The 56,202-nt window shown below is 50.9% G+C and carries 56 protein-coding genes and 3 pseudogenes (1 of these 59 cut by a window edge); 33 read left to right on the top strand and 26 right to left on the bottom strand.

Features of this window, described 5'->3' with window-relative positions; translation table 11 throughout:
- Window positions 1-161: 161 nt before the first annotated feature.
- From AC6I8B_RS21735 to AC6I8B_RS21705, 7 genes are all read left to right on the top strand, one after another.
- Window positions 162-776, top strand: coding sequence for a TetR/AcrR family transcriptional regulator (locus AC6I8B_RS21735; protein ID WP_033779988.1), 615 nt, complete (start codon window positions 162-164; stop codon window positions 774-776).
- Window positions 777-826: 50 nt separating this feature from the next.
- Complete coding sequence (locus AC6I8B_RS21730) at window positions 827-1,726, top strand: alpha/beta fold hydrolase (RefSeq protein WP_033779990.1); 900 nt, start codon at window positions 827-829, stop codon at window positions 1,724-1,726.
- A 241-nt stretch (window positions 1,727-1,967) separates the two neighbouring features.
- Entirely contained in the window at window positions 1,968-3,155 is a 1,188-nt protein-coding gene (locus AC6I8B_RS21725) for a M20 metallopeptidase family protein (protein WP_010246783.1), read from the top strand.
- A 21-nt stretch (window positions 3,156-3,176) separates the two neighbouring features.
- Entirely contained in the window at window positions 3,177-4,025 is an 849-nt protein-coding gene (locus tag AC6I8B_RS21720; protein ID WP_022624593.1) for an ABC transporter substrate-binding protein, read from the top strand.
- Between the two features lie 6 nt (window positions 4,026-4,031).
- Window positions 4,032-4,757, top strand: coding sequence for an ABC transporter permease (locus AC6I8B_RS21715; protein ID WP_010246779.1), 726 nt, complete (start codon window positions 4,032-4,034; stop codon window positions 4,755-4,757).
- A 9-nt stretch (window positions 4,758-4,766) separates the two neighbouring features.
- The gene (locus AC6I8B_RS21710) at window positions 4,767-5,453 is read left to right on the top strand and encodes an ABC transporter permease (protein ID WP_497817766.1); all 687 of its coding nucleotides are present in this window, start codon (window positions 4,767-4,769) and stop codon (window positions 5,451-5,453) included.
- The gene (locus tag AC6I8B_RS21705) at window positions 5,450-6,229 is read left to right on the top strand and encodes an ABC transporter ATP-binding protein (RefSeq protein ID WP_187484569.1); all 780 of its coding nucleotides are present in this window, start codon (window positions 5,450-5,452) and stop codon (window positions 6,227-6,229) included. The genes AC6I8B_RS21710 and AC6I8B_RS21705 overlap by 4 nt, the downstream gene beginning before the upstream one ends.
- A 124-nt stretch (window positions 6,230-6,353) precedes the next feature.
- Here AC6I8B_RS21705 and AC6I8B_RS21700 read toward each other — a convergent pair whose 3' ends face one another.
- On the bottom strand, window positions 6,354-7,034 hold the full coding sequence (locus AC6I8B_RS21700; protein ID WP_172608656.1) for a glutathione S-transferase: 681 nt from the start codon (window positions 7,032-7,034) through the stop codon (window positions 6,354-6,356).
- A 181-nt stretch (window positions 7,035-7,215) separates the two neighbouring features.
- On the opposite strand from AC6I8B_RS21700, the gene AC6I8B_RS21695 reads away from it, so the two are divergent.
- On the top strand, window positions 7,216-7,785 hold the full coding sequence (locus tag AC6I8B_RS21695; protein WP_497817765.1) for a TetR/AcrR family transcriptional regulator: 570 nt from the start codon (window positions 7,216-7,218) through the stop codon (window positions 7,783-7,785).
- 89 nt (window positions 7,786-7,874) lie between these two features.
- On the opposite strand, the gene AC6I8B_RS21690 is transcribed toward AC6I8B_RS21695, so the two are convergent.
- Complete coding sequence (locus AC6I8B_RS21690; protein ID WP_033760897.1) at window positions 7,875-8,471, bottom strand: TetR/AcrR family transcriptional regulator; 597 nt, start codon at window positions 8,469-8,471, stop codon at window positions 7,875-7,877.
- A gap of 141 nt (window positions 8,472-8,612) precedes the next feature.
- Here AC6I8B_RS21690 and AC6I8B_RS21685 point away from each other — a divergent pair, with 141 nt between their 5' ends.
- Together AC6I8B_RS21685 and AC6I8B_RS21680 are read left to right on the top strand one after the other, a co-directional pair.
- Window positions 8,613-9,038, top strand: coding sequence for a RidA family protein (locus AC6I8B_RS21685; RefSeq protein WP_250328072.1), 426 nt, complete (start codon window positions 8,613-8,615; stop codon window positions 9,036-9,038).
- Window positions 9,039-9,116: 78 nt separating this feature from the next.
- A pseudogene (locus AC6I8B_RS21680) lies at window positions 9,117-9,374 on the top strand (helix-turn-helix domain-containing protein); the annotation flags it as partial.
- Here the strand turns inward: AC6I8B_RS21680 and AC6I8B_RS21675 are convergent.
- Window positions 9,371-9,880, bottom strand: a complete 510-nt coding sequence (locus tag AC6I8B_RS21675) for an anti-virulence regulator CigR family protein (RefSeq protein WP_250328070.1) — start codon at window positions 9,878-9,880, stop codon at window positions 9,371-9,373. The pseudogene AC6I8B_RS21680 and the gene AC6I8B_RS21675 sit on opposite strands and share 4 nt — an antisense overlap.
- A gap of 463 nt (window positions 9,881-10,343) precedes the next feature.
- On the opposite strand from AC6I8B_RS21675, the gene AC6I8B_RS21670 reads away from it, so the two are divergent.
- Window positions 10,344-10,913 carry a DUF4142 domain-containing protein gene (locus tag AC6I8B_RS21670; protein ID WP_062759041.1) on the top strand — a complete coding sequence of 190 codons (570 nt, stop codon included), beginning with the start codon at window positions 10,344-10,346 and terminating at the stop codon, window positions 10,911-10,913.
- Between the two features lie 174 nt (window positions 10,914-11,087).
- Here AC6I8B_RS21670 and AC6I8B_RS21665 read toward each other — a convergent pair whose 3' ends face one another.
- A complete protein-coding gene (locus AC6I8B_RS21665; RefSeq protein WP_050679222.1) occupies window positions 11,088-11,456 on the bottom strand; it encodes a winged helix-turn-helix transcriptional regulator in 369 nt (122 codons plus the stop codon).
- A gap of 100 nt (window positions 11,457-11,556) precedes the next feature.
- Here AC6I8B_RS21665 and AC6I8B_RS21660 point away from each other — a divergent pair, with 100 nt between their 5' ends.
- On the top strand, window positions 11,557-12,303 hold the full coding sequence (locus AC6I8B_RS21660) for an NADPH-dependent F420 reductase (RefSeq protein ID WP_497817764.1): 747 nt from the start codon (window positions 11,557-11,559) through the stop codon (window positions 12,301-12,303).
- A 142-nt stretch (window positions 12,304-12,445) separates the two neighbouring features.
- Here the strand turns inward: AC6I8B_RS21660 and AC6I8B_RS21655 are convergent.
- The 3 genes and pseudogenes from AC6I8B_RS21655 to AC6I8B_RS21645 form a co-directional block, all read right to left on the bottom strand.
- Window positions 12,446-12,821, bottom strand: a pseudogene (locus AC6I8B_RS21655) (NmrA/HSCARG family protein); the annotation flags it as partial.
- A 15-nt stretch (window positions 12,822-12,836) separates the two neighbouring features.
- Entirely contained in the window at window positions 12,837-14,150 is a 1,314-nt protein-coding gene (locus tag AC6I8B_RS21650) for an NAD(P)/FAD-dependent oxidoreductase (protein WP_497817763.1), read from the bottom strand.
- Window positions 14,151-14,474: 324 nt separating this feature from the next.
- Entirely contained in the window at window positions 14,475-15,083 is a 609-nt protein-coding gene (locus AC6I8B_RS21645) for a dTMP kinase (RefSeq protein WP_497817762.1), read from the bottom strand.
- 437 nt (window positions 15,084-15,520) lie between these two features.
- Here AC6I8B_RS21645 and AC6I8B_RS21640 point away from each other — a divergent pair, with 437 nt between their 5' ends.
- From AC6I8B_RS21640 to AC6I8B_RS21615, 6 genes are all read left to right on the top strand, one after another.
- Entirely contained in the window at window positions 15,521-16,309 is a 789-nt protein-coding gene (locus tag AC6I8B_RS21640; RefSeq protein ID WP_122459918.1) for an enhanced serine sensitivity protein SseB C-terminal domain-containing protein, read from the top strand.
- 561 nt (window positions 16,310-16,870) lie between these two features.
- On the top strand, window positions 16,871-18,088 hold the full coding sequence (locus AC6I8B_RS21635) for a cupin domain-containing protein (protein WP_497817761.1): 1,218 nt from the start codon (window positions 16,871-16,873) through the stop codon (window positions 18,086-18,088).
- A 606-nt stretch (window positions 18,089-18,694) separates the two neighbouring features.
- A complete protein-coding gene (locus AC6I8B_RS21630; protein WP_157353313.1) occupies window positions 18,695-22,819 on the top strand; it encodes a BapA prefix-like domain-containing protein in 4,125 nt (1,374 codons plus the stop codon).
- A 352-nt stretch (window positions 22,820-23,171) separates the two neighbouring features.
- Window positions 23,172-23,519 carry a cupin domain-containing protein gene (locus tag AC6I8B_RS21625; protein ID WP_033761129.1) on the top strand — a complete coding sequence of 116 codons (348 nt, stop codon included), beginning with the start codon at window positions 23,172-23,174 and terminating at the stop codon, window positions 23,517-23,519.
- Window positions 23,520-23,719: 200 nt separating this feature from the next.
- Window positions 23,720-24,325, top strand: coding sequence for a hypothetical protein (locus AC6I8B_RS21620; RefSeq protein ID WP_124890465.1), 606 nt, complete (start codon window positions 23,720-23,722; stop codon window positions 24,323-24,325).
- Between the two features lie 371 nt (window positions 24,326-24,696).
- A complete protein-coding gene (locus AC6I8B_RS21615; protein WP_497817760.1) occupies window positions 24,697-25,701 on the top strand; it encodes a hypothetical protein in 1,005 nt (334 codons plus the stop codon).
- A gap of 221 nt (window positions 25,702-25,922) precedes the next feature.
- Here the strand turns inward: AC6I8B_RS21615 and AC6I8B_RS21610 are convergent, their stop codons facing one another.
- The 3 genes from AC6I8B_RS21610 to AC6I8B_RS21600 form a co-directional block, all read right to left on the bottom strand.
- Complete coding sequence (locus AC6I8B_RS21610; RefSeq protein WP_033773682.1) at window positions 25,923-26,336, bottom strand: hypothetical protein; 414 nt, start codon at window positions 26,334-26,336, stop codon at window positions 25,923-25,925.
- Window positions 26,337-26,526: 190 nt separating this feature from the next.
- Window positions 26,527-27,057: a GDYXXLXY domain-containing protein gene (locus tag AC6I8B_RS21605; RefSeq protein WP_061703341.1), complete on the bottom strand. Its 531-nt coding sequence runs from the start codon at window positions 27,055-27,057 to the stop codon at window positions 26,527-26,529.
- Window positions 27,050-29,257, bottom strand: coding sequence for a DUF4401 domain-containing protein (locus tag AC6I8B_RS21600; protein WP_497817759.1), 2,208 nt, complete (start codon window positions 29,255-29,257; stop codon window positions 27,050-27,052). The genes AC6I8B_RS21605 and AC6I8B_RS21600 overlap by 8 nt, the downstream gene beginning before the upstream one ends.
- A gap of 320 nt (window positions 29,258-29,577) precedes the next feature.
- Here AC6I8B_RS21600 and AC6I8B_RS21595 point away from each other — a divergent pair, with 320 nt between their 5' ends.
- Complete coding sequence (locus AC6I8B_RS21595; RefSeq protein ID WP_191920357.1) at window positions 29,578-29,733, top strand: hypothetical protein; 156 nt, start codon at window positions 29,578-29,580, stop codon at window positions 29,731-29,733.
- 206 nt (window positions 29,734-29,939) lie between these two features.
- On the opposite strand, the gene AC6I8B_RS21590 is transcribed toward AC6I8B_RS21595, so the two are convergent.
- From AC6I8B_RS21590 to AC6I8B_RS21575, 4 genes are all read right to left on the bottom strand, one after another.
- On the bottom strand, window positions 29,940-30,503 hold the full coding sequence (locus tag AC6I8B_RS21590) for a TetR/AcrR family transcriptional regulator (RefSeq protein ID WP_033768693.1): 564 nt from the start codon (window positions 30,501-30,503) through the stop codon (window positions 29,940-29,942).
- 250 nt (window positions 30,504-30,753) lie between these two features.
- Window positions 30,754-31,455 (bottom strand): glutathione S-transferase family protein, encoded by a 702-nt coding sequence (locus AC6I8B_RS21585; RefSeq protein WP_157353317.1) that lies wholly within the window; start codon window positions 31,453-31,455, stop codon window positions 30,754-30,756.
- A gap of 523 nt (window positions 31,456-31,978) precedes the next feature.
- The gene (locus tag AC6I8B_RS21580) at window positions 31,979-33,025 is read right to left on the bottom strand and encodes a bifunctional transcriptional activator/DNA repair enzyme AdaA (protein ID WP_497817758.1); all 1,047 of its coding nucleotides are present in this window, start codon (window positions 33,023-33,025) and stop codon (window positions 31,979-31,981) included.
- Window positions 33,009-33,785 (bottom strand): isocitrate lyase/PEP mutase family protein, encoded by a 777-nt coding sequence (locus tag AC6I8B_RS21575; RefSeq protein ID WP_124890737.1) that lies wholly within the window; start codon window positions 33,783-33,785, stop codon window positions 33,009-33,011. The genes AC6I8B_RS21580 and AC6I8B_RS21575 overlap by 17 nt, the downstream gene beginning before the upstream one ends.
- A gap of 582 nt (window positions 33,786-34,367) precedes the next feature.
- On the opposite strand from AC6I8B_RS21575, the gene AC6I8B_RS21570 reads away from it, so the two are divergent.
- The 6 genes from AC6I8B_RS21570 (at window position 34,368) to AC6I8B_RS21545 (ending at window position 40,831) form a co-directional block, all read left to right on the top strand.
- Complete coding sequence (locus AC6I8B_RS21570; protein ID WP_371315799.1) at window positions 34,368-35,993, top strand: ABC transporter substrate-binding protein; 1,626 nt, start codon at window positions 34,368-34,370, stop codon at window positions 35,991-35,993.
- A 44-nt stretch (window positions 35,994-36,037) separates the two neighbouring features.
- Window positions 36,038-36,997 (top strand): ABC transporter permease, encoded by a 960-nt coding sequence (locus AC6I8B_RS21565; protein ID WP_157353319.1) that lies wholly within the window; start codon window positions 36,038-36,040, stop codon window positions 36,995-36,997.
- Window positions 36,997-37,944, top strand: coding sequence for an oligopeptide ABC transporter permease (gene opp4C / locus AC6I8B_RS21560; protein WP_033760940.1), 948 nt, complete (start codon window positions 36,997-36,999; stop codon window positions 37,942-37,944). Before AC6I8B_RS21565 ends, opp4C begins: the two co-directional genes overlap by 1 nt.
- On the top strand, window positions 37,941-38,921 hold the full coding sequence (locus AC6I8B_RS21555; RefSeq protein WP_157353320.1) for an ABC transporter ATP-binding protein: 981 nt from the start codon (window positions 37,941-37,943) through the stop codon (window positions 38,919-38,921). The genes opp4C and AC6I8B_RS21555 overlap by 4 nt, the downstream gene beginning before the upstream one ends.
- Window positions 38,918-39,892 (top strand): ABC transporter ATP-binding protein, encoded by a 975-nt coding sequence (locus AC6I8B_RS21550; RefSeq protein ID WP_033773706.1) that lies wholly within the window; start codon window positions 38,918-38,920, stop codon window positions 39,890-39,892. The genes AC6I8B_RS21555 and AC6I8B_RS21550 overlap by 4 nt, the downstream gene beginning before the upstream one ends.
- A 336-nt stretch (window positions 39,893-40,228) precedes the next feature.
- A complete protein-coding gene (locus AC6I8B_RS21545; protein WP_157353322.1) occupies window positions 40,229-40,831 on the top strand; it encodes a LysE family translocator in 603 nt (200 codons plus the stop codon).
- A 41-nt stretch (window positions 40,832-40,872) separates the two neighbouring features.
- Here AC6I8B_RS21545 and AC6I8B_RS21540 read toward each other — a convergent pair.
- The 3 genes and pseudogenes from AC6I8B_RS21540 to AC6I8B_RS21530 form a co-directional block, all read right to left on the bottom strand.
- Window positions 40,873-42,031 (bottom strand): annotated as a pseudogene (locus tag AC6I8B_RS21540) (IS30 family transposase).
- A 142-nt stretch (window positions 42,032-42,173) separates the two neighbouring features.
- Window positions 42,174-42,677: a GrpB family protein gene (locus tag AC6I8B_RS21535; protein ID WP_157353323.1), complete on the bottom strand. Its 504-nt coding sequence runs from the start codon at window positions 42,675-42,677 to the stop codon at window positions 42,174-42,176.
- Window positions 42,678-42,708: 31 nt separating this feature from the next.
- Window positions 42,709-43,077 (bottom strand): nuclear transport factor 2 family protein, encoded by a 369-nt coding sequence (locus AC6I8B_RS21530; protein ID WP_157353324.1) that lies wholly within the window; start codon window positions 43,075-43,077, stop codon window positions 42,709-42,711.
- Window positions 43,078-43,330: 253 nt separating this feature from the next.
- Here AC6I8B_RS21530 and AC6I8B_RS21525 point away from each other — a divergent pair, with 253 nt between their 5' ends.
- Together AC6I8B_RS21525 and AC6I8B_RS21520 are read left to right on the top strand one after the other, a co-directional pair.
- Entirely contained in the window at window positions 43,331-44,257 is a 927-nt protein-coding gene (locus tag AC6I8B_RS21525; protein WP_154210233.1) for a hypothetical protein, read from the top strand.
- A 227-nt stretch (window positions 44,258-44,484) separates the two neighbouring features.
- Window positions 44,485-44,901 carry a GNAT family N-acetyltransferase gene (locus AC6I8B_RS21520; protein WP_060678931.1) on the top strand — a complete coding sequence of 139 codons (417 nt, stop codon included), beginning with the start codon at window positions 44,485-44,487 and terminating at the stop codon, window positions 44,899-44,901.
- Window positions 44,902-44,982: 81 nt separating this feature from the next.
- On the opposite strand, the gene AC6I8B_RS21515 is transcribed toward AC6I8B_RS21520, so the two are convergent.
- Window positions 44,983-45,441: a GNAT family N-acetyltransferase gene (locus tag AC6I8B_RS21515; RefSeq protein ID WP_157353325.1), complete on the bottom strand. Its 459-nt coding sequence runs from the start codon at window positions 45,439-45,441 to the stop codon at window positions 44,983-44,985.
- A 177-nt stretch (window positions 45,442-45,618) separates the two neighbouring features.
- Here AC6I8B_RS21515 and AC6I8B_RS21510 point away from each other — a divergent pair, with 177 nt between their 5' ends.
- Window positions 45,619-46,215, top strand: coding sequence for a glutathione S-transferase family protein (locus tag AC6I8B_RS21510; RefSeq protein WP_497817757.1), 597 nt, complete (start codon window positions 45,619-45,621; stop codon window positions 46,213-46,215).
- Between the two features lie 140 nt (window positions 46,216-46,355).
- Here the strand turns inward: AC6I8B_RS21510 and AC6I8B_RS21505 are convergent, their stop codons facing one another.
- Both AC6I8B_RS21505 and AC6I8B_RS21500 read right to left on the bottom strand, forming a co-directional pair.
- Complete coding sequence (locus AC6I8B_RS21505) at window positions 46,356-47,273, bottom strand: arginase family protein (RefSeq protein ID WP_154210234.1); 918 nt, start codon at window positions 47,271-47,273, stop codon at window positions 46,356-46,358.
- 144 nt (window positions 47,274-47,417) lie between these two features.
- Window positions 47,418-47,627 carry a DUF6434 domain-containing protein gene (locus tag AC6I8B_RS21500; protein ID WP_045139936.1) on the bottom strand — a complete coding sequence of 70 codons (210 nt, stop codon included), beginning with the start codon at window positions 47,625-47,627 and terminating at the stop codon, window positions 47,418-47,420.
- A 343-nt stretch (window positions 47,628-47,970) separates the two neighbouring features.
- Here AC6I8B_RS21500 and AC6I8B_RS21495 point away from each other — a divergent pair, with 343 nt between their 5' ends.
- Entirely contained in the window at window positions 47,971-48,621 is a 651-nt protein-coding gene (locus AC6I8B_RS21495) for an SDR family NAD(P)-dependent oxidoreductase (protein ID WP_062759071.1), read from the top strand.
- Between the two features lie 410 nt (window positions 48,622-49,031).
- On the opposite strand, the gene AC6I8B_RS21490 is transcribed toward AC6I8B_RS21495, so the two are convergent.
- On the bottom strand, window positions 49,032-49,379 hold the full coding sequence (locus AC6I8B_RS21490) for an ArsR/SmtB family transcription factor (RefSeq protein WP_033768664.1): 348 nt from the start codon (window positions 49,377-49,379) through the stop codon (window positions 49,032-49,034).
- Between the two features lie 51 nt (window positions 49,380-49,430).
- Here AC6I8B_RS21490 and AC6I8B_RS21485 point away from each other — a divergent pair, with 51 nt between their 5' ends.
- On the top strand, window positions 49,431-50,423 hold the full coding sequence (locus AC6I8B_RS21485) for a threonine ammonia-lyase (protein WP_198346858.1): 993 nt from the start codon (window positions 49,431-49,433) through the stop codon (window positions 50,421-50,423).
- 208 nt (window positions 50,424-50,631) lie between these two features.
- Window positions 50,632-51,072 (top strand): GNAT family N-acetyltransferase, encoded by a 441-nt coding sequence (locus AC6I8B_RS21480; RefSeq protein WP_029519728.1) that lies wholly within the window; start codon window positions 50,632-50,634, stop codon window positions 51,070-51,072.
- Window positions 51,073-51,175: 103 nt separating this feature from the next.
- Here AC6I8B_RS21480 and AC6I8B_RS21475 read toward each other — a convergent pair whose 3' ends face one another.
- The 3 genes from AC6I8B_RS21475 to AC6I8B_RS21465 form a co-directional block, all read right to left on the bottom strand.
- Window positions 51,176-51,481 (bottom strand): cupin domain-containing protein, encoded by a 306-nt coding sequence (locus AC6I8B_RS21475; RefSeq protein ID WP_157353326.1) that lies wholly within the window; start codon window positions 51,479-51,481, stop codon window positions 51,176-51,178.
- A gap of 321 nt (window positions 51,482-51,802) precedes the next feature.
- Window positions 51,803-52,423 (bottom strand): protein phosphatase CheZ, encoded by a 621-nt coding sequence (locus tag AC6I8B_RS21470; RefSeq protein WP_010259809.1) that lies wholly within the window; start codon window positions 52,421-52,423, stop codon window positions 51,803-51,805.
- Between the two features lie 328 nt (window positions 52,424-52,751).
- Window positions 52,752-53,435 (bottom strand): hypothetical protein, encoded by a 684-nt coding sequence (locus AC6I8B_RS21465; RefSeq protein ID WP_157353327.1) that lies wholly within the window; start codon window positions 53,433-53,435, stop codon window positions 52,752-52,754.
- Window positions 53,436-53,745: 310 nt separating this feature from the next.
- Here AC6I8B_RS21465 and AC6I8B_RS21460 point away from each other — a divergent pair, with 310 nt between their 5' ends.
- Window positions 53,746-54,057 (top strand): cupin domain-containing protein, encoded by a 312-nt coding sequence (locus tag AC6I8B_RS21460; RefSeq protein ID WP_010259799.1) that lies wholly within the window; start codon window positions 53,746-53,748, stop codon window positions 54,055-54,057.
- On the opposite strand, the gene AC6I8B_RS21455 is transcribed toward AC6I8B_RS21460, so the two are convergent.
- Both AC6I8B_RS21455 and gstA read right to left on the bottom strand, forming a co-directional pair.
- On the bottom strand, window positions 54,054-54,797 hold the full coding sequence (locus tag AC6I8B_RS21455; RefSeq protein WP_157353328.1) for an alpha/beta hydrolase: 744 nt from the start codon (window positions 54,795-54,797) through the stop codon (window positions 54,054-54,056). The genes AC6I8B_RS21460 and AC6I8B_RS21455 overlap by 4 nt on opposite strands.
- A gap of 168 nt (window positions 54,798-54,965) precedes the next feature.
- The gene (gene gstA, locus AC6I8B_RS21450) at window positions 54,966-55,571 is read right to left on the bottom strand and encodes a glutathione transferase GstA (RefSeq protein ID WP_157353329.1); all 606 of its coding nucleotides are present in this window, start codon (window positions 55,569-55,571) and stop codon (window positions 54,966-54,968) included.
- Between the two features lie 129 nt (window positions 55,572-55,700).
- On the opposite strand from gstA, the gene AC6I8B_RS21445 reads away from it, so the two are divergent.
- On the top strand, window positions 55,701-56,202 hold the 5' portion of the coding sequence (locus tag AC6I8B_RS21445) for a LysR family transcriptional regulator (RefSeq protein ID WP_198346859.1). 389 nt of this gene lie beyond the right edge of the window; the window shows 502 of its 891 coding nt (coding positions 1-502); its start codon is at window positions 55,701-55,703; the stop codon falls past the right edge of the window.

Genomic DNA, 56,202 nt, shown 5'->3' with positions numbered 1-56,202 from the left:
AACATGTCTGGGCCTATGCCTTTCACGCGCCGTCGATACGGAGTTTTATCTGAGAAGGTCATGGTGAGGGGCGGGTTCCATTTCCAGGCGAGCCCCAGGCATAAGAAAGCCTTTATCTGGCGGACAAATCAGTCTATCTTTAAGGAAATGATCATTCTCTAATGGTGTTAGCGATGAACGATAACCGTTATAAAGAGCGGGGACGACCGCGGGCGTTTGATACCGATTCGGCACTGGACAGCGCAATGCTGGTATTCCGGCAAAAGGGCTATCACGCCACCTCGATCGGCGATTTGGGCCAGGCTATGCAACTCACTACCGGCAGCATCTATAAAGCTTTTACCGACAAGCGCACGCTGTTTGCAAACGTCTTTGCTCGCTATCTCTCAATGCGTAACAGCAGTTTAGCCGCGCGGCTGGCGCAATGTGAAAATGGCCGTGAGCAACTGGCGGCGCTACTCAATTTTTATGTGGATTCAGTGCGCGATGTAGAAGGTGAGCGCGGCTGTCTGGTGGCTGTCAGCGCCGTGGAGCTGCAAACTCTGGATGAGGAACTTGCCGGAGCCGTCAGCGCGGCGCTGATACGCAACCAGCAGAATCTGCAGCAGATAATCAGCCTGGGTCAGCAGGATGGTTCGGTCAATCCTGCACTGGACAGAGACGCCACCGCTTCGCTAATGCTTTGCATTGTTCTGGGGATGCGGGTCGCCGGTAAAGTTGCTGCGACCCGGCCCGATGCCAGCATCATCCCCCTGGCGCTGAAGTTACTCGACTAAATTTTTTACTCATTAAGGAATCGATCGTTTCCTTATTATCCGGAGGTTTTATGCACGAATATCCACTCTACCAGCACCACTTTATTAACATTGACTCGCAGCGGCTGCACTACCTCAGCGCAGGCAGTGAACACGCTGAGGCTGTGGTTTTGCTCGCGGGTTTCCCGCAAAGCAGTTATGCCTGGCGGGAGGTTATTCCCTTGCTTGCCAGCCGCTTTCATGTGATCGCACCCGACCTGCCAGGGCAGGGTGATTCTGACTTTCCAGCCAGTGGTTACGACACTGACAGCGTGGCAGAGCGCATACTGGCGCTGCTGAACCAGCTGGGTATCGAACGCTTTCATCTGGCCGGGCATGATATCGGGGCGTGGGTCGCCTGGTCACTGGCGGCAGGCCATCCCGAAAAGGTTAGCCGTCTCGCGCTGCTGGATGGCGGCATTCCCGGTATCACGCTGCCTGACTTACTGCCAATGGTGGGTGATAGCGCCTGGAAAACCTGGCATTTTGGATTTCACTGTGTGGATGATTTACCGGAAGCGCTGATCACTGGCAGAGAGGCGATCTACCTCGACTGGTTTTTTAACCGTAAGTCAGCCAATCCACATCGCATAGATGCGGCGGCCCGTCATGAATATCTGCGCGTTTTTCAGCAGCCCGGGGCCTTGCGGGCCGGACTGGCTTTTTACCGCGCTTTTGCACAGTCGGCAGAGCAGAATCGACAGCGCGCGTTAAAAGGCAAACTGGCTTTACCGCTGCTGGCTGTCAGTGCCGACCAGGGATCGATACCCGATATGGCCACCCCGCTGCGCACCGTAGCGCATCAGGTTAGCAGTGAAACTGTTCTCAACTGCGGCCATTTTATTCCCGACGAACAACCCGAGAAATTAGCGGAAATACTGGCAGACTTCTTTATTCCCTCTCCGGATAAAAGCGAAATATCACCTCAGTGACAGTAGGTAAAGTAATGTCGTGTGGCGGATTATTAATATTATTGCTGATCCGCTGTTGTCTCATACAGGTTTCCAATAAATAACACTATCTTATTGATTTTTAAGTATGTAGAGCAGGCTGTTGCGCGTTGCTTTCTGTCGCGTGCTGTGAATAAATAAACGGTCATCAACGTCCGTCATCAGGATGAGATTAAAATAGCGGTCGGCAGCAGAGTGCCGATCGCATATTGCCGGGGCTGCTATGAATCAGGAAAAAGCACGACTGGCCGGGGAAATAAAAGCCAGAGTTAATGAACTTGAATCGCAGTTAGTGGCGATTCGACGTGATATCCATGCGCATCCGGAATTAGGCTTTGATACGCTGCGCACCGCCAGTCTGGTCACAGAGTATCTGCAGGCGCTGGGACTTAATCCTCGCACCGGCGTTGGCCGCAGCGGTGTTGTGGTGGACATCGACGGTGCAGAGCCGGGTAAGACCCTGCTGTTGCGCGCCGACATGGACGCGTTGCCGATCCATGAGCAGACCGGTCTGCCGTTTGCCAGCCGCTATCCCGGAAAAATGCACGCCTGTGGGCATGATATTCACACCGCAACGATGCTGGGTGTCGCAACGATCCTGCCGCACTATCGTCAGCAGCTCAAAGGCCGGGTCCGGCTGATATTCCAGCCCGCGGAAGAGACGCCAGAAAGTGGCGCTGAGGCGATGATTGCGGACGGTGCGGCAGATGGCATCGACTGGGCCGTGACCCTGCATAACAAGCCTGAACTGGCTGCGGGAGAAGTCGCCCTGACGCGCGGGGCCAGCACTGCCTCCAGCGATGAATTCGACGTTACGGTGCATGGCGTATCGACCCACGCGGCACGTCCTCACATGGGCACCGATCCGATCATCGCGACCGTGCATCTCATCAGCCAGCTACAGACCCTCATCTCGCGTGAACGCGATCCCGCTCACTCCGCCGTATTGACCATCGGGCACATACAGGGTGGTACCACCCACAATATCATTCCCGATAGCTGCCTGTTTCAGGGCACCATCCGTACTAAGTCGCCGGAAGTACGCGCTGCTATGGAAACCTCGTTTAAACGGATGTGCGAAGGGGTGGCGCTGGCGCAAAACGTGCGGGTGGAGGTTAACTTCCAGCGTGGCGTGCCGCCTCTGATGAATGACGATCGCCTGATCGATTCACTGGAACAGATTCTGTCGCATCAGTTTGATAAGCCCATCATCGCACAGCCCAGCGCCAGCTTTGGTGCCGAAGATTTTTCACTGTTCACGGAACGGGTACCGGGCTGCCAGATTCATATTGGATCGGCCACGCCGGGCCGTGACGATCACCTGCATAACTCCGACTATCAGCCGGACGAACGCAGCATTACCGCCGGGACGCAGGCGCTGACCCGCCTTGCAATTGATTTACTCTCTTAATAATAAATAAATGAGGTTTATATGATGATGCGTAACCGCCTGTTCACGGCTTCTCTGACCGTGGCACTGCTCGCCACTTCCGCGTTCAGCCAGGCGAAAGATTTCGGCACCCTGAAGTTTGCGACTGAAGCGGCTTATCCTCCTTTCAACCAGACCACACCGAGTGGCAAAATCGTCGGCTATGAGCCGGATATGGTGGCGGAGCTGGCTAAACGTGCTGGCTTTAAATATGAAATCATCGCCCAGAAATGGTCGGGCATGATCCCGGGTCTTATCGACGGTAAATATGATGCGGTGATCGATGCGGTGACCGTAACGCCAAAACGTGCTGAAGCGATCGATTTTACCCATCAGTACACCGTCAGTGTCTCCAGCTTTGTGACTGCGAAAAAAAGCCCGCTGGCTACGCTGCCAGGAAGCGGCACGATTGTGACGGCGGATGATGACGCTGGCATGAAAAAAGCGATCGACGATCTGAAAACCACCTTCAAAGGGAAAACCATCGCGGTGCAGGTCGCCACCATTCAGGCGGATTTCCTGCAGAAATACCTGGGCGACGTTGCCACTATCCGCACCTATCAGGCGGGTCCTGAAACCTTTGCCGACCTGATGAATGGCCGGGTGGATGCCGTCATGGCTTCTCGTACTAACCTCAACGCCTTTGTGAAAAAACATGCTGAGGCAATCAGCAGCAGCGGCTATGGCTTCTCCGGTGGCGTGCTCGGCGCAGGCTCGGCGATTGGTCTGCGTAAAGGCAACAGTGAGCTACAGCAGGTGCTGAATCAGGCGCTGGACTCCATGATCAAAGATGGGACGCTGAGCAAACTGTCGATCAAATGGTTTGGCGAAGATGTCGCGCCGAAAGCGTAACCGCTGATGCTGATGAATATTGACTGGCAGATACTGGGCTTCGGGGATGAGGGCTGGGGTGGCGTCCTGCTTAACGCCGCCGCCGTCACCGTCAGCGTGTCACTCTGCGCCTGGCTACTGGGTGCGTTGCTGGGCAGCGTGCTCTGCTGGATGCAGATTGCCGGTTCACGCTGGCAGCAGCGACTGGCGGCAGGCTACATCACTCTGTTTCGCGGCGTGCCGGAACTGCTGGTGATCTACCTCTTCTATTTCGGTGGAAGACAGGTGGTCTCCACCGTGGGCACCGCGCTGGGCTTCCAGGGACCGTTCGATGTGAACGGTTTTGTGGCGGGCGCGATTGCCATCGGGCTGATCTCCGGTGCCTATCAAAGCGGGGTATTCCGTGGCGCCTTCTACGCTATTCCCGGCGGAACGCTGGAAGCGGCGACCGTGACCGGCATGGGACGGCTGATGATGTTTCGCCGCATTATCGTGCCGCAGGCGTTACGCACTGCGCTGCCCGGCATGGGCAACCAGTGGCAATCGGTGATCAAAGAGTCGGCGCTGGTCTCGGTAACCGGACTGGTGGAAACGATGAACCAGGTCTCCACCGCAGCCAACTCCACCCAGATGTCCTTTTTCTTCTACAGCGTGGGGGCGGTGATCTACCTGATTATCACCACCTGTTCCGATATGGTTTTCCGCTACGTGGAAAAGTTTGCGATGCGCGGTCAACAGCGCGTGAAGGGGTAAGGAGTCCACGTGGATATGATGTTTTTACAGCAGACGCTGCTGGCGCTGCTGAAAGGATTGCCGCTGACCATCAACCTGGCGCTGCTCTCACTCTTTGGCGGCTGCGTGCTGGCGCTGCTGCTTAACCTGCTGCGCATGACGCGTGTCGGCAGCGTTTTCTGTCGCTTCTACGTCTGGCTGTTTCGCGGTACGCCACTGCTGATCCAGATCTTTATGGTCTATTACGGCCTTGGCAGTTTACCGGCGGTGCGGGAAAGCCTGTTCTGGCCGCTGCTGCGCGATCCCTACTGGTGCGGCTTGCTGGCGCTGATTCTGAATGATGCCGCCTACACCTCGGAGATCCTGCGCGGCGGCCTGCGCGCGGTGAGTCAGCAGTCGCTGGAGGCCGCTAAAGTCTCGGGCATGTCGTCGTATAAAATCTTTACCCGCATCACCTTACCGATTGCGATTCGACAGGCATTGCCGGCCTACAGCAATGAGATCATCTCGATGATCAAAGCAACGTCGCTGGTCAGCACTATCAGCCTGATGGAGATGACCGGCATTGCCGACTCGATAGTCTCTTCCACTTTCCGGGCGCTGGAGGTGTTCCTGAGCGCGGCGGTGATCTACCTGATACTCACCATACTGGTCAGCAAAGGCGTATCGATGCTGGAACGACGCTTATCACCTTACTATTTTGGAGCACGCTCATGACCGCCCCTACCATTATGCTGAGCCATCTCAGAAAGAGTTATGCGGGACACGAAGTGCTGCACGACATCAGCCTGACCGCGCAGGATGGCGATGTGATATCGCTGATTGGTGCCAGTGGGTCGGGAAAAAGTACGCTGTTACGCTGCATCCCGTTTCTTGAAGTACCACAGGCAGGCGAAATTTCGGTAGGCGAGGTGAACGTCACCCTGGATAACGCCGACGAAAAACTGAGCCGCGAGCAGCGCCGTCGCATCAAGCTGATGCGAATGCAGCTCGGCTTTGTATTTCAGAGCTTCAACCTGTGGCCGCATAAAACGGTGATGCAGAACATCATTGAAGCGCCGGTTCATGTGCAGAAGCGCAGCCATAAAGAGGCGATTGAAGAAGCAGAAGCGCTGCTCCATAAAGTGGGACTCTATGCAAAACGCGACGCCTGGCCGTCACAGCTTTCCGGCGGACAGCAGCAGCGTGTGGCGATTGCACGGGCGCTGGCGCAGCAGCCGAAAGCGATACTGTTCGATGAGCCAACTTCAGCGCTGGATCCGGAGCTGGTGGGCGAAGTATTGCGGGTGATCCGCAGTCTGGCGGAAGAGGGACGTACCATGATTATCGTCACCCATGAAATGGGCTTTGCGCGCGACGTGTCGAACAAAGCGGTGTTTCTGCACCAGGGCATGATTGAGGAGTCCGGTTCGCCGGAGCAGGTGTTTCTCGATCCGATCTCGCCACGCTGCCGCGCCTTTGTAAATAGCCACTTTGAGCGCAATGCAGGCTGAAGCGGCATTCTGATAAGGCTGACGCGCGGAAATTTCATGTTTTGAGATCACAAAACCCCGGAAGATTTCCCGGGGTTTTTTTAATAGCCGCCAGACCACGTTATCCAGAACGATCAGCGCGATCTTACGCCCGGTCCTGAGACGATGCAGCAGCAGCAGGGCGGCCCGCTTCAACCATTGCCTGCCATTGCTGATAGCTGGGGCGGCTCTGGATTTTTGCATACCACGCTTTCAGGGCGCGACACTCGTCAGGAACAGCAAGATTCACCAAAGCCGCGAAAATCATTCCGCCGGTTACGGCGATATCCGCCATCGAAAATGTATTGCCCGCGACATAAGGTTGTGAGCGTAAAACGCCGTCAAAGTAGTGCATCCCTCTGATGGCCTTTTCACGCATCTTCGCACCCCATTCCGGATTCTGAAAGAGCTCCACCTCCGGCCCCAGTCCTGCTGTGGCATGATGGAAATAGACGCTGACCGCATCAAGAAATTCGATCTCAGCCCGTTTGGTCATCATATGGATAACGCCTTTTTCTGCCGGCGTGACGCCAGTCAGAACCGGATTCTCATCCAGCACATCGAGATATTGCGTAATGGCGGTGCATTCAGCGATCAGCGTTCCGTCATTCAGCGCTAGAACCGGCAGTGTTCCTGAATAATTGATCGCTAAAAATTCAGGTTTTTTATGCTCACCTTTCCACAGGTTGACCGGAATAAATTCGACCTCAGAAAGTAATCCCTTTTCCGCCAGGGCAATCCTGACCCGTGCAGGATAAGGGCCATCATACCAGTCATAAATCTTCATCGCGGGGAGTGACGGAACTGCAGATGCATTGTGGATATCAGTCATGATTGAGTTACCTACCTGTCAATTGGTAGGTGGATTGTGATGCCAAACTTTTCTCCTGTCAATCCCTGTCTACCAGTTGGCAGGTAAATATTTTCCCCTTATAATGCGTCTCCACCTCCTGAAGGAAAACTGAGTTATGAGCCTGAACGCGCGTGAAGCCATTCTGACCGCAGCAAAAAGTGCTGCCCAGAATCATGGCTATAACGGGATTAATTTTCGCAGTATCGCTGACGAGGTAGGCATCAAGAATGCCAGTATCTATTATCACTTCGCCAGTAAGGCCAATCTGGGTGCCGCGGTTGCCAACCGATACTGGCAGGATACGGCTGAGGATTTAAAGACTATACGCGAGCAAAGTGCCTCACCGGATGAAGCGTTGCAGCGCTATCCGCAGATTTTCCGCAAGTCGCTTGAAGATGCCAACCGGCTCTGTCTCTCCAGCTTTATGGCGGCGGAATATGAAGATCTGCCCGAGGAAGTGAAGCGTGAGGTTCAGTGTTTTGTCGATGCGAACGTCAAGTGGCTGACAGAGGTCCTTTGCGAAAAGTCGCCCGATAACGCGGAGAAAAATGCGCAGCGTGCGCTGGCAATTTACACCGCAGTTGCTGGCGCGCAGTTAATAGCCCGCACGCGCCAGGATATAACCATTTATGATAACCTGATTGCGACCTATCAGGAGAGCGGCCTGATTCCGCTGTCACACTGAATTAAAACGACACCGCGCCTGAAAGAGATGCAGGCGTCAGCACTCAGAGCTTCAGGGCTATCAGTGAAAGCAGCAGTGAACATTCAGGGTTAAATTGCACTATGGCGCAAGCCGCCTGCCAGTTGTGTGAACACGTCGATCATCTTTGGCAGCGCCTTTTCCGGCTCGCTGCTGGAAGCGACCCACAGTGCGGCATTCAGCGCCGCGCTGTTCAGCAGATGAGCGGCGGCATCGGCGTCGACCGGCTTCATTATCCCGCTGTCGATAAGACGGGTAATCGTTTCACGCGTGGCTTCCAGGCAGCTGTTCTGGCTGGGCCATTGCGAAGGATCTCCCAGAAAAGCCGGGCCATCGCGCAGCACAATACGTTGCACTTCGGCATCCATTGCCATGCGGATATAGGCGATGCCTTCAGCCACCAGCTTCTCCCACGCATCGCTCACCCCAGACGCTGCCGCTTTAGCCTGCTGGGCCATTTCGCCATCAACCTGTGCGACGACCGCCGCAAGCAGCCCCTTTTTGTCACCAAAATTGTGGTAGAGCGCCCCGCGTGTCAGACCTACGCTGGCCGTCAGTTCATCCATTGATGCGGCGGCAAAGCCTTTTTCGGCAAAGGCTGTGCGTGCTGCTGCAATCAGTTTTGCCCGGTTCTCTTCCATTGTTTCAGCGCGACGTTTAGCGGCCATACACTCTCCTTTCACATACGCGAGGTATATTAATTGACATACGCGGCGTATGTGTGATTAATGTGACATACGCCGCGTATATTAAATCAAACTCGTGTGCGCTGCATCCTGCAATCCCCTAAAGACTATTGAGGAAATTCTATGATCACCCGCGAACCCATTTTTCCTGCCAATCGTCACGCTCTCTATGAGCAACATGGTTATTCAGCGGCTATCCGCTCAGGCGATCTGCTGTTTGTCTCAGGTCAGGTGGGCAGCCGTGCCGACGGCACGCCGGAGCCCGATTTTGCTGCTCAGGTAGAACGGGCATTTGAAAATCTGGCAGCCACGCTCGCTGCGGCAGGGTGTACCTTTGACGATCTGATCGATGTCACCACGTTTCACACCGATCCGGAGCAACAGTTCGAAACCATCATGCAGATAAAGCAGCGCGTTTTTCCGCAGCCTCCTTATCCTAACTGGACAGCGGTGGGTGCGACGTGGCTGGCGGGATTTGATTTTGAAATCAAGGTGATTGCACGCATTCCCGATCAACGGGACCAACGGAGCCTGTCACAGAGTGCATAAAGCATGAGTGGCAATCAGCCTGTCAGGTACTTTACACCGGAGACGGGCGCTGCGATGACATGCCGGACGTGAAATAAGCTGGCATCACAGACAGGGATGTCCCGCGCTGCATTTGCAAAACACTTTGATCAGACGGTTGGAATTACGCCCATAGAATCTCTGACGCAATGGAGGATGCTGCTCGCCAGCGATCGTCTGCAAAATTCAGGCGAAACGATTTCAGGCGTTTCTGCCGCACTGGGATATGAGTCGGAGAGCGCCTTCAGAAAAGCATTTAAGCGCGTTACTGGCGCTCCACCAGGAAAGTTAACCCATTCGAAAATTTTTGAAGGTTAATCGAAAACCCCATTAATTACGGCGGTCACGACAGCGGTGCTCAGGGCTATCAGCACAAGATTATCTCCGACAGCTCGCCATTCGTAACCAGGATAATAGGGCAGCTCATTTAGCATTGATGCTGGCAAACTTTTTTTGGCGATACCCGGAGGCAAAGGTTTACCACGCGCAACTTTTTTAGCTATTCCTGGCGGCAAAGACTGATAGCCGACAAGGCCATAATTGACGGCAAGTTTACGTGCAAGCGAGTAGTTGATATCTGACTCGACGTGATCGGGCCGTCCAGCGTTCTTACGATTTCCATGTTTGTCTTTCGGACCCGCATTACCATGCCCCTTGTTTCCGTGCTCTCCGCTTTTGCCATTATTACCCGGGTTTCCGCTATTACCATTACCCTGACCGCCACCACCGTTGCCGTTGCCCGGATTTGCGAAAACGGGCGCAGCAAGCACGGTACAAGATATCACCACCGCAAATGCGGCTTTTAAAGCGCGAGATTTGAGCATGTGATCTTTCCTTAATATTATTCAGTAATCTGAACCAGAAAATATAAAGCGATGTAAGGAGGTAACATGAGCTCAACCTCTTCACATTATTATGTCACCTGTTAGTTATTACCCAGCATTAAACGGCCGACAACCACATAGCAACCTTAAGAATTATCTCAAACTAATCAAAGAAAAGCTGTACGATGTTTTGATATTTCGTATAAATTTTATGCTGAAGCCCTTGCTAACAATAGATAAATTTTCGGCTTTAAGCGAGGCGGAATACATTTTCGTTATTTTTATGCTGCTGTAATGCATTGTTTATACTTGCGATTACCTGACATGACTACAACGCTTAATAACTCTGCTACGTAAGGTACTTTAAGCGAGACAGAAACCATGTCGACTCATGAGACGGAGCAGGTAATTGTGAGCAGAACTTTTCTGATATCGGTCTTCCCATAATATTCAGGATTACAAAATGAAAAATAATAAAAGCTATAAAGGATGGCTGGCTATATCAGCCGTCGTCGTTCTGTGCAGCACTGCCACCGTACAGGCTGAGACGCAGACAAGCGCCCCGCAGGGCGGGAATACACCGCAGACCGTAAAGAGTGACAAGCTCAGCCCTGGTGATGAAAAAGCACTGAAGGATATGGCGCAGGCCAATATCAATGAAATTGCCGCCGCCAAAATTGCGCTGAACAAAACACAAAGCGTAGAAGTTAAAACCTTTGCACAGAAGATGGTCGAAGATCATGGCAGTGCCCTGACAAAAGTTCAGGCGGTTGCTAAGCAAAAAGAGGTGACATTACCGACTGCGCCAGACGCTAAACATAAGGCCATGGCCGACAAGCTGGAAAAGCAGAGCGGCGGTGCCTTTGACAAAATGTATATGGAAAATGCCGGAATAATGGATCATAAGATGGTGCTGTCGACGCTGAAGAGTGACGCGACGAAGATAAAGGATCCGGATGTGAAGGCGCTGGCCGACGCGCATACCCCTGTTGTAGAACAGCATCTGAAATCCGCCCAGCACATGGCGATGTAACCGGGCTGGCCGGTTCCGAATTATCCGCAAGCGCTGTTACGGGATCATCGGGACCAGCCAGAAACGACATAATCCACCATCGGCTGGAGTTTCTTTCTCGTTATGCCAGTCTTGGCCTGAACAGCCATGCCCTGCGCTCAGCCACATCGGTATAACTAGGTTGAAATGCGAGCTTCAGGCGCCATCAAGCCCCAGCGTTTCACGACGCAGGAAGGCCCAGTCAATCAGAGCAGTCATTGATGGCCCAAGCGCTTTTCCCAGATCGGTAAGTGAGTACTCAACACGCGGAGGGACTTCGGGATAAACCGTGCGAGTCACGATGCCATCCTGTTCCAGTTGCTTAAGCTGCTGGATCAGCATTTTTTGATTTACGCCCTCAATCCGGCGCTCCAGCTCGGAAAAGCGCAGCGGGCCTTTAGCGGCGAAAAGCTGACAGATAATAATTGTCTTCCATTTACCTTCAATAATCTTCAGCGCTTCGGTGGTAGCCTTAGCCCACACCAGTCGCTGCTCCGGAATATCACAACGCCAGTCTCTTTCCATACTTACCTTCAGGTTAGTAACCCACTATTTTGTCGGTTCTTGTTGTTTATTCAGTGAATATATAGGGTATCTCACTTCAACACAGAATCAGGAGCGAAATATGAAAATCGGCGTAATTGGCACAGGTAATATCGGTGGTACCCTGGCACGGAAGCTCAGTGAAGCGGGGCACAAGGTAAAAATCGCTAATTCACGCGGAGTTGATGGCGTGCGTGGTTTTGCGGGTGAAATTAATGCAGAACCCACAGACATCAGGGGAGCGGTTACAGACGTCGAAGCCGTGATTCTCTCCATTCCGCTGCCGGCACTTAGCAGCCTGCCTGATGGGCTTTTCGATCACCTGCCACCCCATGTCCCGGTGATCGACACCAGCAATTACTATCCTGGCCTGCGTGACGCACCGATTACTGCACTGGATAATGAGCAGACCGAAAGCGAATGGGTTCAGGAGCAAATCGGACACCCTGTGGTTAAAGCTTTTAATAATATCCTTGCCGACTCGCTCGCCGATCTGGGCCAGCCGCAGGGAAGTCGGGGTCGTCTGGCGGTTGCCGTAGCGGGAGATCATCCTGAAGCAGTGCAGACGGCCATGTCACTGGTTAACGACACCGGTTTTGATCCTGTGTTCTCTGGGACTATCGCTGAATCATGGCGTCAGCAGCCCTGCACACCTTGTTACTGCTGTGACTGGGAAGCGCCCGTGATGCTGCGAGCTCTGGCGTTGGCCAGAAAGGGAGAAGGTCAGGCTCGGTTGCCACAGCTTTATGCCAGTTTCGCGACGCTGGGTGATGCACCCTCTCATCAGGATATTATCGAAAACAACCGTGCCATAAACTGGCCGGTTTAAATCGCCCGGCAAGGATAATCTGTCTGCATTGAAGTTCTGGATAAAGGTTGTTCTGAGAATATTTTTGCATAGTGGCTCTGGCTCATGCATCTGGTCCACGGTATTGCTCTGCAGGCTTGTCCTTAAGCCTGAGAGATCAAAATTACTCTCCGGCGAGTGCGGTAATAAAGTCACGATAGGTATGCAGTGGGCGGCCAGGCAGGGTGACCAGACGTTCCCGGTCGCCATCCTGTGGAAGCATCCCATCACTGACGTAACGCTCAGCCATCAGCCGCATTTCATACGCCACCCAGCGCGGCATAAACTCCGCCATATTGGCTTCGAATGCATCCGGATTATCTCCGCCATAAATTACCGGACGGCCCAGAATCTGTTGCCAGGCTGCTGCTGCCTCTTCTCCGTTGAGCGTATCTGGCCCCACGAGATTGAGCGTTTCGACCGGAAATTCTGCGCTGGCCTGGTCGCGCCTTTATCAGTTCAATTGTGGCCACTTCAGAAATATCCCGTGTATCGACCATTACAGTTACGAATTATCAGACCTCTTTACGGCCCAGATAACGCTCTTTCATCAGTGACAGTTTTATGCCGATATCCAGCGCCGGCGATGGCGGCATGAAACTGGCCTTGCCCAGCGACAGCATATCCGCGATATGCGGGTTGTCCTGTTTCATCATGTAATCAGCCAGCAGACTGCCCGCTACGGTCTGTTTTGAAACACCTGCGCCGTTACAGCCACCCGCCGTACAGATAAATTTGTTCAGCATGCCCCATTCAGGCGCGCTGTTTCGCGTAACGCTGATGGTGCCGGACCAGGTATGGGTTATCTTCACACTGCCCAGGGTCGGATAGACTTTATGAAATAAGCGCTGATGCAGCTGGGTTGCCTGCCAGGTCTGCGCGGCATTCACCTGACCGCTGAGTGCGGGTATCACGTGCTGGCGAATCATGAAACGGCGGTCTGAGGTAAAACGGAAGGTTGCACCGGCAATCGCATTAACCGGCGTAAGCCCCCAGCTCTGCATGGGGGGCAGGGTGGCCAGTTGTTCATCCGTCAGCGGATCGGTAATGCTGGCGAAGGTCGCCATTGCTGCCTGACGCGAAAGTCCTGGTCGCAACTCTGGCGATAATGCGTTGGTGGCCAGCATCACCTTTGGCGTTTTGATGATGCCAAACGGTGTCAGCACTTCAGCCACGCTGCCGTAGCGAATCCCCAGCACTGGCGTATTATCGAAGCGTTGAATATTTTCAGATAAAGAGTGTTTTAGCCCGGCGATCAACTGCGCCGGATTAACCAGCACACAGCCAGGTGTATATATCCCTTTGCTGTAAAAGCGCGTGCCGAGTTTTAAGTAAAGCTCCTCGCTGTCTGACATCTGCCACGGCTCATCCATTAAATCGAGGTGGCTGGCGTACTCTTTTAAAATACGATCACTGCCACGTTCAGCCTGGCAGTGATATTTACCGACCTGTTCCCAGTCGCACTGAAGATGATGCTGAGAAATAACCTGCTCCAGCTGACGAATACCTTCCTGAAGCAGGTTACGGTAAGCGTTGGCCTTTTTTAATTCGGCGGTGGAGCTGCCAATATTATGAGGCAGACCGATAACAAACCCGGAATTACGTGCCGATGCGCTTTCCCGAGTGCTGTGCGCGTCGACGATGATAATTTTCAGGCCAGGATTGATTTCAGCCAGGCGGCGCGTAAAGGCAACACCTGCAAATCCCGCGCCGACGATAACCCAGTCGGCAGTGATATCCTCTCGCAGCATGGGCTGCGGTGTAAAACAATGCTCACCCGCAGGCCAGCCCAGTTGATTGTGATTAAATGGTATCGATGCGTAGCGCAATTCCCTGTGCCCTTATCTGAAAAATAAAGCAATTTTATAAGTTAAAGCGGGATATCTGTGCCAGCAGTAATCTGACTATTGTTGATTTCAGACAAGTAAAATTCAGGTGGATGATTCTTGAGTTAACAACCAAAGGTTGTGCGAATTGTCGAAGAAGGGATGATAACGCGACTGTTATGGGGTTTATTTTCTGATGTCAAAGACTGAAAAAAGCGATCTGCAGAGGCGATATATTCATGAGGTGAGAGCGAAATGGAACAGGTCGCGCTATTAACTGGCAATTTCGAGTGAGAATCCGCCCCTGAAACGGATAACTGTAGGGCATCAAAGCGTTTTATAGATTTCAGCAATGACCTGCATCGTTGCCTCTTCTACGGTTCCTTCATTGCGACATAAAAACCAGCCGTGGTTAGTCATCTCCTGCTCGAATGCTCTGGTGCAAGCGACATGCTCTTCCAGTTTGTGAATGACTGTACTCCCCAGCCCACGCGATCGTGCCGCGGCTCGTTCCCATGAAACTTCAGGTGCCGTGACCACCCCGACATGCAGATCTGGCGCTCGCACATTGAGCTTAATATTTCGCTGCAAAATCTCTGCAAAGGGCATCATCCGCCGAAACGCGGCATCAGACGGATACCAGCGATCCATCAGGATAATGCAGTTCCCGGGCTGTTTAGTGAGTACATTCTGTGAAATCCAGGCACGGCTAACGGCAAAACGTTCACAAATTTCCCGTTCAAGATCCACTGAGGGATTTCTGGCGAGCCTGTTAACCAGCGCCATTGTTTCCGACCTGAAGGGATCGCTTTTTTGCTCGCTAAGTCGGATCACCTTCCTGTTATCTGCTCTTAGCACTTGCGTAATGGACTCCAGCAGGGTGGTTTTACCGGTTCCCTTGGGCCCATCCAGAGAAACAAACAGCTGACGACTCATGCCTGGAATGAGAAGTGAGGAAAGATTTTTGTGAATCGTGCATCCGGTAAAAACATCTTATTTTCCTGGTTTAATAGCTGAAGTTACATCGTTCTCTGTAGCAGTATGGCATGTCAGCGTGAGCATGATTTTAAACAAACACTGATAAACACGCTGGTAACGGTTCTGACTCACGAGTTTATAGAACAGGATGTTAGTCAGGTAAGCTTAATAGTTGAGGCCTGTGCGGTGTAGTTTAAGGGAAGCGTCTGGAAAACGGAAAAGATCTTGCCTGTTCTGCCATTTACCCATTCAAACGCATGTCCTTAATCGCAATAACGAGCCCTCAAAGGCAGTCCCCCGGTACGTGCAGAAATCTGGCGAGTAGAAATTATCTATATTATGCTCATAAGCCCTTGTTAAATTGATTCTAATCCAATCCTGCCTAAGGTGGTTAAATGTCTGACGAAAGGGAAATCAAACTGGAGACTGCTTTAAAACTGGCGGCCGATCATCCAGCAGAACGACCTGAGTTTTACCGGGTACTGTTAGATTCATCGCTTTACGTCCTGGGTAGTTCCGGAGGGGTAACGGGTGATGGTGAGGTCGAACTAAAGGCGGGTGAGAATATCTCGATTCAGCACTGGGAAAAACCGGATGGAACGCCTGTCATTCCGGTATTCAGCTCGCTTGCCACCCTGCAGCGCGCCATCAGCCAGGAAAGTGAATACATGAAGTTGCCTGCCAGAGCCTTTTTTGAAATGACGCGGGGAGAGGGTGTGTTTCTTAATCCCAGGTCGGATTACGGAAAGGAGTTTGTGCCGGAAGAAATAGAAGCCATGCTGGCGGAAGGAACGGGTCGCCTGCCGCAGACAAGGGTGGTTGAGGAAGAAACACAGGTATTAGTGGGAGTACCTGCCGTTGTTCCGGACAGGCTTCTGAAAGAGTTATCTGCCTGGTTTGCAAAATGTCCCGGGGTCAGCCGTGCATTCCTGGTTTTAATGCATGACCCGTCAGTCGATGATAAACCGCATTATCTGGTGGGGGTGGAAATGAGCGGTGATGTGCAAGAGGTGATGCGTGGTGCGGGTCTTGTCGCAGCGGATACCTCTCCGGATGGGCAGGCGGTGGATCTGATGCGCCTTGGCCAGAACGACAAAGGTCTGGATTCACATATCAGGTCGCAGTTTACGCCATTCTATGTTCGGAGCATGAAGCAAAAACTAAAGGGCATGTTTGGACGCTGAGCGCTGAACGGCTTCTGAATGTTGTCTTGTAACCAGCGTAGTAAATCGGGGGTGACTTTGATCTCCGGTTTCAACAGTGCCAGTGATAGTGACTGAAATACGTGATCCAGGGCGGATTTATCTATGTCCGCTATGAGCGAGAAGGGGACTTTATGCTTCGGGCTTAATGAGGCGTAACAGAGCGGCCCTGCATATGCGCCTCGTCTATCTGAGTACGTGCGTGAAAGCTCACGCATCAAAGGCTCAGGCCTCGTTAAACCCCTCAATTCGTAAAAATTCTTATCAGCAGTTACCGATCACCGGGTAAATGAAAATCAAAAAGACCCACATTAATTGACGATTAGTGCGCTTAAGCACAGGATAATCCCTTTATAACTATACGTTGATTAAACAACATTAATCTTTCTTAATACATTCAAGTATCTTTACTATTTGCGTGAAAGCTGCACTCTTTCCACAGTGTTACAAAGTTGTTTTTCCCTCCGCATTCAGCCCGCTTATAACTTTATGGCGGTAACAAAAATAATACCGTTTATAAAAAGATTATTAAGAGGGATGAATATGAAAACACTGACAAGAAGACATTTTATGGCTTTTGCGGCAGGAGGAACGGTCGCGCTTGCGGCGGGTCAGGCCATGGCACATGACAACGGCGTAAAGACGTTTCCGGCAGGGAGCGGAGGACGAGATCCCGGACCACATGACCCTATTCGTGAGGCTGAAAGTCCGGACATCGTAAATTCGCCCGTTACCGACAGCGGAACGCTGCCAAACCTTCGCTTTTCTTTCAGTGATGCGCACGTACGCAAAGGAAGCGGTGGCTGGACGCGTCAGGTGACGCAGCGGGAGCTGGGCATATCTACGACGATTGCGGGTGTGGACATGCGCCTCAATGCCGGAGGTATTCGCGAACTGCACTGGCATAAAGAGGGGGAGTGGGCTTACATGACTTATGGCAACGCGCGGATTACCGCTTTTGACGCCAGCGGAGGATGGTTTGTTGATGATATCGCTGCAGGTGACCTATGGTATTTTCCGCCCGGTATTCCCCATTCGATTCAGGGTCTCGGTCCCGACGGCTGTGAATTTTTACTGGCTTTTGACGACGGAAATTTTGATGAGGATAGCACTTTTCTGCTGTCAGACTGGTTCAGGCATATTCCCCCGGAAATTCTCGCCAAAAACTTCAGGGTTCCGGTATCTTCATTTTCTCACCTGCCTTCACCTGATGATGAGTACATTTTTGCCGGCAACGTTCCGGGCAGCTTGGAATCAGACAGTATAAAAGGCGGGGTGAAGTCGAAAATCCGCTTTACCCACAAGATGCTGGCTCAGGATCCGGTCCGCGCGCCGGGAGGAACCGTCAGGATTACGGATTCATCTAATTTTCCGGTTTCAAAAACGATTGCTGCCGCACTGGTAGAAATTGAGCCAGGCGGACTGCGCGAGCTGCACTGGCATCCTAACAATGATGAATGGCAGTATTACCTTGAAGGAGAGGGACGGATGGGGGTCTTTGCATCATCCGGTCAGGCAAGGACTTTTGACTACCGCGCCGGCGATGTGGGATATGTTCCTTTTGCTATGGGACACTACATCGAAAACACCGGTAAGGGACCACTGCGTTTTCTAGAGCTTTTTAAAAGTGATTACTATGCCGATATTTCGCTTAACCAGTGGCTCGCCAGTACACCAGCTGAACTTGTCCGGCAACACCTGCACCTGGATGAAGAGTTTATGAACATGCTTTCACTTAAAAAGAACCCGGTGGTGAAGTAACTGGCTCAGTCGTTACCTGATTAATAAGGATTGACGCTGACTTATTCCTGTTTAAATTAAAGTGTCCGCTTTTAGCATAAAGCGGACACTTATATCGGTAATGCAATATCCCACCTGCCACTTAAAATGGTGCAATAGCATCAGCATTGCTCTTACAGGGATGGGGAAGTCGTTACTAAACTGAGACAGCAGGGCAGTTAAATCATCATGAAGCATCTGCTATTAACAGGGGACATTTCCAGATTTTACCTGGTAGCCAGACATGAAAACGAAGTTTAGCTTATGTCTATCCAGCATCAACTATTCACTTTTCCTGACGATACGTCGTTGAAGTCAGTAAAGGTTAATTGAGCCGATGCCCGGACTCTTGCAAAGAATGGTACTTTTTATTTTGCCAGCAGAAATAATCTGTTTTCAAAAACGAACATTTAATCTGGCTCTGGTTATGCCCTTTATTGTTGCTACGAATTGCGTTTAATGCGTTGAGTGCCGGCTCTGCCTCAGCACCTTTATTGGCGCTGGCCGTTGCGTGCCTGAAATAAGTAAAGCGTCACTTTATTTCCAACGGCATTGCCTACTTAATAACTGGTATATAAGGAGATTTCCATGGCATTTTCAGGAACGGGCCGCGCCACGGTCATATCGCTGAAAAGCGGTCACCCATTGTCTCAGTCCACTGAAGGAAAATCACAATCTATTCTGAGCGAACCCGCTCTTATCACGCTGCAAAGCTCACCTTCTCAGATTTCTTCTTTTCAGAAACAGGGTGACGATCTCATTCTTAACCTGCACGAGAGCGATACGCTTCGCTATCAGAATTTCTTTACTGAGGTTGCAGGCCAGCAGAGTAAAATGCTTTTCCAGCAGGGAAGTTTATTTCAGGAGGCACAGTTCAGCACAGACGTTTCCGGCGATGCTCAGACTGTCACCACGCTGACACCTGTCTGGCAATCTCCAGCTTCTGCAACATCTCCAATGCCATTCCCTGCCAGTCCAGAGTCAGATCCCGCGTTATCAATCGTAGAGTCTACCCAAAGCCAGATTCTGATCCCGTCAGGCACGCCGTTAAACGGAGCAGCTGTCGCCCTGAGGGCGACGACCAGCGAAGCTGATTCAACCTTAACGCTTACGCCCCAGGTTGAGTCAGCAACAGCTTCAGATGCCCCCGCCACCTCCGACGCTATGAAGGCCAGCGCCATTCCATTACCGGCGCTGACTCTTGATCCGGTTACCGGCGACAATGCGGTCAGTTACCAGGAGGGGATATACGGCATTATCTTCACCGGCTCCGCCGCCCATCTCCCCTCCGGCACGCCGGTTGAACTGACCCTTGACGGCAGAACCTGGCAGGGCAGCGTCTACCAGGATCAGTGGCAGGTTCAGCTCTCTGACAGCGACGTGAAAACTATCAAGGATGGCAACTATACCATTCAGGTCAGTGCAACGGATCTGAATGGAAACAGTACCAGCCTCAGCCAGAATCTGCTGCTGATTACCCACTACAACAGCAGCAACCCGAAAGTCACCGTTAACGACATCACACTGGCGGATGCGGTCCAGCATGACGGTCAGACCTGGTACGTTATCAGCGGCACGCTTGAAGCGCCGCTGCCGCTTAAGAATTTTGCGGTGCAGGTTTCTGATACTTTCCACTGGAATTATGCCGTGGTAGAGGCAGATGGCAGCTGGCGCGCGGAAATCAGCGCGTCGGAGCTTTCCCAGGGCGGCAACTTCTTGTCGTTTGGCGTGCTGGATGGTGCCGGAAACTGGTTTGAACAGAGTGGCAATGTCACAGCCGACCTTATTACGCCCGTTGAAGGCGGCAATGGGGTTCCGCCGGTTATCGATGACAATCCAACGGATGGTGGCAACACGCCACCCGCCGATGGTGGCACGTCGATTCCGCCTGTCAGCACGCCCCCTTCTTTAACCATTAACAGTTTTACTGGTGACGGCGTGTTAAGCGCTGAGGAGAAGCTCTCCCCACAGACGTTCAGCGGCACCACAGCGAACCTCGCCGCAGAGAGCACGCTGACCATAATGCTGAACGGTCAGACCTATACCACAACGCCGGCCGCTGACGGCAGCTGGAGTGTTACCCTGCCGTCTGCCGATCTGCAGGTGCTGCCGGTAGGGTCTAACCACATCAGCGTAACCTTTGAAAACAGCGTTGGCGGTACGACCACCGCAAACAAAGTCATTACCGTAGAGGCGTCAGCACCGCCATCAGACGCTATCCCGCCACAGCCGACTATAGACACGCCGTTTGTCGACGGGTTTATGAACGCACATGAACGCTTCGAGCCTGTTACGCTGAGCGGCTCCACTGGTGTGACCGGGGCGGGCCAGAAGATCGATCTGACCGTAGATGGTGTTCACTATGCGGGCGCTGTGGACAGTCTGGGCAACTGGCTTGTCTCACTCTCCACCGGGCAGCTGATGGAAGCAGATTTAGCCGAGGGGAGTCATTCCGTTACGCTAACCGCCACCGATCGCTGGGGCCAGTCCGGTATTACGGAGACGACGTTTATTACCGATACGCAGGATCCTCTTGTCACGATTAATACACTGGCAGGGGACGGGGTGATCGATAGTCATGAAATCAGCAGCCCGCTGATGATCTCCGGCAGAGGCGAAGCCGGCAGCACGATTGAAGTTAATTTTGGGGCCTCCCACTGGAGCGGCATCGTCGATCAAAATGGCCAGTGGCAGTTCTCAGTTCCCGCGGAAACGCTGCAGGGAATGGAGGAAGGGAGCTACCGTGCTATTGCTGAAACAACCGACGAAGCGGGAAACAAAGGTTATGCCTCAGCAGGCGTGCAAATCTTCGCTACTGAGGCGTTGCCGCAGCTGACCCTTGATCCGATCACCGGCGACAATGCGGTCAGTTACCAGGAGGGGATATACGGCATTATCTTCACCGGCACTGCCGCCCATCTTCCCTCCGGCACGCCGGTTGAACTGACCCTTGACGGCAGAACCTGGCAGGGCAGTGTCTATCAGAATCAGTGGCAGGTTCAGCTCTCTGACAGCGACGTGAAAACTATCAAGGATGGCAACTATACCATTCAGGTCAGTGCAACGGATCTGAATGGAAACAGTACCAGCCTCAGCCAGAATCTGCTGCTGATTACCCACTACAACAGCAGCAACCCGAAAGTCACCGTTAACGACATCACGCTGGCGGATGCGGTCCAGCATGACGGTCAGACCTGGTACGTTATCAGCGGCACGCTTGAAGCGCCGCTGCCGCTTAAGACTTTTGCGGTGCAGGTTTCTGATACCTTCCACTGGAATTATGCCGTGGTAGAGGCAGATGGCAACTGGCGCGCGGAAATCAGCGCGTCGGAGCTTTCCCAGGGCGGCAACTTCCTGTCGTTTGGCGTGCTGGATGGCGCCGGAAACTGGTTTGAACAGAGTGGTTACGTCACAGCGGATCTGACTTCTCCGGTCAGTGATAACAGCGGCGATCCGTTGCCACCGGTCACCCCCGATAATCCCACCGATGGAAGCAATACTACGCCAGAGGTCGATATTCCAGGTCAGCCTGCACCTGAAATTGATACGCCATTTGGTGACGGCTGGCTGAACCGTGCGGAGAAAAAAGAGGGCTCGATGCTGACCGGCACAACGGGCGTCACCGGCAGCGGTCAGACGGTATCGGTGATTATTGGTGGTAAACATCACAATGCGGCAGTAAGCGACGACGGTCACTGGAGCCTGCCACTGGCGCCGGGGACGATGAAAACAGGTTTCGGCAAGGGGCAGCATGACATTGTCGTGACTGCTAGCGACGCGGCTGGCCATACGGCTACGATAACGACCAGCTATCAGGTGGATGTCTGCGCACCCAAAATCGCTTTTACTCACCTCACAGAGGGGCAGCAAATCAACCTTGCCTCCAGCCATGATCAGCATGTATCAGGTACGGGTGAAGCCGGTGATATTGTTACTGTCAGGCCTGGCGACCACGAGTGGCAAACCAGTGTGACCAGCAAAGGCACGTGGGCCGTGCAGCTTGAAACGCTGGACGCACTCACGCCTGAACCGGGCGAGCACAGGATTACCGCAACTATTCGTGATGCTGCCGGAAACGTTAACCACGTTTCGCAAAACGTCGAGCTTTATATGGCCGAGCCGCAGCCGAAGCTGAGTATTGCAACCGCAGCGCAGGACAACCTGATCAATGCCACAACTGTGAACAGCAGCAACACAGAAGATGGCAGCAATTCGGAAAGCCATAGTGCTATCACACTGGAGCACGCGTCTCTTCATCCTGATATGGCTGACAATCTCCATCTCTCTGGAACAGTAAACAGTGAAACGCTCTCGCTTTTATATTCAAATCTGCACACCAGCCTGAACGGTGCTGCCGATGACGATTCGTTTCAGCTGAATGGTGCGCATGAGGCGTTTGATTTTGCCACGCTTGGGCTGAGATCAGGCAACGCTGAGGTCATTAATCTGGGCGCTTTCAGCAGTAATAGCGTCAATCTGGGGCAAAAAGAGCCGTTGCCAATGAACGACAATGCGAGTGAGGCGCCGACGATAAAAGACGCGGACGGCAATGTGGTTACGCTAAGTAACATTGAAGGCGGCGTCTGGAGCGAGGATGGGCAGCGTATTAGTAACGGTCAGCAGTACGACCTGTATCACAATGCCTCTGCCAGCCATGAAGGTTCGCTGGCTGATATCCTGATGCAACATAATCTTCACTTACAACTGGCTTAAATCAGATGGCCGGGGCGGATTTTCTTCCCTGGCCATTTTCCGCAATTAAGATTGCCAGTGAAGCGCATACGAGTGCCCAGCGTAGCTATTCTCTAATGGCGTGCGAACCTACGCTGCCGGTATAGGGAAGACTGACGTCAGGCTAATTTCCGCTATGAGCGAAAAGCGGACATTATAGGCAGATAAAATTCTGCTTTCCCAATACATTGATAACTACCAGATATATTGAACGATGCAGTTCAGATCTTTAGGTAAATAATCAAAAGCATAACCTGTTGAGAATCGATAATACATCTCGGTATCACTTTCTTAAGATGTTGATAGATGGGCGCGTGTAAACAGGAGAAGGATGATGATTTCAAAGGAAAATGCAGAGCATTATTTCTGGGGCGACAATTGCGATGGTTGGTATCTGGTAAACCGTCAGGATATGCTGGTTATTCATGAGAAAATGCCTGCCGGCACTTCTGAAAAGCGACACTTTCACTCCGTTTCCAGACAATTTTTCTTTGTTCTCGATGGTGTTCTTTCAATGGAACTGGAGGGTAAGATGCATAATATTAAAGCCCTGCAGGGGCTAGAAATTCCACCGGGGTCAAAACATCAAGCCAGAAACGACACTGAGTTTCCTGTAGAGTTTATTGTAATTTCGCACCCAACGACGCGAGGAGATCGTTCTGACCTTCCTTCATCCTGCTGACGAATTATGAACACCGCAATGGCTTGTCTTAAGGTAAGGACTGCGCGCCAGGTGTTAACTTAACTGAGTATTTGCAACGCCTGCTTCAGGCACAAACCTGACCTGCGTTTCGGTAGGTCCGCTATGAGCGAAAAGCGGAACATTAAAAATAATGACATTGCTCAGACCCCATTTCCGCAGCTGACTAAAGTGAAAATAAAATGAACAAAAGCAGTCTTAAAGCGTTTTCCCTGTTACGTGTTCTGACGTTGACGTGTGTGCCCATGTTTTTACTGGGTTGCGCCAGTGCACTTTGCCCTTTTGGCACCACTGAAGGCACGGTACCGGACTTTAAAAATAGTTACTGGAGATCCACAGATAAAAAACCGGCTAAGACTAATGAACAAGTCCTGGAGGAATGCACCCATGCTGCCGATGCTGAGGAGCAACGGCTTTCGCAGATCTATCTGCAGATGTGTAAAACCGGACGTTTAACCGCAGAAAATCAACAATTTGCACAGAAATTACTCGGCAATCCACTCTATTCTGGCCTGGAACCAGTAAAAGCCGTCCCCCAGCATCAATCAGATGATTCAGTTGAAGCTCAGCTGAAATGGTCGATGTCTTATAGCGATAATCCTCAGGAGTTCAAAGAAAATTGTGGCTCTTACATTGAAAATAACGCAGCGGAACGGTCCAGCACCATGCTGGGTTTACAGGCGGGCCGTTACAAAGAGCAGGTTTTTAAACAGTGCATGGCAGAAAACCATATGGCGCTCATTGTTCCAAAAACTGAATTCAGTCAGTGCAAGTCGATAGGGTGGTAAGCAACCACAGGCCTGACCTCTATACCAGGCAAAATATAATGTGTCCGCTAAAACTCATCATCTATTTATGTCTGTAAACCGGGTTCATTAGCCGTGCCCAGCACACCGGGGTTTTTAAACCTGCGCCACCAGACAAGGAAGCATGGGAAGATGAGAAAATGATTACACTGAAGATTTACGCTCCGTACCCCAAAGAAACAGTGTTATGTGGGCAGATATAAAATTAAATGCGGGCTATGCTGCAGAATGCATGATCCCGGAAAAGCATTAATTATGTTGAATAGCGTTCATGCCAGGCGGCGCGCTTGCCGTTTACCTTCGGTCTGCACTATCTGATGTGATACCAGGATAGCGGTTAAAGGGAATAACACATGAAGTCAAACCATAGTATCTTTGTCAGGATAGGGTTAATTACTGGAGTATTTCTGATTTTTATTTTCTTAAAATATATTTTCGATGTAAGTCGGCCAATGCAAAGTGATGTGCGTGGCAGGCCTGTCCTTAATGTCTGTAGCGAATCTGTTCATGGTAAATTTAACCAGAATGGTGAGAGAGATAACTTATTTCAGGTAAGTCAGCAATGTTCAAATGATATACGGCCTGTTTTCAGTAACTATGTATCCATTAAGAACAATATTTACTGGGTGAGTAAAATTAATTACGAACACTCTCCCTGCATTACTGGGACGGGCGATACTTCAGGTTTAATTTATAACATCACTTCCTGGGGTTGCTTAACAGCAAAGCCCATGCAGGTCAATAAAATAGAAAAGCGCGATCTTTATTTAGTGGCTAAATACTCCTCTACGTTTCGACCGGTTAATTACGTTAAGACTACCCGGCCATACTGGCAATCGGAACAATTAGCGAGCTACGCGCAAGATGAATCGTCTGTATATTTCCGGAGCGAGAAGATAAAAGAGGTTAACCCGGAAGATTTCCAGGTTATTTTTCCATTTGGAAAGGATGATAAATGGCGTATTTACAATGTCTTCAAAAGTAATGGCTCAACCTATGTCGGTGGCTATAATGTTGGTGATTTAGATCTGAGTAAATTTCATCTTCTTTCTGTTGTCTCCTGTCCGGAGCATGGGCTCACCAGATGCACGGGATATAGCAATCCAGATACCTTTTTTCGTGCGGGAAACTGGGGGCGCGGAGTGATTGGTCACATCGGGAATGATGTCATCTTTTTACAGCCTGAAGTGATCAGTCGCTTCTCAAATATGGCTTCACCAGACATGTTTATGTTTGCGTCATCCGAGCGTATTTATCTGTATACTTACAGTAAATTTTACGAAGTGGTTGAAGGTGAGACAGGATTACAAAAGAAACTTGTCGAGATGGATAAACAGTATTTCGAGCAGAATCCATGATTATCTGGCAGGCAAAATGTGATCACGTGCTGCCACGTAAACATTATCTAATTAACATCCAGGTGAGTCTGTAATTGAAACTGCTCTCAGGGGGGGGGGGGAAACATCCGAATTCCGACACCCTGGACTAACCTGTTTCTATATGTCTGGCTGAAAAATGATACTATTAGTTCTTTTCATTAACGGTCCTGCTGCCCCGATCCTGATTGATATGATACGCATCAATCCCAGTAAACCAGATAAGCAAGTGCAGCAGCTGAACAGAAGGCATAGGGGCTTAAAAGCAAAATATCCGAATAAGGCGTTTCACATATCCTGATAACAGGCCATGCCAGTACAACCAGCCACATGAAGAGCGCAGAGCACACGATAAAAAAGCTCCCCTTCAGGGCAGCGTCAGGATAAAATCGCTTTGAAATCATCGCTAATGGCATGCCGATTATCATTGAGCCCATCGTGGTGCCAATAATACTCACCATAACGATGAAAAAATAAGTAAAAATTAAACCCACTACGGGTGTACTGCTTTTTCCCAAGGAAAGATAGGTTAAAACCAGTAATGAACCCACGACACTACTAAATATTGCTGATATCACAGATATCCTAATCCAGTTGTCGTCAATAATGTTCGGCATAATTTTCTCTATGTCTGAGCAGCTATATTGATGCAGCTTACTCGCTTAAATTTTCGGCACGAGGCTTGATCGCAAAACAGGATGCCGGCGCAGCATCCTTTTGCCGACCTGTGACGGGCATCCGGGCAATAAGGACATTAAGGCCGCCTGTCAGGGTATTTAGCGCCAGGCCAGTGAGCGTCTCGCATCCTTAAGGCTGAATCGCTTTACCCTGCTCATCAAGCAGATCCGTCAGGAGTGCTGTGCCATCGCTTCCCACCCGAAATGCCCCGTAACGCGCCTGCGCGAATCTGTCGGCATGACCTTCCTGAAAGAAATAAGCGTTAGTACCGACGGTCAGCGAGCCATAATGTTGATGGTATTTTACCCGTAGCTGATTCGGCTGCAGAGGTTCACCCTGATCAAAACGGGCCTGAGTCGCATGACGCTGCGCATCGAGGTCAACAATCAGGGTTCCGCTGGTGGGCAGGCATGGCGCTGACAGGGTCGCGCCACAGGACTCAGCCTGTTGATACAACGTCAGTTCCAGCGGGCGGGTGAGGGCATAATTCAGCGCCATGTAATCACCCTGCATCAGGGATCGCGGATCAACCGGGGCAAGAGGCAAAATCATGACCGCACCTTGCTTCAGCAACTGCTCTTTTTGCCAGATGCTGACATTGACGGCTATCAGCGCCAGCGCTATCACAGCGCCAGCCAGCCATCGGCTCTGTTTATGCATTTTCACTGGCACCTCCGATTTGTGCAGGTAATACTTTTTTGACTCCCCATGCCAGCCCCAGTAAAACCAGACCGCTGACCAGCAGCAGCAGGGATTTCTGCAGCAGAATTACCTCCAGGAAGTAATACCAGCCAATGACATACAACACCATGAAACCGCCACTGACCACCAGCAACCCCAGACTTCCCTGATAACGTGCCATCAGAATTAACCACAATCCCAGCCCTATACCCGGTGCATAGAGGGCGGCAGCCCCGCAGATAAGTGCAGCGGGCAGCGTGATAATCGAAAACAGCGGCTGGCTATGCCTTTTCTGACTGAGCGCACTCAGCACTAAGCCAGCCGCGATCCCTGGGCCAGTCGCAGACTGAAGCGTGGAAAATTGCGATGCTGACCAGAGGAAATCCGTTAGATACGCCGCGTTTATACCGAGGAAACTCAGCAACATCAGACCACACGGGATGCCATACAGCAGAGGATGTACCGCGTCAGCATACGGCCCTGCCTGTAACCTCAACTGATGACTGACAGTCCACGTCCACAAAAATATGACCGCCGCCACCAGTACGGACACAACAAGGCGTGCAGCCATCGGAGACAGGCAGATCCGGGTCAGAGAGTAGCCCGCCAGCACCAGGAAAAAGGTCAGGGCAGTGATGGCCATAAACCGAAAAGTGCGGTCGGGCATCGCCATCGCCATTGCGGCCAGGATCGGCAAGGCAGTCAGTGAACTCAGCATAATAAAGCTGACGTCATTGCTCTGAATTTGCAGCAGAACACCGGTTATCAGCCCGCACGTTGCCGCAATCGCCCATGCCAGCCCGAGGTGATGTTTACCGTCACGCTGACTGCTTAACAAGCCACGTGCAATGGCGGCAAGCAGCAGCGAAGGAATAATAAGGGTGGCAGCATTCGGGTCTTCCAGCAGATCAGTGGCATAGAGCATCAGTATCATCAATAACAGAATGATGATCGCTGCCACCCAGCCTCCGACGCTTAGCGCTAGCCTCAGATACCAGGGCAGGTCGGATGCGTGACCGCGCTGCTTAATTTCCTCAACCTGCGAGGCGCTCAGCAAACCCTGCTGACGCAAAGTGTCTGTCAGTAAGGTCAGCCTGGCCGGAGCCAGATCAATTGGCCCCTTTTCAACCAGTTTGCGTTGCCATTTCAGCAGAATTGAACCATTTACCGCCACCCAGAACGCCATCAGGATGCCGGTCAAAAACAGATCACCCGTATCGTAGGCTAAAAGAAATAACTGCATAATTAGCGCACAGCCAACAATGGTCAGGCTGGCGATGCCCAGCGTCAGCATGCAGAGATCCGGATAGCGGTAACGGTACAGGTAATAACCTGCCAGCAGGGTGATCACCCAACCGCCCGTGATATAAGGAAGGTGGTCACCGCCGGCCCAGTCAGAGAGGTTCCCGGCCACAATGGCGGTTAGCTGAAGCAGTAAAAATCCCGCCATGACTCGCGAGAACCAGCTGCTTGCCAGCCAGCTCTCGGGCTGATGTGTTATCGCGCGCCACGCCAGCGCTTCCCTGACAATCAGGCAGGCTGCCAGCAACGCCAGATATCCGTAGAGCACAGTGGTCGGGAGCCTGGCTAAACTGTCAGACGCGGCGAGATCCAGCAGTGACGACGGCAGGGTGTTGTAATAGAGCTGGAACGCCAGATTAGCGACCAGCCAGCTGCAAAACCACAGGCTGTTTTGCCGTGCAATCAGCGCCAGCGGCAGAAGAACGTATAACCAGGCCCGGAATAGCTCCCAGCTGTCAGCACCGGTCTGATAAATCTGTCCATACAGCGCAAAAAGGGCACCGAAGCTTAGCCCTGTCGCCAGTAATGCGTTGCGTGCCAGCGTGCTGTACCAGCGCCACCAGACAACCACCGCCAGCGCGACGATCAACAGCTCGGCAAGGGCAAATTTCGCCATTTTCGGCAGCCAGGCCCAGTTCCAGGCAATAAAGAACACCGCTCCGGCAACCAGAGACAGTAATCCCAGACAGGAAAGAACCGGGATAAGAAACTGACGCCACTGAGCATCTGAAGGTCTGATTCCACAGAAAGCAAAGATACGCTGGCAGGTCTCCGGGGTCAGGCTTCCTCCTTTTAGCAGGCGTGCGATCTGGCGACAAAGATACTCTGCCGTCCGTGACGGCATCCCGGTGATGCCATCGGGTGCAAGCTCCCTCATTCTTTCCCTGCCTCTGTTTGCGGTATGACTTTGATGATGAAATTAACGGCTGTTCTTCCCTGCGATCAATCCGCGTGTCGGTCAGAGACGCTCTGCTGAGTGGCCGATAATTTTGCTGAACAAATGTAAACATCTTTTCCAGGATATAACAGCGTAAATCAAAGGCGAGGGGGGAACTCTGCGCAATCTGCCGCATTATTGTGATCAAGTAGTGTCACGGCCGTATTTGTGCTGCGTGAACATGACATCCGCCCCCGACGAACTCTATCCCAGTAGCCAGGTTTAACTGCTGTACTCTCAGGGGTACCGCATCACCCGCGTTGCTGAAAGGTAAGAAGCGTAAAGATTATCGGGTGACCGAGCAGGGGACGCTTACGGTTGATGATAAGCTGATTGCCACGACTATTGGCCTGAAGCCGCTAAAGAAACCGCAGTCGGACAGCAAATTGTGGATTGTTAGCTGCCTGAACCGCTGAAATAAACGCTTTCCTGAACCGAGGTTTCACTCCTTTATCGCAGGTGATGATGAGACACGGCGTAATACTTTTACCCTGGCCCGTCGCGCATTGATTCAAAGGGGTGAGTTCCTGAGTGGAAAAGCACATACGCTACCGGACGCCGCGCCGCATTGGGCGCGCGTGCAGAAAACCGCCCATTCGCTGAATCGGATTGCGGGCAGTTGCTATGCTGGCAGAGGTCCGAAGGCGCGGTATGAATCCACCAGTGAATCAAAAAGCGAGATATCTGAGCGACTTCTGGCGATAAGCTGGGCACCAGCAATGGCCGTGAAAATTGCACGTGCTCTGGATTCACTCTCACCTGAATCGCACACCTTCGCAGCCACCAGCAGTCTGTTCAGCCATGCAATGTTCACATCAGCAAACTTCTGTATTTCTGCATTCATTTCAGGAGGTAAGGTATCTTTTTCAGCGCCCATGAAACTGCCCAGGCAGAGACGATTTTCGGCCTCAAGTGATCTTCGGAAGATTTCAGGAAAGCGACGCAGCGCGTCAATGGGTGATGGGCTTTCTGATTCGATCATCTCGAGTGCGAGCGCACCGTCCTCCCAGTATCGTCTGGCAACGGCAATACCCAACTCGGCTTTGCCTGGAAAATAGTAGTAAATACTCGCCGCTTTGATACCCACATCCTGCGCGAGGTCGCGGAAATTCAAACCGTTATAGCCCTGAGATTGGGCAATTTTCCTGGCCGCCTGCAAAATGGCTTCCCTGGTGTTGACGCTCATCTTGATGCCTTTGGTATTGGGATGATCTCTTAAATAGAGAACGCTAATTTACAGCAAACGCTTACCGGGTGACAGGGTGATTGCCATGGAAAACAGTAAGTTCAATGCATCCAGGGTGCTCAGGCAGACGTCATTGCATCATGGTTTAGCAAGTAACATCGACAGCCGACGCTATCATAAGCACTCTGGTCACCGGGAAAGTCAGTAGATAACTAACCCGGCGTACCGGAGTTTACATCGAGTGGTGCTATTACCGGGCTGGCGAATCCAGCTCAGGAATGCCGCTGTTGCGATCGGCGTAGGCCGCCTGGAAGGCAGGACGTTTTGTCCAGCGCTGCCAGTACGCATCTAAGAACTCAAAACGCTCGTCCAGTGGAGTGGCATTGACCGGGAATTTCGAGAAGGCGATCGCGGTCGCCAGAGTAATATCCGAGAAGGTCGGGGCATCGCCGCCGAGCAGCCATTCGCGGCCGTCTGAAAGATGGCGATTAACCAGCGCGGCGTGAGCCAAAGCTTCTTTACGGCAGTGTTCTCCCCAGGCCTCATTTTTGGTCAATTCCAGCCTGAAGCCGAGGCCGGTGTGCAACACGTGGAACGCTGTAACGATGCGGTACAGGATATGCACCCACACCCGGTTATCCCACATATTATCCAGCCCCTGTTCCAGTGCTGTTTCTCCCATAATCTTGCGGCCCGGATACTCCTGATCAAGATAGCGAACGATGGCAGCCGTTTCAGAAATATAACTCCCGTCAGCCAGTTCAAGGGTAGGTGTTTCGCCCCACGGATTCATATTCAAATGTCGCCAGCCACGCTGCTCTCCTCCAGGGGACATGTCATAGATGGTCTCGGCAAACTGGTCAGCGATGCCCTTTTCGTGCATGAAAAGCCGCAGGCGTTGTGGATTAGGAAAGGCCGAAGGTGAAGTGAAAAGGTGAAGTTTAGCAGTCATGGTCGATCCTACAGGTTGATGGTTGGGATACCTAACTAACGTTAGGTAGATAAACCTTAGCGGGCAAATCAACACACGTCAACACCTGTCTAACACTTGTTAGGTTAATTTTTTGGTGACCTTCATGCTTGATACGATATTTCAGCGGAGGCATAGCTGAAGGAGGGGGGAAAATGACGCCGGAGGGTTGAAAAATGCAAATGAGTGGAGAGGCTGGATTCAAACGGGTTTTCAGGTGAGTTACATATTGGCAATTGCTGTCCACTAGCTGCCATCCGGGTTCCTGGCCAACAGGAAGAGCCGGCTGATAGTCCGGTAGCGCAAGGGCCACGGGGTGAGGTAGTAGCGGTTAGATCAGCCCATGAAGCCGACTGGTGTCGGCATCATCACTGGTCACAAAAATGAGCGGCCGCTGTGAGCGATAAGCGGACGTGGGGATTTCAAATACCTTAAAACTGCATGTAAAAAGTAACAGGATCGGAAAAAGACTGTTTCATACAGCAAGCATTCTGTATTGACTCATTTAACTCTGATTTCTTTCATGTTCGATAAGCCACTCTTTACGCGATTTGACTCCACCATATCCGGTCATTTGGCTATTTTTACCGATAATTCTGTGGCACGGAATCACAATCGCAATCCGGTTGGCACCATTCGCAGAGGCAACTGCTCGTACAGCGCCAGTTTTATTCAGTCGCAGCGAAATATCCTGATAGTGTGAGGTCTCCCCGTAAGGAACAGTACGTAGTGCATCCCAGACGGACTTTTGAAAATTACTGCCCGGGGCGTCCAGTAAGAGATCAAAGTGACGACGTGTTCCGGCAAAATATTCGCTGATTTCTTTTACTGTCTGCCGGGTATGACTGTTTTCTCCTGTGACAATCCTGGCGTTAAGTAAACGCTGAATGTCGCGAAATTCAGTTTCTAACATCCGGCGATCGGTAAACTCCAGCAGGCAGACTCCCTGCTCTGTGGCACATACAAACATAGGTCCCAGCGCAGTAGTAAACCGGTGAATGACTATTACCTGAGTGGTTCGAGTCGGAGCTGCGCCAGTTAGCCGCTTGTAGATGTAACCAAAGCCGCTTAGGGATTCGTAGCCATTGTCCAGCGCGACATCAGTTGCTGCACGTCCGCTTTTCAGCTCCTGAAGGGCAATATTGACCCGCTGCATTCGCTGGAAGGCCTGAAAAGTGATGCCGTGATGTTGCAGGAACCATCGCCGCACTCGCTCCGGGCTGATTCCATGCTGACGAAGATCCGCGTCGGATACACGGGATTTAATATCGTGCCTGACAAGCGCAAGCGCCTGTTCGACAAATAATGGCGCGCTGTGCGCGTTTTCAGCAGGTCTGCAGACTTTACAGGGGCGAAAGCCGGCCGCCAGGGCAGATTTGGCATCTTTATAAAACTCTACATTTTCACGTTTGGGCTTTCGCGCCCGGCATATCGAAATGCAGAATACGCCAGTCGTTCTGACGCCAGCAAAAAACACACCCGTATATTCTGAAGCGCGTTCAAGTAATGCCTGATACCAGACGTCACAAAGATTCTTATCGATAACCTTCATTAACAAAAAGTCCTTCAAATGTCTGATGCAACCGGATCGCATGCATTAAATCAGTCAGCTTTGACTGAATGGCCGAATGAACAAAATTACCCATAGAAATGCGGCTTACCCCGGCCAGTTTCAGTCTATCGAACGAGGGAAGATCGGGCATACACATGACATTCAGAGGCAGATCAATAGCATTTGCAATAAGGCTGATATCTTTCTCTGAGGTCAGACAGGGAACAAACAGGCCGTCAGCACCTGCAGCTCTATAATATTGACCCCGTAATAATGTCTCCTCTAACGCTCTTTCATGCCCGAGCAGGTAAGCATCAGTCCGGACGTTCAGAAACAGGTTATAACCATCACTTCTCAGCGCATCGCATACTGCTCTCAGATTACGCGAAAATTCAGACACATCATCAAGCTGTCGAACCCGATTAATGACTCTGCTGTCTTCAAGGTTAACGCCTGATACACCTATCTGAGCAAGGCGCTTGAGATTGACTATTATCTCTTCGGCTGAATCACCATATCCTGCTTCCATATCAACACTTAATGGCAGGCTGCTAACTGCCCGGATACGAGTGACAATAAAAAATAATTCATCAAACGGCATGCCCTGGCCGTCTTCATATCCCAATGTGGCCGCTATTGCTGCGCTGGACGTTCCCAGAGCCTGATAGCCAGCTTTTTGCGCTGCGACAGTACTGACGACATCCCAGACGTTAGCGATAAGAAGGGGCTCATACTGGTTGTGGAGTTCTGCGAAGTTCATATCCATATCCTCTCAATTAGATTGAAAATGAATCTAAGCATTCAGCAAAAACGGCACAACCGAAAATCAGACGACCATTTTTTTAGCAAAATTTTATCGGGTCAGTCTGATATGCAGAGTGATACGGTCGTAGTGTTTCAGGGTCTGCCTCTGGCAAAAAGCGAACATTCCTAACCGCCGGATATAAGTATCAACGGGGAGCAAAGCAGATAGGTTTGTATGGTCATTTTGAGAAAAGGTCTTGTCAGAATTAATTTCTGATACTGACTGGCGTGGTTTTTCACATTATTGATTGTCAAACCCCTTACGATATCAGAACTCTTCGACTGCCCCGCGTAATGTCTCATCTTCTTTATGATGAAATTAAGCATTGCTTTCTCATAAATCTACTAATGATAATTTGCTATAAGCCATATTGTTTCGTTGTTAGACAGGGTGTGATGCGGCTTTTATCTTTCGTCATGATTTGTAAATTCCATACAAACATTTGATGAGGGAGCCATTTTGTCCATCCTACTGAAAAGCATAAAAACAAAACCCACGCGTTTTACTCTGGCGCTTAAAATCGCGTTACTCAGCAGTATGGTGGCTTTCTCTTCAGCCTCTTTCGCCGATGTACCCTTAAAAGAGGGCATTACACCAGCCACCGATGCCAGCCAGATTCCGGCAGTGGCTAAGCTGCGTAAAGACACTGTGGTGGCTGGTATCTCTGAACCGCAGGGTATTTTTAACCCTTATTTCTTTGTTAACGGCTGGGACGAAAACGTCACCAACGTGATTTTCTCACGTCTGATTGACTGGGATAGCCACGGCAAGCTGGTGCCAGGCCTGGCCGAAAGCTGGAGCGTTAGTCAGGATAACAATGTCTACACCATTAAGCTGCGCCCACACCTGACTTTCAGCGACGGCTCGCCCCTCACCGCCGAAGATGTGGCGTTTACCCTGACCGTGCTGCATGACCCGAAATATGATGGCGATACTGACATCACCCTCGCCAACATTGTGGGCGGCGCGGAGTATAAAGCCGGAAAAGCTGATAGCGTCAGTGGCCTGAAAGTGATCGACCCGCTGACATTACAGGTCACCACCGGGCAGCCTGGCGCGACAACGCTGGCGAAAATTGGCGGCCCGGTGTTGTCGAAAGCGTATTATGGGAAAGGGTATCAGCGCGGCAATCTCGACTATCTGCGCATGTTGCACGGTAAACCGCTGGGCAACGGACCGTATGTCTATGACAAATATATTCCGGGCCAGGAGATTCGTTTCCACGCCAATACCCATTTTTACCGTGGCACACCACCGACGCCGCGCTTTATCTACCGCGTAACCAACCCGTCCACTAACTTCCAGTTGTTCCAGACCGGCGAAACCGATTACGACTCGTTTACTTCTCGCCCTGATGATATCGAACAACTGAAAATGCTGGGCTTCGCCAATATCAACCTGTTTGGCTCCAGTGACTACAGCAAAGTGGAATTCAACGTACGTCGCCCGGCGTTGCAGGACGTGAAAGTGCGACAGGCGCTGATTTATGGTCTCGACCGCCAGAAGTTGATTGATGTGGTTTATCAGGGCTATGGAAAAGTGGCAATTGAACCTATTGCCCCGATTTCATGGGCGTATAACACAGATGGCGTGAATCCATACAAATTTGACCCGGCACAGGCGAAGAAACTTCTTGATGAAGCGGGCTGGAAACCGGGGCCTGATGGCATCCGCGTGAAGGACGGTAAACGTCTGGAGTTGACGCTGCTGGTGAGCAAGAAAGTGCTGAATGATGCGTTGATCCCCATCGCCAAAGAGAACTGGCAGCAGATTGGCGTGCTGTTGAAGCCGCAGGTGGTGGATTTCAACGCCCTCATGGCACAGCGTAAAGCCGGTAACTATGACCTGGCCTCTTTCAGCACCAGCACACTCAACGATCCACATGATGGCGTGTGGGATTACTACAGCACGGAAGCGAAAGAGTCCGGCTATAACAATCCGCAGGTTGATAAGCTGATCAACGAAGGTAATGCTGTGCTGGATGTGGAAAAACGCAAACCGATTTATCACCAGCTGTATAAAGTGCTGGCGGACGATCCGCCGGTGATTCTGCTGGGTAACCGCGAGATTTTATCGGCCAGTAGTGCCCGCGTCACCGGCTTTAAACCAGATATCTACAACGGGCTGACCGGTAGCCTGCCGGATGTGAAAATCATTAAATAACAGTAACAACTGCCGGGTCTCCCGGCAGTTGTCATGAGAAAGCTATGCGAAATTTTATCCTCAGGCGACTGCTGCAAACCCTGCCAATGCTGCTGCTCGCATCACTGATTATTTTTATGCTTTTCGCGAAAACGCCAGGCGACTTTATCGACGGTAACATTACCCTCACCGCTGCCCGCGCCGCCGAACTGAAAGCTATTTATGGACTCGATCAACCGATCCTTACCCGCTATCTGCATTGGCTCGGCCAGTTGCTGCGCGGCGATTTGGGGTTCTCGCTGCAATACCAAATTCTGGTGAGTCAGCTACTTAACCAGTACATCTGGAACTCGTTCCTGCTGGCAAGCGTTGCGCTGGTGTTTTACTGGAGCATCGGGCTTGCGGTGGGCATTGCCTCGGCGCTGAAACCCAATTCGCTGTTCGATCATCTGGTGAGCGTGTCGGTGTTTGCTGCCATGTCTTTCCCAACCTTCTTTCTCTGCCTGTTGCTTATTAAGTGGTTCGCAGTCGATCTGCACTGGTTGCCAGTGGGCGGCATGACCAACACCGGCAGCGACGATAACGGCTGGGTGTGGGTGATGCAGGTTGCGGCGCATCTGGTGTTACCGGTCATGGCGCTGGTGATGTTGCAGGCGGGCAGCCTGACGCGCTATTTCCGTGCCAGCATGCTTGACGTAGTGAAGATGGATTTTATCCGCACCGCGCGTGCTAAAGGGCTGCGCGAACGCACAGTGATCCTTAAACACGCGCTGCGCAATGCGTTGCTGCCAATCATCACCCTGTTAGGTTTTGAGCTGCCGGGGTTGTTTTCCGGCGCGATCATCACCGAAAAGGTGTTTAACTGGCCGGGCGCAGGGCATATTCATATTGATTCTCTGGCCGCCCGCGATTATCCGGTGCTGATGGGGTTCACCCTGTTTCTTGCGGTATTAACCATTGTGGGCAACCTGATTGCCGATATATTGTACGCGTGGGCCGACCCGCGCATTCGCGTGAGGTCGTGATGTTCGGTTCCCTTTTCTCTACGAATCGCCGCTTACGCAAGGCGGAAATTCCGGCGATGGCGCAGGCCACACCTTCTCCGTGGCACCAGGCGTGGAAAGCGCTGCGCCACAATCATCTGTCGATGCTGTGCCTGGTTCTGCTGGTAATCATGACCATCTGGTGCGTGCTGGGCCCGGTGTGGTCGCCGTGGAAAGATGACGCCACCGATGCGCTGATGATCAACAAACCGCCTGGCGCAGAACACTGGCTGGGCACCGATTTTCTTGGCCGCGATATTTATACCCGCCTGCTGCTTGCCGGTCGTATCTCGCTGATTATTGGCCTGATGACCATGCTACTTTCGGTGGCTCTGGGCTACCTGCTGGGTGCGGTATCCGGCTATGCCGGCGGCTGGACGGACAAACTGATTATGCGCATGGCGGATCTGGTGATGACGATCCCCAGCCTGCCGCTGCTGATTGTTGCCGGAGCGATGTTGTCTGAGCTGGATTTTTCGTCTGATTCGCGCATCTACATGGTAGTAGTGATGCTTAGCTTGCTGGAGTGGCCGAAGCTGGCGCGGCTGGTGCGCGGGCAAATCCTGTCACTGCGCGAACGCGATTTTATGCTGGCGACGCAGGTCCTGGGCCTCTCTTCGCGCCGCCGCCTGTTCGGTCATCTGTTGCCGAACACCATACCCATTCTGGTGGTGATGGCGACCATGGCGGTGGCCAACGCCATCCTGATGGAATCCGCGCTTAGCTACCTCGGCCTTGGCGTCGTACCGCCAACGCCCTCATGGGGCAATATGATGGACGCGGCCAACAGCCTGATCGACTTTCAGCGTCGCCCATGGCTGTGGATGCCGCCGGGCATTGCCATTTTTCTGACCGTCATCGCCATTAATGTGCTGGGCGATGGCCTGCGCGATGCGCTGGATCCGAAGATGAAACGGAGCCTGAAATGAGCGAGCCGCTAATTACCTTTAATAACTTATCCATCTCCTTCGCCAGCGAGCAGGGGCGTGTGCGCGCTGTACAGGATGTCTCCTTTACCATTCAGGCAGGGCAAACCATTGGCGTTGTTGGTGAATCTGGCTGCGGCAAAAGCGTTACCGCCATGTCGCTGATGGGACTGTTACCGCCGCAGGTTGCGCGTATCGACGGCGGAGAAATCCGCTTTGAGGGCACCGATCTGCTTGCTCTGAAGCCGTCGAAAATGGCCGATCTGCGTGGTAATCAATTAGCGATGATCTTTCAGGAGCCGATGACAGCGCTCAATCCGGTGCTGACCATTGGCGAGCAGCTTTGTGAACCGCTGATACGCCATCGCGGCGAAACACCAAAAGCGGCCTGGACGCACGCCACGCAAATGATCAACGATGTCGGACTCGGGCGTGCGGAGAGTCTGATGGGTTGCTATCCGCATCAGCTTTCCGGCGGCATGTTGCAGCGCATCATGATTGCCATGGCGTTAAGCTGCCAGCCGAAGCTGCTGATTGCCGACGAGCCAACCACGGCGCTGGATGTCACCGTGCAGGCGCAAATCCTGCGCTTACTGCGCGACCAGGCGCGGGCGCAGCAGATGGCGCTGATGCTGATCACTCACGATTTGGGGGTTATCGCGCAGATGGCGGAACATGTCGTGGTGATGTACGCCGGGCGCATCGTTGAGCAAGGCCCGACTGCCGATGTGCTACACAACCCACTGCACCCTTATACCAAAGGGCTTATCGCATCGCGCCCTGTTCCGGGCGAGCGCCGACGCCGCCTCTACTCCATTCCCGGACAGGTGCCTGACCTGGCCGAACTGCCGCCGTACTGCGCGTTCTATGATCGCTGCGAACGCAGAACCGCGCAGTGCCACGCGGTCATTCCGCCGCTGATCGGGCATACGCGGCAAGCCGCATGTATTCACAGTGAGTTAGCGGAGCCGATCGCATGAGCCAGCAATATGTTATTGAAGTGGACGAGTTGAAAAAGCATTTCTCGCTACGCGACGGGCTTTTTGGTCAGGAAACAGGACAGCTACGCGCTGTGGACGGCGTCAGTTTTAACATTCGACCTGGCACTATTTTTGGCCTGGTGGGCGAATCCGGTAGCGGTAAAACCACCGTAGGACGCACGCTGCTGGGGCTTTATGACAAAACGGCAGGTAGCGTGAAGTATCGTGGTCAGGAGTTGCAGGATCTGACGCCGAAACAGATGCGCGCGCTGCGCCCGAAAATCCAGTTGGTATTTCAGGATCCTTACAGCTCGCTGAATCCACGCATTCGAATAGGTGATGCAATTGGGGAAGCAATGCTGGAACACACGCTGTGCAGCAAAGAAGAACTGCGCGACAAAGTGCTGGAGGTAATGAAAATCTGTGGACTGGCGCCGCAGCATTACAATCGCTTTCCCCATGAGTTTTCCGGCGGCCAGCGCCAGCGTATCGGCATCGCCAGAGCGCTGATTCTCAACCCGGATTTTATTATTGCCGACGAACCCATCTCGGCGCTGGATGTCTCTATTCAGGCGCAAATCATTAACCTGTTTTCCGATTTGCGTGATGACCATGGCGTCACCTTCCTGTTCATCTCTCACGATCTCGGTGTCGTGGAGCATTTGTGTGATGACGTGGCAGTTATGTATCTGGGGAAACTGGTGGAAACTGCCAGCCGCGATGCGCTGTTCAGCCAGCCGCTTCACCCCTACACCCAGGCGCTGCTAGCGGCGGTGCCGACGCTTGCCCCTGGAAGCTTATCCGTGCCGGTGGTGCAGGGGGAAATTCCGGATCCTTCGCGCCCGCCCTCTGGCTGTCGCTTCTCTTCTCGCTGCCCGCAGGCAACAGTACGCTGCCGCACAGAAATTCCGGAACTGCGCGAAATGCGCCCCGGCCATCAGGTGGCGTGCCACTGGGTGCAGTTGACGTAATAAAAAAGAGAGGATTCATCCTCCCTGGTTGATGGAGTCTGACGTTCAATGATGTAAAAAACCACGCCTGTCAGTATCAGAAATTAATCCTGATACGACCCTGTCTGAAAAGGTCATAAAAACCTATCTGACCTGCTCCCAGCAAACTGACAAAGCAATGTAAGCAAGTTCCGCTTCTGGTAAAAAACTGCCTGCTGAAAAGGGCGGATGACCGCTATGAGCGAAGAGCGGACCTTTTTTGGCAAAGATTTATATATTCCAATTGCTTTAAATATCACTTTCTGGCGAAGCGCCTTAATGGAAATCAAGTAGAGCATCAATTAATATCCAAAACCTATGGAAATAAACCTTTATGGCTTTATGCCAGCACTACTCCCTGTTGCACTGTCCCCCGGAGCAAGCTTCACTCTTGTTATGAATGGAGCTCTGGCTGGCGGTTACAAAGGACTATTCAGAACGCTTGCCGGAACAGCCTTGGGTATATACACACATGCGGTTCTCATAGGGCTAGGTATAACCGCTGTGATCATCTCGTCTCCAGCAACTTTTGCGGTGTTGAAAGTTTTCGGAACCGCCTATCTGCTCTGGTTAGGAGCAATGCTCATCCGCAGCGGGATAAGGTCAAATGCCAGCGGGCTTGCTGTTACGAAACATTCGGTGACTTTAAGAGAGGCCTGGATAGCTAATATTTTTAATCCTAAAGCCATCATTTTTTATCTGACAGTCGTTTCGCAGTTCGCAGGGATACAGGGAGGCGTCTACAACTATCTGACATTGGCAACAGTACATGTCGTGGTCATGAGCGTTTGGCTTTTCGCTGTCAGTCAAACACTTATATTTTCAGTAAAAAAAACAAATCCATTAATGCTCAAAAAATACGTCAACATTGCCGGCGGGGTGTTGCTCATTGCTTTTACTCTGCACAGCCTGACCCAGTAACTCATCACCTTTAGCAAAAATGTCCGCTTCTGGCTGTGAGTTCAACTGATAGATGCAACACATTGGTTAAAACGCTCTGCGGGTGATTCATAGTCTAGCGTTTTTCTTGGCCTCTCGTTGAACTGCCTGGCAACACTGTCTAGTCTTTGCTGGCTGTGAACCGATAAGTCAGTTCCTTTTGGAAAATACTGCCTAAGCAATCTGTTTGTATTTTCATTGGAGCCGCGTTGCCAGGGGATTGAGGATCGCAGAAGTAAACCTGGATATCTGTGGCTACAGTAAACCGGGTGTGGCTGGTCATTTCAGCGCCCCGGTCCCATGTTAATGTTTTATAAAGCTCAGCAGGTAATTCCCGGGCTTGTTTGATAAGTGCAGATATAACCGTTATGGTCTTGTTGTCCCTGATCCTGGCCAGCATAACAAAACGGGAATGACGTTCTACGAGGGTGACGATATAGGAGTTTTTAGAGCCCTGGATCAGGTCACCTTCCCAGTGACCGGGTATGGCTCTGTCAGCGGCTTCAGGTGGTCTTTCGCTGATAGAGATCGTATCCCGGATTGACCCTAATCCTTTCCCTTTAAGCGATGATGTTCTGGATCTACGCACGACTCTTCCGCTTCTGAGGCATTGCTGCAGTTCTTTTTTTAATGCACCCCGGGTTTGTATAAAAAGCGTTTATAAATCGTTTCGTGTGACACATGCATTTCCTGATTATCCGGATAACAGCGTTTTCAGCCAACCGGCGATTTGTTCCGGCGACCAGTCCTGATGCATCTTCTCTGCGATGATTTTACACAGTGTGGGTCTTTCAATTAGCTTGCAAGGTTTTGGTCTCAGAGCATTTTCCCACGCAGCAGTATCCGCTTTTGATGCACGGTATTGATTTGCACCACCGTGCCTCTTTATCTCCCGGCTAATCGTTGAGGGGGCTCTCGATAGTTTGTTTGCGATCGCCCTGATGCTGATTTTGCTACCAGCGCTCTGGATATTTCCTCTCTTTCATCAAGTGAAAGCGCTAACGGATGCCGCTTTCGGACAGGGGGGCGGTATCCACCAGTCTGGTGGATAGTGGGCATAATAGAAGAATGATATCTGTCGAACATTCTGGCGATATCATGCAGGGAATCACCTTGCTTATATCTGTCCCAGATAATCGCCTTCTGCTCTGGCGTGTAGTTAATCCGAGTTCTTCGTTTCATGGAAACGCCCCCCTTGATTAAGGATAGCGTTGCATCGACCCGTTGAACTCACAGCGAACAGCAGACGTTGACTGATGACTACTCAGTGAATTCATCGTTATTGAACATACCCTCCCGGCAACGAACTCAATCTCAATCGTTCTCAGACAGCTAGCGCTAGTTGTTGATGACGCTCTATAAATTTCGCTTTGAGGGCGCTATAGCGATGAGCATCGTTCCTGCTGACTAATACAGCTGCGTGTTTTATCTCAGCATACTCTTCTGCAATGTCTTTGTTTCTTCGAAGATAATCACGGAAAGCAAGATGTCTCAATACCTGCATATCTCCGACTGCAAACGCATGGACTTGATGACTACGCTGATCACCACCTTTAATGAAATATCTGCGCCCCGCAATCCCGTTCTCACCGCGAGCAACATACCCGGCGTGGGCCATTGCTGAATGGTACTTATCCAGTTCATTGATGTCGGAAACTTCAAGTAGCATATCAATTACAGGCTTTGCTGAGAGACCAGGAACTGACGTGCTTCCAATATGATGGACATCCTTAGCCATTCCACCGAGCAATGTTTTTATCAGTAAACTTTCAGCTTCAAACATCTCAGGCCATCTATCATCGTATGGCACAACAATAATCTTCCGCATAAACACATTCTCTCTGTCCTAAGTGTGCAACTCAACCCTGAACCCCGGCAATGCCTGCAGCCGGCGTTCCCTGGTGAAAAAACAGAGTCCACTGGCCCACATCCGAACAAATCCAGCAAGAGGAACGTAATGCATGATGGCTGCCATCAGCGTAAAACGTCCGATAGTGAAGCAGAGCGTAACCGCAGCCCATCTCCGTAAGACGGAAATCGCTGCTGAGAATATAAGGTGCAGCCTTTTCACTTAGCAGCGACGCAATGGTCTCTGACCGGTCGACCGTCACACCTGACCGGGTGATTTCACGGAATTCAGGATGAAGAATCAGTTCCAGCCACTCCGGATCATTGCGCCTGTCGCCGTGAAGGCTGCACTCAAGCAATCTGAGCTTCTCCAGAAGCATTCTGCTTATCCTCAAGTGATTAAGCCGGACGTTCAAATTTACCATAACAGTTCATGCGCTACTTCCGCTTCTGGCGGTTTTGCCTTCTTGACTGAAGGGGTAATTATCTAAGAGCCTTCTCAACTTTTTTAGACTAACGCCCTACAATCGCTTTATCATTTTTAAACTTATCGGGCCGTAAGTTTAGCAACGCTCAGGTGTGGAAAAGCGTAAAACAAGCAAGATACATAAGGAATGAAGATAAGGGACAGGCATGACTGCATATTCAAACTCTGATGCGGCAAGGGACTTACGCCCGGCATTAGACAAGGCACCCATTGGCGCTGTGAACGGTGAATGGTTCTTTATTACGGAACAGGCTGGTGTTTCCTCGCAATATGGAGGTTACATGTATGCTGATGGGAGTCACGTTACTGCTGGTGACCATGTTTTTCAGAGGGTCTGCAACGTTGTCGATAAACTCGAAGCATTACAGATACAGTCCTTTAATAAGGTTATTGTTCGCTGGACTAAGTCTAAAATACCGTTCATGCGCGGGCGCGTTACGGTTGACACAATTTTCGATGAGACAATAGTGCCGCGCGGTCCTCTGAGTCCGATGTATGAGGCTGCCGCTGTCGCAAGGCGAGCATTCTGGAAAAGGTATGGCGACGTGTCAGATAGCTTTATTGCTGAACGAAATGACGCAAACGTACACAACCAGACGAAGTGGTTCGGGCCCCATCGCCGGGTACTCAGTACCAAAAGCAGCACCAAATTAACGCTGGCTACCGATGGTCTCTCGACGCCCTGGGCCGGCATTTCAGACCCGGAAAACGGCGTAAAATGCGAACTTTTCATGGAGCTGGATGCTTCAGATAATACCAGCCAGCAGATTGATGATTGGGCTCATTTGTTAATTAGCTTGGGGGATCTCGTTGCCGACGGCTATCAGGTCGCTGCCGATGTTGAAAAATATAGAGCCATACTGTTTTGCTCTCTTACCGACGACTATAAACCTATGTCCCGCATCATTCTCAGCCGTGATGCTCGTCAGATTGAAGGTTTGCCTTTCGGTTCAGTTCCGCTGATCCGTGTAACGCCGATAGCAGAGGCAGAGATTGAAAATCATGACCAGTCCGATGGATGGGCATCAAACGCAGCAAGGCATGCACTCGCGGAACGGCGGATAGAAGCGTAGATAATTATCATATGGTTATTCACGTCTTCTACAGAGAAAGGTGAACCGGTCACCTTTCTTGAGGAAGATCAGCATCAAATTATCAAAATTTGTTCTGCTTTAAGTAAAGAGCAGACGTTTCACTTTTGACAGCCGAAGGTTTCCAATAGGTTGAACATAACTTCACTGTTGCGAATTATTGCTAATAAGCTTATAAAATCAGAAACCTATATGGAAATGAAGGCACTATGAACATTTCAATCAGAAAGTTACTGCCGCTAGAATGGGATCATGCTTACAGTCTAATTTCACAGCTACGGAACATTTCCAAAGAAAAATTTATCGAAAGCGTCAGAATTCAGACGTTGAACGGTTATGAACTTGTTGGCGCATTTGGCAATGAAAAAATGCTTGGCTTGATGGGTTTCCGTCCCGTTCATACTCTGGCCAGAGGATCACATCTCTATATTGATGATTTGATCGTAGATGAGGCTTTAAGAAGCAAAGGGATAGGGAAAAAATTGCTGGATTTTGCCACTACTGAATCAGAAAGCAGGGATATGAACTTCGTGTTCCTTGATGCCCGACAGCAGGCGATACCCTTTTATGAACGGAATGGTTTTGTGGCACACACATCACCTTCAATGAAAAAGCCTCTCCGATAAAACCAGATAGCCTGTTCATAGGTGGGGGTGCGGACATTATAACTTTGCATCTACACCCTTTAGCAACATAAAAACATGAAGTTAAGGAAGTTTTTTGCACATAAAAACACTCAACGGATCTGTTGCATAAGGTGGGAATGAATTGCATATATCATAACCGCATCTACGATAAAGTGCTATAGCCGCTTGCTGGTGAATCCCTGTTTCAAGCTGCAATAGGCTCAAATTCTTTTCTGAAGCAATCGTCTCGATTGCGCTGACTATCTGTTCTCCGAGCTTCCTACGCCGATATTCCGGTCGAATATAAACCCGCTTAATCTCAGCTGAGCCATTTTCATGAAATAGCAAAGCACCACAACCTGCAGGTAAGCCACCTTCATCACGTACGATAATGCACCGGAGCAGCTCATCATTAACTTTTGGAAGATCCAGGCAGTGATTACTTTCTGCAGGATATAGTACGTTCTGAAAGGCATCGAGTTCGCTTACCAGCCACTGCAGACCAGAATCACTTTTATCTACTTCTGAAATGCTGAACATTCGCTATCCTCGATTCAGTTTTAACTACTGAATCTAACATAATGTTCTATCTATGACGGCTTTCTGTATTTAACATAAGAGTGCATGTGCAACTTCCGCTTCTGGCACAAAGCGGACTTTTTGACATTAACTCATCACTTATTCTATAAAGACTGCTCATAAAAAAGGAGTTTTGAGTTGAAAATCTATACCTACCCAAAAAGCAGATCCCTTAGGGTGCTTTGGGCGCTTGAAGAAATTGGGGCAACTTACGATACCAGCAAAGTAGAACTTTTTGATCCAACTTCTGACGTCAAATCACCACATCCTTTTGGAAAAGTACCATTTTTGGTTGACGGAAAAATATCAATCAGTGAAACCTTAGCAATATGTATTTACCTGTGTGAAAAACATCAAAATGGTACTCTTTACCCCGCAAATCCTGAAGAAAAAGCCTCCGTTAATGCGTGGTTGAGCTTTAGTCTCACCGACTTAGAAGCGCCGGTCTGGAGTTTACTGAAACAAAATGTATTCATTCCAGAAAACCAACGATCCACTGGCTTAATGAATTCCCTTAGAGACGAAGCAACCGAGGTCATCTCCCGGATCCGCTTCAATCCATCCCATACGTGGATCGCCGGGGACAATTTTACTCTGGCCGACATTTTCCTCTCTCATTCGTTGCTGTGGGCAAAACTATGCGGATTAGAAATTGGCAAAGAAACTGACAGCTACATAGCCAGAGCCATGAGCCGACCAGCATTCGTGAAAGCTCAGGAAATGAATAATATCTAACGAGTTTGTAATATCATTGAGATGCATTCACGGCAGTAAAAAGCGCAACGTCCGCTTCTTGGACAAAGCGGACATCTGCATCAGGCAATGTCCGCTATGAGCGAGAAGCGGACGTAGTAACCGCATTGATTGTAAGTGGGTCAGGTATTGTTAGTTATGCTTCTGAGCATGTCCAAAATGAGCTTTGCTGCTGTCCCTTCATGATCTAAATCAGGATCATAAATGGTCATTGTAATGCCACAGCAGCGCATATTTCTGAAAAGTTCGCGACAGAGATTTACAAGTGTTTCAGAAGACAAACCGGGCTTGCCGGGACAATCAACTGCAGACATTTCAGAACTGTCCAGGACATCCATATCAAGATGAATCCAGTAGGGCATTTCAGGAAAAAGGTTGAGCCGCTCGAATATCACATTGATGAGATCATGATCAGGCAACTTAAGCGCGTCAAAAATAGTTATACGCCGGATATCAGTGCCAACAATGTCAGGCCATTCATAATCTTCCAGGAGCGACTCACGCTCTCCCAACTGAATCACTGCGTCATCCTGAACCAGGGATCCTTCGATACCGGGCCATGCAGTCAGTAATGGCTCTCCCCGACCGGTAACGAGTGCCAAATCCATTCCGGCCGCAGCGCCTGGTCGTGCTCCTGGTTCTCGCTTCCAGTTGCCGGGATGACGGAAATCGCTGTGGCCGTCAATATGCACAAGTGCAAGTTGCCCTAACTGACGCCTGCTGCCCAGCAAGGCTCCGGGCAGGATGGCGCAGTCGCCTCCGATAACAACGGGCTTTAAGTTGCGATGATGCGCCGCCTCTACTTCATCAGCCAATCGTAGATTAAGTTGTCTGAGCTTGTGACCGTTCAGGATATCAGTACCTGGCTCACATTCAGGACTGTATTCAGGGCAGGGAACAGTAACAAAGTTACAAGAGGGAAACATTTTATCGAGTCCGTGGTGCATGAGAACTGCTGGCGCACGGAATGTGCCCGGTATGTGCCCTTCATAAAGAGGGTTGAGACCAAGACCAGACGGGACAAGAATTATTTTTTCCATAAAAAACCTGATCTTAACTGGGTTGAGTACCACAGAAACTAAGCTTTCTTACGAAACAGCTTTGTCGCCGAGATAAAATTCGAGGTGTTAACCTGTGCCAGAACGCACAAGGTTCGCTATAAGTGAGAGGCTGACATCCATATTTTAACGTTTATATCGCCGTTTCCACTCATCTACGACATCACCCAAATTCTTAGGGGTAGCATTACTTATCCAGATCATAAATTCACGATTGAATCGGAAATTCTCTCCACACTCTTTGATCATAAAACGGCGAACGTTTTGTGTGTTTTTGTAATTTTTATCAATGATGGTCGAACGTGTTAGTGAGGAGCTATGCCAATCAGTTTCCATTTTTCCAGTTCCCGTAATGAGTGGTTTTAAATAAAAATTAGTACTCCACTTTAGTCAGGGAAGCTGAAATTTCTCAAGGTCTGCTCCGGGAAAAAAGCGGTCTGAAACGCGGCCCCATGCCTCCAGTGCGTTTTAACCTGCCACAACCCGTCAAAACAGAGGTGCGCTTGTTAGCCGAGCTCAATATCGACTGGCGGGCCTGCTACTGCAGTCAATCGAGCGGTTCAGGCATTGACTGGACCTTTTTCAGGAAATCCACAAAAGCGCGCAGAGGTGCTGAAATAAAGCGGCTGGGAAAGTAGAGCCAGGGACCTTCAAATTCGGGCCACCACTCCGGAAGCAGATGCAGCAGTTCACCCGTCGTAAAGCAGGGCTGCAGCCAGTTTTCAAAGACGGCGACAGCCGGTTGCTGTCGGAAGGCATTAAAGTGCGGCTGGCTATCATTGACGTGAAAGACCAGAAAAGTGTTGATGCGGCCGTCGGGCAGATAAAGTCAGAAGATGGAAAACTAGATGTGCTGATCAATAATGCGGGTATTCCCGGAACCTGGCCCATCGCGCCTGAGTCGCAGAGCATCAGCGATATTATGACGGTGTATAACACCAACGTTTTCGGCGTCATCAGAGTAACGCAGGCTTTTCTGCCGCTGCTCAAACTGGGTGAGGAACCCCGGATTATCATGGTCAGCAGCGGGCTGGGATCGCTGGAATGGGTATCTGACAAAGCGCATCCCTACTCTCAGGTAGCGGCACTGGGCTATACCAGTTCAAAAACGGCATTAAATGGCGTTACGGTGGCATTTGCCAATTCACTGTCTGAGTATGGCATCAGCGTAAACGCAGTTGACCCGGGATATACGGCCACCGATTTTAACGGACATACCGGTTATCGAACTGTATCCCAGGCGGCCAGGGGGATCGTCTGGCTCGCTGCTGAAGTATCCCAGACAATCACCGCAGGATTCTTTTTGGATGGAGAGCGCGCACCCTGGTGAATCTCGCCTAATAAAAGCATTCCACCTGCCTGGATGGGGCAGGCTGGTTGACGGGTTGCGGCAGAATGCCTGGCGTGTCGTGCGCAGTCGGTTCTCAAATATGTCCGAATCATCCTGAAGGAAAATAAGCGGCTCAATGTTTCTTAGCGCATCTGAATGTAATTAATGGCCGCCTCAGGCACGGCTCGTACAGAAAGTTAGGTCATAAGGTCCGCTTTGAATGAAAAGTGGACCCAGACCTACAGGCTGGTCATCAGCCGAGGTAGTTTCTGAAGTTAAACGGCAGTTTTACAGAAGATGACAACAGATAACGATGACCGAATAAATTTATCTGAAAGGCGGGCACGCCAGGGGCGAGATACACACACACACACTGGATTTACTGCCCTGTAAATACACATACTGCCCAATTATGGCTGTTCATGTGAACCAGGCGCCAGCTTCCCATATCCAGACAACATTGCCGTAGCTTCATCCATCCGTTGTCTATCAAGTTTATAGAACACCCAGTTCTTGATACGTTTCGATGTCACAATTCCGGCCTTAGCAAGAATTTGCAGATGGCCTGTCACGGTGGGCTGACTCAGACCAATTTTTTCGGTGATAAATCCGACACACACACCATCCTTAACCAGATCGCCGTCCTGCTGCACCGGAAAATGTGACTCTGGGTCGGACAGCCATTCAACAATCACGAGCCGATGCTCATTACCAAGGGCACGAAAAATATCGGCCATTAATGTCTTTGAGTTGTGCATATAGCCAATCACCTATATAGTCATTTTCTTATATAAATTTAGGGGCATACTATGACAAACCACAGACAAAGGCTAACAGACAGTGTCACGCTGAAAGATATTTATGCCGCTTCCGGGCGAATTAAATCAACAGTATGCAAAACTCCACTGGAGCTTTCGCACCCGCTGTCTGCTCTTGTCGGGACGGAGGTCAGGCTTAAGATGGAAAATCTTCAGCATACCGGTAGCTTTAAGCTGAGAGGTGCTGCAAACGTTCTTGCCAGTCTTAATGCAGACCAGCGACGTGCCGGCGTCATCGCCCCGACGGCAGGGAATCATGGTTTAGGGCTTGCCTGTGCGGGACATGCGGCAGGCATACCCGTATCCATATTCTTACCGTTTTCAGCAGACCCGATTAAGGTTTCTGCAATGAAAAGTTATGGTGCGCAGGTTACGTTTTTTGACGACATTGAAGACGCAAGGCAGGAAGCCATTGTCGCAGCGCAACAGTCCGGCGCAACGTTCGTCTCAGCCTACAATAATCAGCAGATGATTGCCGGAGGCGGCACCGTCGGTCTGGAAATCATGGAAGACTGGCCAGACGCTGACGTTATTCTCGTAAACATTGGCGGCGGCGGGCTGGCCTCCGGTATCGCAACAGCCATCAAGGGCATAAACCCTGCAGCCGAAGTGTGGGCAGTGCAGAGTGAAGCAAGCCCGACGTTTGCGTGCTGGAAAGAAGCTGGTGAGGCGATCCCAGTGGAAATATCGTCGTCAATCGCCGAAGGCATAAGTGGCTATATAGAGCCTGAAGCGATGACCTGGCCACTCATACGCGATCGCGTCGATCGTGTTCTTCTGGTTTCAGAAGTCGAAATTAAAGCAGCGATGCTGTTAATGCTTAATCTGCACAGCCATGTTGTAGAGCCTTCAGGCGTACCCGCAGTTGCGGCAGCCATCCGTTATGCAAAAGAACTGAGCGGGCGTAAAATTGTCTGCGTGGTGAGCGGTAGAAACATATCGGGCTCCCGCTATCTCAAATTAGTTAATGAGGCGTCACTATGAAGAAACAGAGCGGAGTTAAGGTCGGCTGAGCTCTTATTGCACAACGTTCTTATCATAACGGCTTCATTCATTACGCAGGCTTTGAGGTAGTGCCGCCTTTGACGGCCTGCCGTTTAACAGCCTTTTCGCTTAAAATTCTATGGTTCGTTTAAGGGAATGTCAGGCATCATCATCAAAAAATATTTTTGTCATACAAGGAGTAAGACTAATGAATATAAATATAAGAACAGCCCGGGCTTCTGATGTTGATAGTATTTTCGAAGTCAGAACCTCAGTGCTCGAGAATTATTTGAGTCGTGAAGAAATGCGTCAGCTGGGGATCACCGAAAGCGTCGTGGCGGATATGATTGAAAAGAATTTATGCGCCTGGGTTGCGGCTGAAAACGAAAAAATAGTCGGCTTTTCAATGATTTTGCCGGATGAAGGCTGTCTTTTTGCGGCCTTTGTTCTCCCGGAATATGAAGGCCAGGGGATAGGTCGCAGGCTGGTTTTTCTCGCCGAGCAGGAATTATTCAAACATCATGAGATTGCCTGGCTGGAAACCGATAAAAATAGTCGCGCGGCGAAATTTTACATGCAGCTCGGCTGGGGCAATAAAAAAGAGATTAACGATACCGATATCAAACTGGAGAAATATCGCAGCGTGTAATCTACTGTCATTTTCATAAACGTCCGCTTATGGCATAAGGCGGACATCTGCATCAGGCAAATTATCTTCTGATCAAATATCGGACAAACTTTCGTCAGGCTACTCATGTTTCTGGCAAATCTATGATAAGCAGTGTGCCAAAACTGCCTTTTTTTACAGTATGAGGAATCCCAGCCTTGGCTACGTAAAGCTGGCCAGAAGTTACAGAGATTTGTTTTCCTTTTACGCTCAGTTCAAGACGACCGTCAATGATCAGTAACCCTTCATCATACTCATGTACCTCTTCAATAACAGAGCGTTCATCCATTCGTAAAACTTTGAGATTCGCTGTACCAATGTGGCCTAATACCTGAGAGTGCCAGGCCTCTGGTAATGCATGTGATTCAATTCTAAGGTCATAAAGCGACATAACGTCACTCCTTTGAGTGCTCTTTTAATGCTCTTATGCCATATATATTTCCTATCGTCATATATTAAATATGGGGAAATAAATCGAATAAGAGACTATACCATTCCTCATTATGCTCTTATTTCTGAAATGCCAGGTTCTGCAATCTGGCCTGGTCAGAACCTTGTTTATCAACGGGCCGATAGTTAAATCGCGTCAGCTAATAGCGCAAAGCGGACATTTAGCCGCAATAGCGTGTTTGCTGTCAGACGAACTGTTTGTCCTGCGCAGACCTTTAATCATTAATCGTCATTTTAAATCGCGTATTTTCTTCGGGTCGGCTTACATTCCCAGACTGGCCAGCAGGTCGTCCACATCATCCTGACTGGCAGGAGTCTCTGGTGCGGAGGAAGGTTTAGACGGCGCAGTGCGCTCGGCGGTGCTGTGTGAGCCGGTATTATCGCGGATGACCTGTATCAGCTGCTGCTCAGCCTGATTCAGCACGGCCATCATAGCCTGCACAATCTGTCCTGTGAGGTCCTGGAAGCCCTGTGACATCATAATCGCGTGTAACTGCTGTTGCGTCAGACCCGTGACGCGGGGGACATCATTCAGCAAGGCAACGGTATCTGCCGCTAATGCCTGGGTCTGTTCTTTGTCTGACAGCGTACCGGAAGTGGCATCCCAGCGTTGCGAGAGTTTCTCAGCTTTTTCTCCCAGATCGGTTTGCAGAGGCTGCGTGATTTCCACGCTGTTGATTACGCCCTCTGCTGCTTCGCGGGTCATTGTGACGACATAACCCAGCCTTTCACGGGCGTTTGGGATGCTTCCCGCCACATCGGCGATGGTTTTATCAAGCCCCAGCTGTTGCAGACTGTCGCGAAGCTGCCGCAGGATGAAGCCAGCACGCGCCGTAATTTCGCCAATTTCCTGATGCTTACTATGGGTGTCGGATGGTGACATGGATGTTGTTTCCTGCGTACAGAGTTTCGATACCTGAGGTTATCGGCAGCTCGCGGCGGTTTTTTAAATTTCCTGAGGTTTTTACTCGTGTAAAAAGTGACATGATGTGAATGAGACACCCTAGAGCTAACGACATCAGGGTTTTAATAGGCAGAAAGTGTTGCGCGCAGGCCCTGTTTTTTCAGCCGGAGGGGGTTGTCAGGTATAGAGCGGAATGTGTGCGGGTTAATGACTGTTATGAGCGAAAAAAGGGGCGTATTACCCACTTCTGAAACGTTTACGCGAGGGCAGGCAGTATCTTATTTATCATGTAATTTCTTCGTCTTAATTAATCCGCCAACGAATAACATTTTGTCCAGTTGTAGTTAACCCTCGCCAGTTTTAATTCTCCATCTACATCCCCAAAATTAATGGTCTGACGTTCAAAAATAAACTCACGCACGGGTGCAGGTAAAAAATCAGCGCCGTAGCGCAGAATCGTGCTGTGCCAGAAGGGTGCCGGTAATGGGCTGCCGGTATGACGCATCAGCAACTCATTTTTCCAGTGCGAATCCAGAACTTTTTCGCAGAATGAGTGGCGCATGGCTATTGCCGAACTATCAGGGATCCCCGCAAGCAATAACTGACTGGGCAATGCAACTAACCGCAGATCTCTGATAACAATTTTTATCGCATCAAATCCGCTCCAGATATTCGTCAATTCATCGATTTTTTCGGGCAATGGCTCGTTTTCGTTATAGAGCGGCAGAGTCAGGGGCAGGAAGGTAAAATGGAAACCCTGTGTGGGCAGAATATCGGCAAGGGGATCATCCTTTGTGAGCTGCTGTAATTCACAAATAAGACGTGAGACATCAAAGGTCACCGGCGGCTGAATGCCCGCTGCAAGAGCCAGCCTTACAGGATCGTAGTAATTCCCCTCTTTAACAGCCCCAATTCCTGCATTTTCCGACCAGATGGAGAGGGTGTTCTCGTTGGCAGAGCGATACAAGCTTTCCAGATTTATCGATTTCATTACAGACCTTTTGCACTGGTATGAACAGAGGCGATTCGTCATCCATGCGATTTCAGCCCATAACTGTTCAGAAGTATCCCTGTGGCTAATCGTGAACACATTACCATACGCTCAACGCCTGCTCTGGCATAAAGCGGACATGTGCGGTGCCGGGTTTGCCTGAAAAGCATTGCGACCTTCCCGCTCTGCCCCTAAACGGACAACCAGAGGACAGATCAGGACAACAGATGCCTGACGTATAGAATCGATCAACTCTCTCTGATATTGATGATGTCGATGGCGTTAAATCACTCCTGTTGAGAGAGCTAAAATGAATTTTTATTGCAGTAAGGAATTTACCGGTTCGAAGGCCTGGGACTCACAGCATATTGCCAGCTTCGATAATGTCAGCGTGAAACTTCACTGGACCGATCAGCCTTATAAGTGGCACATCAACGATGGTCAGGAGGTTTTTGCTGTCATGGATGGATGCGTTGAAATGCAATATAAAGAGCAGGGCGAAGTTAAAAGCCGGGTACTCAACGCTGGTGATATTTTTTATGCCAGTGAAGGGACAGAGCATATTGCGCGTCCACAGGGCGTCGCCCGCGTGCTGGTGATTGAAAAAGAGGGATCGGTTTAATTAAGTTGTGATTCATTATCTGGCTGAGCCAACAAGCCAGTGACAAAACGGGCGATCTCTTCTCCCAGATTGAGAAGAAAGGCGTCGCGTGATGGGTGGGTGTCAGTGATGTGCGGCGGCAGGATGTTCATGAAGGTAAAATGCCCGGCATCTTTAACCACGCAAAGTTCTGTCTCAGTTCGATTATCTAATTCTTCTTTGATGAATAGCGCTTGCGATGGCGGTGTCAGGGTGTCTTTCTCGCCAGTCCAGATCCTGACAGGTACTTTCACGGAGGCGAGGGCCGAGGGTGCTCTGAAAAAATCCGCAGGTGGCGCTAACAGCACCAGTTGATTCAAATCCTGTCTGCCTGCATATGTCACCTTCTCTCTGGTGCGAGTCCAGGCCGTCGCCCCGGCGTGCATCAACAGAATCACGGTGCCGAGTGAGTGTCCGATGCCGGTAATCGAGGCATAATGTTGACAAAACGCATCGCGGGCGAGGATAAGCCTTTGGCTGCGTTCCAGTAAGTCAGCCTTTGAGGGCGTGGAAGTGGTTAACCGTTCGAAATGGGGCGCTACCACTGAAATACCATTGCGGCTAAAGGTCTGCAGAAGCTCAAGATGACGCAGTGGACTTCCGCCAGCACCTGCTGCAAAAAGGATGCAGTGGCTGGCCTCATTCACCTTCAATAACGTGACGTCAAAATTCCTGTCGGCATGCCTGATGACAGAGATTTCCGCCCTGGTGTTGTTAATCATAAAGCCGACTCCCTGCTAAAAGGTCAGTCTGGAGATACTAACCTGTTCCCGGTGAAACGATAAATTTCCGTCCGCTTCTGGCGCCAGACTACCGTTACGCAAGGCGCCAGCATCAGATCAAGGACCGGTTATTCATACTCTGGCATCAGGCCACCAATCTGTCCGCGCTTACTGCGTCGCCTCTGCACGTAATGCCGCCTGCACAGCAGGGCGCGCACTGATATTTGCTCTGTACGCCACCAGCGCAGGCCAGCGATCCAGTTCAATGCTGAAGAACTTACACCAGCCCAGTACGGTGAAAAGGTAGGCGTCAGCAATGCTGAATGATGGCCCCATCAAAAACGCTTTTTCGGCGAGCGTATCCTGCAGAAAGTCGAACCGCCGGAAGAGCTTTTCACGAAACAGTGACAGGACAGCGTCGGGCAGTGCCTGGTTAAACAACAGAGCGGAACCCGCGTGGATTTCACTGGTAATGAAGTTCAGCCACTCCTGCAGTCGAACACGCGCCCAGCTGCCTGCTGGCGGTGCCAGCCCGTTTTCCGGCCTCAGGTCGGCGAGATACTGCACAATCGCCGGCCCTTCAGTCAGTATCTGCCCGTCGTCCAGTTCCAGTGCAGCAACATAGCCCTTGGGGTTGATAAGGCGAAAGTCGCGTCCGTCAGAGGTGAGCTTGCTCCTGTTATCCACTTTTACCAGCTCAAACTCTAGTGCGAGTTCACGCAGCACGATATGGGGTGACAGCGAACAGGTATCCGGGGCGTAGTAAAGTTTCATGTCTTCTCCGTTAACATTGAAAGCGATGTGAGATTCTCTTTGTCGTTACGTAACAGACTGTGCTTAACGCAGAGAATTCTGTAAAATTAATGCTTCAATAATTAACTATTAGCTGGGCTACTGATAACCATGATGAATCTTCTGCACTGGCGCTTGCTGGTGGCGGTGGCCGATGCCAGCAATATTTCGCGTGCTGCTGAAACGACAGGCATGACACAGTCCGGTGCCAGCCAGGCTATCGCCCAGTTAGAGTCGTCACTCGGGTTCCCGGTATTCGTGCGTGAGCGTCGGCACATCGGTGTTACCGCGCTGGGAGAGCAGGTCATTGAAAATGCCAGAATTATGCTGTCGCAGCTCAGCGCGATCCGCGTGCTGGCTGATGAGAGCCGGGGTTTAAAAGGCGGACGCATTCGGCTTGCCAGCTTTCCCTCTGTGACGTCCACACTCCTGCCTGGGCTGTTGCGTAACTTCAGGCGTCTGCATCCGGGCATGGAGGTGGTGGTGCTGGAAGGGACGGATGAAGAAGTTGAGGAGTGGCTTGCAGCAGACACCGTTGAACTGGGGGTGGTAATGAACCCCACACCCGGACGTGCTGAGGTGATACTGGGACAGGACGCATGGGTCGCCGTCA

The sequence above is a fragment of the Pantoea sp. X-Soil-ISGK-285 genome (genome assembly GCF_059730815.1).
The sequence above is the reverse complement of the archived record's forward strand: the minus strand, read 5'-3'. Positions and strand labels throughout refer to the sequence as shown.

Bases quoted from the DNA above. Each gene is read 5' to 3' on its own strand.
- AC6I8B_RS21730 (WP_033779990.1), top strand. From the start codon at position 827: ATGCACGAATATCCACTCTACCAGCACCACTTTATTAACATTGACTCG.
- AC6I8B_RS21585 (WP_157353317.1), bottom strand. From the start codon at position 31,455: ATGACTGCTAAACTTCACCTTTTCACTTCACCTTCGGCCTTTCCTAAT.
- AC6I8B_RS21685 (WP_250328072.1), top strand. From the start codon at position 8,613: ATGATCACCCGCGAACCCATTTTTCCTGCCAATCGTCACGCTCTCTAT.
- AC6I8B_RS21715 (WP_010246779.1), top strand. From the start codon at position 4,032: ATGCTGATGAATATTGACTGGCAGATACTGGGCTTCGGGGATGAGGGC.
- AC6I8B_RS21475 (WP_157353326.1), bottom strand. From the start codon at position 51,481: ATGTCGCTTTATGACCTTAGAATTGAATCACATGCATTACCAGAGGCC.
- AC6I8B_RS21610 (WP_033773682.1), bottom strand. From the start codon at position 26,336: ATGCCGAACATTATTGACGACAACTGGATTAGGATATCTGTGATATCA.
- AC6I8B_RS21700 (WP_172608656.1), bottom strand. From the start codon at position 7,034: ATGAAGATTTATGACTGGTATGATGGCCCTTATCCTGCACGGGTCAGG.
- AC6I8B_RS21565 (WP_157353319.1), top strand. From the start codon at position 36,038: ATGCGAAATTTTATCCTCAGGCGACTGCTGCAAACCCTGCCAATGCTG.
- AC6I8B_RS21665 (WP_050679222.1), bottom strand. From the start codon at position 11,456: ATGGAAAGAGACTGGCGTTGTGATATTCCGGAGCAGCGACTGGTGTGG.
- AC6I8B_RS21625 (WP_033761129.1), top strand. From the start codon at position 23,172: ATGATTTCAAAGGAAAATGCAGAGCATTATTTCTGGGGCGACAATTGC.
- AC6I8B_RS21525 (WP_154210233.1), top strand. From the start codon at position 43,331: ATGACTGCATATTCAAACTCTGATGCGGCAAGGGACTTACGCCCGGCA.
- AC6I8B_RS21705 (WP_187484569.1), top strand. From the start codon at position 5,450: ATGACCGCCCCTACCATTATGCTGAGCCATCTCAGAAAGAGTTATGCG.
- AC6I8B_RS21615 (WP_497817760.1), top strand. From the start codon at position 24,697: ATGAAGTCAAACCATAGTATCTTTGTCAGGATAGGGTTAATTACTGGA.
- AC6I8B_RS21670 (WP_062759041.1), top strand. From the start codon at position 10,344: ATGAAAAATAATAAAAGCTATAAAGGATGGCTGGCTATATCAGCCGTC.
- AC6I8B_RS21575 (WP_124890737.1), bottom strand. From the start codon at position 33,785: ATGAACTTCGCAGAACTCCACAACCAGTATGAGCCCCTTCTTATCGCT.
- AC6I8B_RS21455 (WP_157353328.1), bottom strand. From the start codon at position 54,797: ATGATTAACAACACCAGGGCGGAAATCTCTGTCATCAGGCATGCCGAC.
- AC6I8B_RS21480 (WP_029519728.1), top strand. From the start codon at position 50,632: ATGAATATAAATATAAGAACAGCCCGGGCTTCTGATGTTGATAGTATT.
- AC6I8B_RS21555 (WP_157353320.1), top strand. From the start codon at position 37,941: ATGAGCGAGCCGCTAATTACCTTTAATAACTTATCCATCTCCTTCGCC.
- AC6I8B_RS21470 (WP_010259809.1), bottom strand. From the start codon at position 52,423: ATGTCACCATCCGACACCCATAGTAAGCATCAGGAAATTGGCGAAATT.
- AC6I8B_RS21605 (WP_061703341.1), bottom strand. From the start codon at position 27,057: ATGCATAAACAGAGCCGATGGCTGGCTGGCGCTGTGATAGCGCTGGCG.
- AC6I8B_RS21720 (WP_022624593.1), top strand. From the start codon at position 3,177: ATGATGATGCGTAACCGCCTGTTCACGGCTTCTCTGACCGTGGCACTG.
- AC6I8B_RS21490 (WP_033768664.1), bottom strand. From the start codon at position 49,379: ATGCACAACTCAAAGACATTAATGGCCGATATTTTTCGTGCCCTTGGT.
- AC6I8B_RS21695 (WP_497817765.1), top strand. From the start codon at position 7,216: ATGAGCCTGAACGCGCGTGAAGCCATTCTGACCGCAGCAAAAAGTGCT.
- AC6I8B_RS21515 (WP_157353325.1), bottom strand. From the start codon at position 45,441: ATGTTCAGCATTTCAGAAGTAGATAAAAGTGATTCTGGTCTGCAGTGG.
- opp4C (WP_033760940.1), top strand. From the start codon at position 36,997: ATGTTCGGTTCCCTTTTCTCTACGAATCGCCGCTTACGCAAGGCGGAA.
- AC6I8B_RS21640 (WP_122459918.1), top strand. From the start codon at position 15,521: ATGTCTGACGAAAGGGAAATCAAACTGGAGACTGCTTTAAAACTGGCG.
- AC6I8B_RS21635 (WP_497817761.1), top strand. From the start codon at position 16,871: ATGAAAACACTGACAAGAAGACATTTTATGGCTTTTGCGGCAGGAGGA.
- AC6I8B_RS21630 (WP_157353313.1), top strand. From the start codon at position 18,695: ATGGCATTTTCAGGAACGGGCCGCGCCACGGTCATATCGCTGAAAAGC.
- AC6I8B_RS21465 (WP_157353327.1), bottom strand. From the start codon at position 53,435: ATGAAATCGATAAATCTGGAAAGCTTGTATCGCTCTGCCAACGAGAAC.
- AC6I8B_RS21645 (WP_497817762.1), bottom strand. From the start codon at position 15,083: ATGAGTCGTCAGCTGTTTGTTTCTCTGGATGGGCCCAAGGGAACCGGT.
- AC6I8B_RS21530 (WP_157353324.1), bottom strand. From the start codon at position 43,077: ATGCTTCTGGAGAAGCTCAGATTGCTTGAGTGCAGCCTTCACGGCGAC.
- AC6I8B_RS21690 (WP_033760897.1), bottom strand. From the start codon at position 8,471: ATGGCCGCTAAACGTCGCGCTGAAACAATGGAAGAGAACCGGGCAAAA.
- AC6I8B_RS21545 (WP_157353322.1), top strand. From the start codon at position 40,229: ATGGAAATAAACCTTTATGGCTTTATGCCAGCACTACTCCCTGTTGCA.
- AC6I8B_RS21580 (WP_497817758.1), bottom strand. From the start codon at position 33,025: ATGAAGGTTATCGATAAGAATCTTTGTGACGTCTGGTATCAGGCATTA.
- AC6I8B_RS21590 (WP_033768693.1), bottom strand. From the start codon at position 30,503: ATGAGCGTCAACACCAGGGAAGCCATTTTGCAGGCGGCCAGGAAAATT.
- AC6I8B_RS21460 (WP_010259799.1), top strand. From the start codon at position 53,746: ATGAATTTTTATTGCAGTAAGGAATTTACCGGTTCGAAGGCCTGGGAC.
- AC6I8B_RS21550 (WP_033773706.1), top strand. From the start codon at position 38,918: ATGAGCCAGCAATATGTTATTGAAGTGGACGAGTTGAAAAAGCATTTC.
- AC6I8B_RS21495 (WP_062759071.1), top strand. From the start codon at position 47,971: ATGCAGCAGTTCACCCGTCGTAAAGCAGGGCTGCAGCCAGTTTTCAAA.
- AC6I8B_RS21520 (WP_060678931.1), top strand. From the start codon at position 44,485: ATGAACATTTCAATCAGAAAGTTACTGCCGCTAGAATGGGATCATGCT.
- AC6I8B_RS21725 (WP_010246783.1), top strand. From the start codon at position 1,968: ATGAATCAGGAAAAAGCACGACTGGCCGGGGAAATAAAAGCCAGAGTT.
- AC6I8B_RS21660 (WP_497817764.1), top strand. From the start codon at position 11,557: ATGAAAATCGGCGTAATTGGCACAGGTAATATCGGTGGTACCCTGGCA.
- AC6I8B_RS21500 (WP_045139936.1), bottom strand. From the start codon at position 47,627: ATGGAAACTGATTGGCATAGCTCCTCACTAACACGTTCGACCATCATT.
- AC6I8B_RS21505 (WP_154210234.1), bottom strand. From the start codon at position 47,273: ATGGAAAAAATAATTCTTGTCCCGTCTGGTCTTGGTCTCAACCCTCTT.
- AC6I8B_RS21600 (WP_497817759.1), bottom strand. From the start codon at position 29,257: ATGAGGGAGCTTGCACCCGATGGCATCACCGGGATGCCGTCACGGACG.
- gstA (WP_157353329.1), bottom strand. From the start codon at position 55,571: ATGAAACTTTACTACGCCCCGGATACCTGTTCGCTGTCACCCCATATC.
- AC6I8B_RS21535 (WP_157353323.1), bottom strand. From the start codon at position 42,677: ATGCGGAAGATTATTGTTGTGCCATACGATGATAGATGGCCTGAGATG.
- AC6I8B_RS21570 (WP_371315799.1), top strand. From the start codon at position 34,368: ATGGTGGCTTTCTCTTCAGCCTCTTTCGCCGATGTACCCTTAAAAGAG.
- AC6I8B_RS21485 (WP_198346858.1), top strand. From the start codon at position 49,431: ATGACAAACCACAGACAAAGGCTAACAGACAGTGTCACGCTGAAAGAT.
- AC6I8B_RS21735 (WP_033779988.1), top strand. From the start codon at position 162: ATGGTGTTAGCGATGAACGATAACCGTTATAAAGAGCGGGGACGACCG.
- AC6I8B_RS21675 (WP_250328070.1), bottom strand. From the start codon at position 9,880: ATGCTCAAATCTCGCGCTTTAAAAGCCGCATTTGCGGTGGTGATATCT.
- AC6I8B_RS21620 (WP_124890465.1), top strand. From the start codon at position 23,720: ATGAACAAAAGCAGTCTTAAAGCGTTTTCCCTGTTACGTGTTCTGACG.